This is a genomic window from Bacillus sp. FSL E2-8900, assembly GCF_037966225.1.
Classification (GTDB): Bacteria; Bacillota; Bacilli; order Bacillales; family Bacillaceae_G; genus Bacillus_A; species Bacillus_A cereus.
In genome coordinates this window covers 4,808,358-4,866,028 of record NZ_CP150193.1, presented here as the reverse complement: position 1 = coordinate 4,866,028, position 57,671 = coordinate 4,808,358, and the positions used below count along the sequence as shown (strand labels likewise).

Below are 57,671 nucleotides of genomic sequence, written 5' to 3'. Positions count from 1 at the left end.
AAGGTTAATCAACGATTGCGGCAGGAGAATAGCATATTAATTATCAAACCACATTTTATAGAACTGGGTATTATAAAAGATAAATTAATAGGATATGATAATATAGTTGTCTACGAAGAGGCTGATCCATATCCACTATTAACATTTACTGATATTTTAATAACGGATTATTCGAGTGTATTCTTTGATTTTTATTTAACAAAAAGGGATATAATTTTTGCGCCTTTTGATTATCATGAATATAAAAGAAACTTTAAAGATTTTTATTATGATTACGATGATTTACTTTCTGAATATCCAAAAGTTAATAATTGGGATGAACTATTAAAACTTGCTTTGAGTCAAGAATATTTTAATAGGAATAACGAATATAAAAAATTACAAGATTTTAATAAATACACTGATGAAAATTGTAAGAGGGTCACTGAATTCATTGAGAAGTTGTGTAAATAAGTTCTATTTAAAAGGCTGGGATTATGTTGATCTTAAGATTTTTTAGTTTTATATATCTAACATTACTATTATTTTTAGTAACGTATCAGGATTTTTTCTTAGTTAATAAGATAGGGGAGATAGGTCGCTCCCCTATCTTTTTATTATTGCCTTTCTTTATTATAGGAGAAATATTAAATATTAAGTGTAAGAAAATAAATATAACTAAACTGCAAAAATATTTGTTTATGTATATTATCTATGTATTTTGTGTTGGGCTTATATATGTTTTTATATACTCTTTAAAAGGGGTATATGTATACTTAAATGAAGACATTTTCTTGAAATTTGTAAAAGGGCAAATGTATTTCATAATAATATTTCTTTTTTATAGGCATTGTTATTTGTTGTTTTCGATAATTAAGACTAAGGTTATTTTTAGAGCATTTTTTGTTAATTTAATGATATTAAATATTATTATGGCCTTAGAGTATTTTAGTATGCCAAGTGCGTGGATGTGGCTTCATTCATCAGATGAGCCCTACTATAGAATTAGATTATTAACAGTGGAGAGTAGTTGGACTGGAACAATTTATCTTATATATAGTATTCTTACTTTATATTTAGCGAAAAAACTTTTTAATAATTTTAAAGTTAGATTGTATACGATAACTATAATAATTTCATTACTTGCTTATGTATTCCTCACTGGTTCAAAAGGCTTTTTTATCGTTTTTGTAGTAAGTCTAATCTTTTTTGCATTTAACTTTATTAATATATTTAGAATTAGTGTAAAAAATATTATTTTCAGCTTCTTGTTACTATGCTGTACCGCTTTAGTTTTTATGATTTTAAAGGATGATTTTTATTCTTCTCTTATGAGTGATATTGAGAAATATACATCAGTTTCTACAAGACTAGGTTTATTTATGGTAGCAATAAAAGTATTTGTTACAAACCCTTTTGGTGTGGGTACAGGTGTTTATATTGTTTTATTAGTAGAGAGTATTCAGGGGATAATTGAATTATTAAGAGAGATATTTGTTACACTATTTAATGTTTCACCTAATTTAGATGAATTGCAAAGATTAACGGGTACAACCAAAGGATTAGCTATTAAATCTAGCTTTTTTAACTGGTTAGTACAGGGGGGAATAGGAGCTTTACTGTACTTCTTCTATTCTTCTAAAGTGGCTAATCAAATAACAAAAAATGATAAAATGCTGAGATTTTGCTTAATTTTTGTTCTTATATCAGTATTTAGTTTTATAAATTTAGAAATTAAGTATGAGATTTGGTTATTCTTTGCTTTTATAGATTGGAATTACCAAAATAACAAACCTCATTTAAATGGTATGCCTTAGTATAGTTTCAAAAGGAGTGGAATATCTTAAATGTTATCTGTAAGTATTGTGATACCGGTTTTTAATTCTGAGAGTATAATTGGACAAGTGCTTAATTCTTTAATTGAGCAAGATTATGATAAAAATAAGTATGAGATTATTTTAGTTGACGATGCATCTACTGATGAAAGTGTTAGTGTAATTCAGGGGTTTGTTGATAACTACGAAAATATAAAATTATTTGTCAATAATAAAAATAGCGGTCGAAGTAAGACTAGAAATAAGGCAATTGAGAATAGTTCAAATGAATTAGTTATAATGTTGGATTCAGATTGTGTACCTATTACCAATCAATTTATTAATAGACATGTTGAATTTCATATGAGTAATAAGAAGGGATTAGGAATAGGGGCAATTTATTTCCCTAGTAAATCTAATAATTCATTTGATCAATTTAGAGAACAAAGAGAAAATATTAGATTAAGATATGGAGAAAATACAACAAAGTTGGAATTTGTATATGTAACTACGGCTAATTTAAGTATCCGTATGGAAAATTTAAGAGAATCGCAAGGATTTGATGAAGATTTTAAGTATTGGGGATCGGAAGATATCGAGTTTGGTTATAGATTATTTAAAAATGATTATGAGATTAGTTTAATAGAGCAGGATGGGGATGTACATCACTTTGATGAGAGGATAAGTTTAAAAGTATATTGTAAACGAATAAAAAATTTAGCCCAATATAATATGCCTATATTATTAGAAAAACATCCCGAAATAATTAACTTCTTTGGCAACTTTAAATATTTAGAGCCATTAAAAGCTAGAGATACTGTTCCAAAGTATAAAAAATATTGTATACAATTTTTAGTTAAAAATTGTAATTTTGTTTTTAAGCGTATTATAAAGAATGAAGCTAAGTTTAGTTTGAAACTACTATTCTTTGTATATAAATTATATATTGCTAACTTTTATATGGAGGGTGTACAAGAAAGGGTTTTAAAGTAGCTTCTAGATTTAATAATTTTAGGAGTGGATTAAATGAAAGTTTTACATATAGCTGAATATGTAAAGGGAGGAATTGCTACATATCTTCAGGAGGTAATAGAATATCAAGAACAGTGTGAAAACATTGATGACGTTTTTTTACTCTATGGGGATTTACACTCGGGGGAATTGAAGAATATTAATTCTGAGAATATATACGGCTATTCTTATAAAAGGAGCCCAAAATATATAATAAAAGCTATAAAGGAAATTAATGCGTATATAAATTTGATAAAACCAGATATTATTCACGTGCATAGTTCATTTGCGGGCCTATATGTTAGATTACTTTATTTTATTAAGAGAAAAAATGTGAAAATTGTTTATTGTTCGCATGGCTGGTCATTTTTAATGGACACCTCTCAGCTAAAAAAAAGAGTATACTCCTTAATAGAGAGAGTGTTAGCTCTTAAAACCGATACTATAGTTAATATTTCTCTAGATGAGTACACAAACTCACTTAAATATCATTTGCCTAAAAATAAATCTACAATTATATATAATGGGATTTCTGATAGGAGTAATGATAAAAGGGTATCATTAGAAATAGAAAAAGATTGTATAAATTTACTCTTTGTTGGAAGATTCGATAAGCAAAAAGGTCTAGATATTTTAATAGATATTTTTAAAAATAATAATTTACCAAAGATTAAATTATATATTATTGGTGAACCTGTTGTAAGTCAGGCTGAATTTCAATTTCCTCAAAATGTTATAAATTTAGGCTGGATCGACAATAAATTATTAGATAGTTATTATTCTGATATGGATGCGGTTATAATGCCTTCACGTTGGGAGGGTTTTGGTTTGGTTGCGATTGAAGCAATGAAAAATAGAAAACCTGTTATAGTAAGTAATAGGGGGGCATTACCGGAATTGATTAACCAAGAAGTTAATGGATACATATTTGATTTAGAAAAACCTAATGATTTAGTAGATATATTATTAAACCTTGATAAAATAGAATTGAAAGAAATGGGAAAACGGGGCAGGAATATATATGAAGAAAAGTTTACTAGTAATATTATGAATAGAAAAATTATTGAAGAATATCAAAAACTAGTGGATGGTTTAACTCATTAAGTACTATATTAAATAGGAAATACATTTAAAGGAAGAGGCGAATATCTTGAAGAAAAAAATATTTCTTTGGGCTTTAAGTATTATAGGCGTTATCCTAGTTGGCACAGGGATCTATGCATATACTGTTTATTCAAATGTATCTAATACATTAAATGCAGTGCATAAACCATTGGACCGTGAAAAATCAGATAAAAGGGATGGAAAGGTAGATATTGCTGATAGAAAACCTATTTCAATTTTATTAATGGGTGTCGATCAACGTGGGGAAGATCAAGGCCGCTCAGATTCTCTAATGTTATTTACATTAAATCCTAAATCTAATTCAATGAAAATTATTAGTATTCCGCGTGATTCTTATACAGAAATTGTTGGAAAGGGCAAGAAAGATAAAATAAATCATGCCTATGCATTCGGCGGAATCGATATGGCAGTGAAAACAGTCGAGAATTTCCTCGATATTCCAGTTGATCATTATATTGAGGTAAATATGGAAGGATTCAGGGATATTGTAGATGCTGTTGGTGGTGTGGATATTAATAACGATATGAGCTTTAAAATGGACGGTTTTGATTATCCAAAAGGGGATTTACATTTAGATGGGAAAAAAGCTTTAGTATATTCTCGTATGCGTTATGCGGATCCACGCGGTGACTTTGGCCGTCAAATGCGCCAACGTCAAGTTATTCAGGCTGTAATTAAGAAGGGTGCAAGCGTATCTTCTCTGGCAAGTTACGGTGATGTATTAAAAGCAATTGAGAAAAACGTTAAAACAAGTTTAACACAAGACCAAATGTTTGATATTCAAAAGAACTATAAAGATTGTATGCAAAACAGTGAAGAAATCCAAATCCCAGGCGACGGCCACAAAGCCGCTGATGGTATTTGGTATTACTATGTTCCGGATGCAGCGAAACAAGATATAACGAATAAGTTAAGAGCACATCTTGAAGTGACTAAATAATATGTAATAACCCAACTCCTTTGGAAGGAGTTGGGTTTATTTTTGCTTGGATTTATATTAGTATTATATATTGTGAGATTAATAGATGAGGTGAATCGATGAATAAGAAAGCAGTACTTGTCCTTGTTGTTTTTGTATTGTTTGTTGCTTCGATTGTGAGCGGTAAATTGTACTGGAATAAGAAGATTGCAAATGCAACAGGACAAACGAGTGAAGTAACGAAAACAAAGGCTGAAGTGAAAGATAGCGGAGCAAAGAAAGAAGAGAAAAAAGAAGAGAAAAAAGAAGAGAAAAAACAAGATGCGAAGTCATCTTTTAACGAAGCATATGCGAAGAACTTGCCAGATGCAGTGAAAGAGAAGTTAAAGAAAGCTGCCCAGGATAAAAAGGCAGTAAACCTTATTATTGTTGGTGATGAAGCTTCTTCATCTGAAAAAGGTGCTTGGGCAGCTAAGTTAACGGCTAATTTAGAAAATGCTTACGGTAAAGGTTTATGGAATGTGACTGTAAAGGAATATAAGGGTGAAAGCACAGAAGAGTTAATCGCGAATAAGCGTGATAAAGAGATTGCGAAAGAGAATCCAGATGTGATTTTATTTGAGCCACCATTTATTACTGATAACGGTAAAACTGGTAATGGAAACTCTGTAGTAAATACACAGAAGTTCGTTCAAGCACTTTCTACTAGTGCAAAGGGTGCTACAATTATGATTCAACCATCAAATCCAGTGTATGGTGCGAAAAATTATCCGAAAGCGATTGAAGCATTAAAACAATTTGCAACGCAAAATAATTATACATATATTGATCATTGGGGAGCATGGCCTGATGCATCAACAAAGGCTATCCTACCATATTTAAAAGAAGAGTTTGGTTTCCCAACTGCTAAAGGTCATGAAGTTTGGGCACAATATGTAACGGATTATTTTGTAGCTAAATAATAAAAGGGGAGAGGGTATCGTCGACAAAATATGTTCGACAATACCCTCTCTTTTTTTATAGGATTTTTGCTATACTAAACTGTACTATAATACGTGGTGGAAGGAGGAGAATGATGAAAATACTTGTGGTTGATGATGAATCGAGTATTCGTAATTTGATTCGGATGCAGTTGGAGATGGAAGGTTATGAAGTGTTGGCAGCGGCTGATGGGAGAGAAGCTTTAGAGAGATGGAATGAAGGGCCGGATGTATTGATTTTGGATGTTATGCTTCCGGATACGGATGGGTATGAGTTGCTTCGTTTGTTCCGTGAGAGGGATAGGGATATTCCGGTGCTTATGTTAACGGCAAAGAGTCAGATGAATGATAAGTTGCTTGGCTTGCAGCTTGGTGCTGATGATTATGTGACGAAGCCGTTTAATTATGCGGAGCTTATTCTTCGGGTTAAGAATATGGCGCGGCGTGTAAAGAAGAAGGAGGCGGCTGTAAGTCATGAAGTAATTGAGGCTGGAGAGATAGTGATTTGTCCTAAGGAAAGAAAGGTACATGTGAGTGGACAGGAGATTCAGTTAACGTACCGAGAGTTTAATTTATGTCAGTTGTTTGTTTCAAATCCGCAGCGTGTGTTTATGAGGGATGAGTTGCTTGAGAAAGTATGGGGGTTTGAGTATATCGGAAATACGAGAGCAGTTGATATTATGGTGCAGAGACTTCGCAAGAAGCTTGGGACGAGCGGAGAATATATTAAGACAATTTATGGCGTTGGCTATAAACTGGATTGTTAAGTGGTGATGGTATGTCTTTAAAGCGAAATATGGTGTTCGGAATAGTTGGGCTGTTAATTCCGATTTTTGTTCTTTTATATGCAGTTGTTTATATTACGTTAGAAAAGAATATGTATCATAACGCAGCAGATTCTTTAGAAAAGTTAAGTGTAGAAGCACAAATTTATACGATGAATTATTTAGAGAAGGAAGCAGAAGTGGATACGCTTGGTCCGAATTCACTTTTAATTGCGTCGTATTTAGCAAAGCGTATGGATGTCCGTGTGCAGATGATCGGGAAGAATGGCGATGTTGTTGCAGATACACAAAAAGGAGCATTGCTTCACCGTAACATCGACATTGAGAGTTCCTTGAAGGGAAAGAAGTCTTATGTTTTTGAGGAGGCGGATCCCGCTCCCATTCTTTTGTTTTCAAGCCCGGTTTATTATGGAAACGATGTCATTGGAAGTATTCGTTTTATAAATGAGTTAACGGGTGAGAAGGAAGTGTTAACAAATGTGAGCTGGACGTTCTTAATGACATCTCTTTGCCTAGTAGCTACCGGTATTTTCTTTGCGATTCGTTTGGCGAAGTCTCTTCATAAACCAATTGATCAGTTGAGACAAATGGCACAGAGGCTCGCGAATGGTGATTATAAGAGTAAGATTGAGTTAAATGAGTACGTGGAAATCGCTCAGCTTTCAGCATCTTTTAACGCGATGGCCGATGGAATTGAGCTGCATATTAAGCAATTGCAGGAGGAGAAAGAGAAGCAGAAAGATTTCCTAGATCGCATTACGCATGAGTTAAAAACCCCGCTAACGGCAATTATCGGTTATGTTGATTTAATTCCGAAGTTACATTCGAAAGAAGATGTACAAGAAAGTCTTCGTTATGTGGCTGTGGAAAGTGAGCGTTTATTATCACTTGTAGAGGAACTGCTTAAGTCCTCGAAATATGGGACGAGTACGTTTGAAGTGTCTCCTACAGTTGTGAACATAAAGGAATTGGCAGAAGAAGCAGTTTCAATTGTGAAACCTCGTCTAAATCAGTTTGAAATTGAAGTGATAAATGAGTTAACGGATGTACATGTTGTCGCGGATTTTGATAAGACGAAGCAAATTTTCTTAAATGTGCTTGATAATGCAATTAAGTATAGTGATGCTTCGCACATTCGTATGAATGTAATTGTGAATGAGTATGAGGCGAAGGTTTTTGTTCATGATGATGGGATCGGTATAGATGAAGTGGTGCTTGCAGAGTGGAATGAGTCTCCGAAAGGGAAGGCACTTCCTTCTAGCTACGGGAATGGTTATGGTTTGTATATTTGTCAGGAGATTATGAATAAGCAGGGCGGAAGCATGCGGATTGAGAGTAGTGAAGAAATAGGTACTACAATATTCATTACATTTTTGCTTCCGAGAAGGATGGAAGACATAAAAAACTTGAAAGCGGTTAAATGATACATTTATGAAACAATTATGCGGTATTTTCGAAACAACGTTTTTTTATCTTGGAGGTAGGCAGAAATGAAAAGGCTATCATTTCAAATTCTTATGTTTGTCATTTGTATGATTGTTTCTCTTGTTTTGTTTTATGTTATGGAGAAGCAAATATATAATCGAATCAACATTGTAAATGATAAACAAGCCGTTTTACAAAGGGTGAATGAATCTCTTCCAATTGAAGTGAAAGTAAGACATGAAAAGTGGGGAGAAATCGTTGTAACGGATGAAGTTCGTTTGCATACGATTATTTCATTCTTTGACCGAATTCGAATAGAGCCTGGGGACGTTAAGAGCCAAGAACAAGTATTTACTGGAGAAGTAACGTACTTGAATGGACATAAGCGTACTTTTGCAGTAGGTGACTTGTTCCAGTATGGGGAAAATGTATACGGAAAGAATGGCATGGATCCGATGATTTCAGCACTTCAAACGTATTTATTAAGCCTGTATTACACGCCAGAGCGTATTAGTGATTTCTTTGCTTCAGCAAAGGATGTCGTAGTACGTCAAGGTGATGTGGTACGTACTATCAATCTTACGCACATACTTGATTCTATTCGATACGCAAAGCAAATTACAGATTACGGAGAAATTCAGAAGTTATTACAATCGCAGAATGAACCGATTGCTTATATTACAGCTTATAAAATAGGTAAGCGTGTAAAGAATGATCGTGAAGATATTCTTACGATTTCTGTGTATCCATCGTACTTTGTTGTGCAATATCTCGGTGATAATAACGGAAATGTCATGTATATGAAAGGCTCTCTAGCAGAGTTATTCGTAAAGGAGAATGCGTCATGAGAAAGATAGCCTTTTTCTTCTTTTTGCTAGTAATTGGAGGAGCGATGTCTAGTTGCTCTCGAGATACAACCTCTATTAAATATAGTAAAAATGGTCTCCCTATTTTGGATGATCGTCATATTGTTGCGTATGTAGCGGCTCGTGAGGAAGTTGGTGAAGCGTTACTTTCATCATTTTGTAAACCACGTGGATGTACGTATGAATTTATTCGTCTTTCAACAGAAGAACTTCTTCGTAGAGTGGAAGAAGAAGCTGGAAATCCGAAGGCGGATATTATTATTGGCGGTACAGTAGATGCGCATCAAATGATGAAGCAAAAAAATCTTTCTATTCCTGTGATAAGCCAACATGCAAATCGTATTTCAAAAACTGTTAAAGATAAAGATGGTTATTGGTACGGTTATGAAGTGGAGAAGCTGGCAATTGCGATTAATAAAGAGCGGTGGAACGAGGAAATAGCGCCGCTCGGTCTCTCGTATCCGTTAAGATGGAAAGATTTATTGAATCCAGTATATAAGGGAAAGATTGTCATGCCCGATCCAAATGTTTCAGGTACAGCATATACGTTTTTCCAATCACTGATTGATACGTTAGGTGAAGAGGGAGCGAAGGAATATGTGAAGAATCTGGCAGAACAAGTTGGAGAAGTAACAGTGAATGGTTACATTCCAGCAGAACTTGTTGCGAGCGGTGAATATATGATAGGCATCAACTTTATGGGAGATCAGAGAATGCTTCAAAAACAAGGCTTTCCGATTTTAAGTAACGAACCTGAGCAAACAGGGTTATCTGTTAATGCGATTTCTAAACTAAAACGTGCACCGAGTGGTATTATTGCGGATTTATTTATTGATTATTGTTTATCAGAAGAAGCGGGGCATATTTTAGAAAAAGTGTCGTTTGGCGTACCAACGATGTTTGCGAAGAATGAGAAAGAAATAGAAGGACAGCCGGTTAGAAGGACGAACCAAAATATATCAAATAGCGGAATAATCGAGATATGGAATAGACAGCGTCTCTCTCTGAAGTGAGAAAAGGAGACGGAAATATATGTTTAAATGGCTCAAGCCAGCACCTGCAATTGAGAGATTGCCAGCGGATATGATCGATCGTGTATATCGATTACTACGTATTCGTGTGTTAATCGGGATTTCAGTTGGATATGCTGCTTATTATTTAGTTCGTAGTAACTTTAATTTATCTACTACGTATTTAGTAGACGAGTTCGGATTTAGCACTACACAAATCGGATTATTAGGGGCAGTAATGGCTGTTGTTTACGGACTTAGTAAATTCTTTATGGGTAATTTATCGGATAAGGCATTTGCTCAACGATTTATTGCAGTAGGTTTATTTTTATCTGGGCTTGTTAATATTTGTTTCGGTTATGCATCTTCCTTTGGGATGATTTTAACATTACTTGTTCTAAACGGTATTGTACAAGGTATGGGAGCACCACCTTGTAGTATTGTTATGACGAAATGGTTTTCAAAGAAAGAACGTGGGACGAAAACAGGTCTTTGGAATATTTCACATAACGTTGGTGGATTACTTGTTCCACCATTCATTGGAATTGGTGTAGGTATCTTCGGTGAAAGTCATTGGCAAGGTGGCGTATTTATTTTCCCAGCGATTATCGCAATGGTAATTGCAGTTCTTGTTTGGATTAATGCGAAAGATACGCCAGAATCTGAAGGTCTTCCGCCAATTGATGAGTATCGTAATGACTATGAAAATCTTGAAAAAGCAGATAATGCTAACAAGATGTCTCCAAAAGAAATTTTAATGAAATATGTAGTGAAAAATAAATTTGTTTGGTTCTTATGTATTGCAAATGCATTTGTTTATTTAATTCGTTTCGGTGTTATTAACTGGGTACCGATTTACTTAACCACAGTTAAAGGTTTTACGAAAACAGAAGCACATGCAGCATATTCAATATTTGAAGCAGCAGCGATTCCAAGTTCTTTAATTGTCGGTTTTTTAAGTGATAAATTATTCAAAGGAAAACGTATGCCATTATGTGTTATGAGTATGGCTGGGGTTGTTGTTGGTACGATTGTATATTGGCAAGCAACTAGTATACTTGTTGTAAGTATTGCAGTTTCTGTAATTGGTTGTTTAATTTATGTACCACAGTTCTTAATCGGTTTAAGTGCAATGGAATTAGTACCTAAGTTTGCAGTAGGTACAACAGTTGGTATGTGTGGTCTGTTCGGTTATGTTGGAGGTAGTTTCGTAGCTAACGCAGCAATTGGTATTATTGTTGATCGTTCTGGCTGGGATGGTTGCTTCATGTTACTGTTAGCAGGCGGTATTTTATCAACAATATTCTTACTGATTGTTCAAATGGGACATGAGAGAAAATCTTCTAAAGTAGTATAATATTTTATTTAAGAAAGCTATCCGATTGTTATATTGGATAGCTTTTATATTTTTATTTAGGAAAAACAAACAGTATGTAAAATTGAAGTTTAATGTGTAAAAGATTTTTGTTACTTAATATAATTTTTTTAGATTTAATAAACCAATTACGTACATAGTTAGACCGAAAAATCCGCCGCCACAGATGAAAATTACAACCTTAAATAAAGAAATAGAGATTTCTTCTGAGCCTACATAGGGAAGGATATAATTCATAAAAACAAACATTTGAAAGCCCCAAAGCACACCTGCTTTTAAGCCAGCTTTTCTTAATTTTTTCTTATGTTGTAAATATTCTTCTTTTGTTGCACATTCAGTATCACTTAAACCCTTTTTCTTGAATTTAAAGGCTAAGTAATTAGCGTAAATCATATTAGATAGAAAAATGAATATTGTTCTTATAGATATTGTGTGATTCATAGTATCAACAAGTAACATAATAAGCATTACCAACATATTTAACCACCACAAACCAATTCCAGCTACAGATAACTCTTTATTGATTTCTTGTTTTTGGTATTCATCTCTCTCACTTAGTGTTCCAACAAAACTATTATAAACTCTTTCTTTCCATTCAATTTTCATCATTTAATCTCCCTCCCAAAATAGACTGTTTAAATCTGTTTCTAGTGCTTTTGCTAATTCGATACATAAGGCTAAAGAGGGATTATATTTATTGTTTTCAATTAAGTTTATTGTCTGTCTCGCTACGTTAACTTTTTTAGCTAATTCTAGCTGTGATAGACCTTCAGATTTTCGATATTGTTTAACGTTATTCAAATATAAACCTCCCATTAATAGTTGTAGATCTCATGCACCAAAATGTCATTTATATGTGACATTTTATAATTGAATAGATGAAATGTCAAATATATATGACAAAATAGCGATGGTGCAATTAGGAAAATGATTTTAATGATTCATTTTGGCAAGAAGTTTGTTAATAAAGAATGGCTTTCATTCAATTAAAATTGCTCTTTTTCCTTTCCTTAAATCTATCTTAAAAGATATAATGTCATATTTCTAATCATTGGAATTTTTGTTACAATATAAATGGATGTGTAAAACTTTGTAAAAATAATGTAATAATATGTAATATATTTTCAGAAAGTTTTATACAATTTTTATATTAAACTATTAAGTTATAAAAAAGGAGCGGTAATATGTTACCAAATACGGTTCGTACTCCAAACAAGAAGAAGAAATGGATTATTATTGGGGTTATTGCACTAATTGTTATTGTAGCGGCAATTAATATTTTTGTTATGCAAGGTAAGAAGAAGGGCGCATCAACAAATGCTGATGCTGTAAGTTTTGAGAAAGTGACAGAGCGTAAGCTGAATAATACGAAGTTAATTTCTGGTCAGGTGAAGCCTGGTAATATTGAAAGCTTCTATGCAGATCCGGCCAAAGGGAAAGTGAAAGATATTGAGGTAAAAGAAGGGCAAGAGGTAGAGAAAGGCACGAAGTTATTCTCTTATGATAATGAAGAGATTAACCTTCAAATGAAGCAAGCTGAGCTTGATCAGAAGATGGCGGATATGCGTTATGATCAAGGGAAAAAGAAGATTGATTCGTTGAAGAAAGAAATTAAGAAGGCGAAAGATAGCGGAGCTGGGAAAGAAGTAACAGATCCGATGGACGAGCAAGTAAACGAGTTAGAGATAGGACAAAAAACAATTGACCTTGAGAAAGAAAAAGGAAAGTTGCAGAAAGAAGAGTTAAGTAAGAAGCAGAAAGAACTTACGATTTATAGCAATTTTGCTGGTGTTGTTCAAAAGTTAGATAAAGATGCGGCACAAAGTTCATCTCAAGCGTTAGGTGGTCAAGGAAAAGCGTTTTTACAAGTAGCTTCTAAAGATCCATTCCAAGTTCAAGGTACGTTAACTGAGCTTCAAAAGTCACAAATTCAAAAAGATCAAACATTCACTGTAACTGCGAAAGCAAATAATAAGAAGAAGTGGACAGGTAAGATTACAGAGGTAAGCGAATTCCCAACGAGCGCAGAGATGGCGCAAGCTGGCGGCGTGGGTGAAGCAACTCAAAATATGTCTCAGTATACATATAAAGCAAGTCTTGATAGTCAAGATGGTTTATCTCCGGGTTATCATGTTTCATTGCAAGTAAACTTAGAGAATAAGAAGATGATTGCTGTCCCAAGTAAGAGCATTGTAGCAAAAGGCGATGATGCATTTGTTTATGTTGAGGATAAAGGGAAGCTTCGTAAACAAAATGTGAAAAAAGGTTCTACTGATGGAGATTGGACAGAGGTTGTAGAAGGCGTAACAGTGGGGCAAAAGGTGGTTAAAAATCCTTCCGACGATGTGTATGACGGAATGGAAGTGAAAGAGAAATGATTACGTTAAATAATATTGCTAAAACGTATTATCAAGGAAAATTGGCGGTGCCGATTTTGCATGGTATTAGTTTAACAATTCAGAGCGGTGAGTTCGTTTCGATTATGGGACCGTCTGGTTCTGGTAAGTCGACGCTTATGAATATTATCGGTTGTTTAGATCGTCCAACAGAAGGCGAATATATGCTGAATGACGTGAATATCTTAACAGCAGACGAGTCAAAGCTTGCTTTAATTCGTAATGAATATATTGGCTTTGTATTCCAGCATTTTAATTTACTACCTCGTCTTTCCGCAGTGGAAAATGTTGAGCTTCCGCTCGTATATGGTGGCGTGAAGAAAGCGGAGCGTCGCAAGCGTGCTTTGGAGGCGTTAGGTAAAGTTGGATTGGCAGATCGCGTGCATCATTTACCAAATGAGTTATCAGGTGGACAGAAGCAGCGTGTAGCGATTGCAAGAGCAATTGCAAATAATCCAACGTTCATTATGGCTGATGAACCGACTGGTGCACTTGATACGAAGTCTGGTGAGCAAGTTATGGATATTTTCACGAAGCTTAATGCAGAAGGTACGACGATTGTTATGGTTACGCATGAAGAGGAAGTAGCAGCTTATTCTTCTCGCCGCATTGTACTGCGAGACGGGAAAGTTACAGAAGATAGAAGGTGTGCGGTATGAGTTTACTAGATAGTATAAAAATTGCCTTATCTTCTATTTTAGCTCATAAACTACGTTCTGCTCTTACGATGCTCGGTATTATTATCGGGGTAGGTTCGATTATTACTGTCGTTGCAATTGGGCAAGGCGGGGAAGCGATGCTGAAGTCGAAATTCGCGGGTTCTGGTGGTAATAACCTTATGCCAATTCAATTTAAAGCAGATATTAATGATGAATTTGCTATAGGTGGATTTGAGATACCGAAGTTAACGGAAGAGGATATTTTGGAAGTAAAACAAGTGAAAGATGTTTCACACGTTATTACAACAAATTCGACGACAGAGACACTTGATGTAAATGATAAAAAAGCAAGGCTGAATGTTATTGGTCTTGATAATGAATATTTTGCGGTTAATAAAGTAAAGGTCGTAAAGGGACGTACTTTAAACGAATCAGATATTTCTCATGCAAATAACGTTGTGATGATTAGTACAAAAACAGAGGAGACGTTATTTAAGGATGTAAACCCAGTTGGACAAATTATTGAGATGAAGGGACAGCCAATGCAAATTATTGGTGTGTATACATCTGATAATGAGTTTATGGGATTTGAAATGGAAGAAGCGTTAATCCCTCTTACATTATGGCCTGTTTTATACGGAACAGATGATATTCAAAATATCGCCATTCAAGCTAAAAATGTAGACAATTTAGAAGTAGCAGGGAAACGAGCTGTTGATGTATTAAATAGTCGTAAGCCAAGTGAAATCCCAGGTAAATATGAACTGGTGAATTTAAAAGAACTCCAAGAAAATGTTTCTAAAGTAACTAGCATCATGACGATGATTATCGGTGGTATCGCTGGTATTTCATTAGTCGTTGGTGGTATTGGTGTTATGAATATCATGCTTGTATCTGTAACGGAGCGTACACGCGAAATTGGGATACGTAAAGCGCTTGGAGCAACGCGTAGTAAAATTTTATTACAGTTTTTAATTGAAGCCGTTATGTTAACACTTCTAGGTGGTTTGATCGGAATTGGCCTTGGGTATGGCGGAGCATATATCGTTTCTACATTCGCAAAATGGCCACCACTCGTTTCATGGGAAGTTGTCGTTGGAGGCGTACTGTTCTCGATGACACTCGGTATTATTTTCGGATTAATTCCAGCAAATAAAGCTGCGAAATTAGATCCAATTGAAGCATTACGTTATGAGTAATTAATAGTGTAGTAGAACTACACATTACCGTTCTAGTGGGCGGTTCGTAGCCTCTATATGAGGAAGTGAACCGCCCGTTAGAACGGGTTATATAAATAGAAGGAGGCGTTATAATGGAAGCTAATATTAATACGCAAGATGTAGGTGCGAAGAAGCCATCATTATTAGGAATGATTACTTCTCCAAGTGAGCAGTTTGAGAGAATGAAGACGAGTAATGCAGTTTGGGGTGCATTTTGGCTACTTGTTTTAATAGCTGGGCTTGTTGGGGGATTTGCTGCTTATGTATATTCTCTAACACCTGAAGCAATTAAGCTTAATAAGGAATTAGGTGTTACTGTTTCAGCTGCAATGACATATGGTATGGGATTTGGGATAATTGCTATTAGTATGGCATTTGTCTTTCTACTTAGTGCTGTGGTGTATAAAGTGTTAATGGTATTTATAAGCAATGATACTTCTTTTAAAAAGTTATTAGCGATTACTGTATATTCAAGTGTTATTTCATTACTAGGTTTATTAATAAATACGATTTTAGCATATATTTTAGGTGGATCAGGTCAAGAAATGTACACTGGCCTAGAGCCAATTTTTGCTTCAAGTAGTGGTGTTGTAAAAGGCATTGTAAGTAAATTTGAAGTGTTTACAATTTGGGGATATGCAGTTACATGGCTAGGTCTTCAAATTACAGCAGGTTTGACTAAAAAGCAGGCAACAATTATTACTATTGTTTTCTTTGTTTTAACTCTTGGAATCGGAGCTTTACAAGGTATGTTCCAATAAGGAAATAAGATAGAAAAGGTGGCTCTTCCAAGAGTCACCTTTTTTATTTTTACCCCTATTTCAAATACCACCAACAAAATTTCAAATACTATCTAGTGTAATTTCAAATTCTGTCGGTAGTATTTGAAATTACTCACAGTGAAATCTTTTCTTTATTTTTATATTGTGAAGGTACCGCGGAATACTAGAAAGGTATACCTTTTAGAAACGGGTACTGTGTGAAGCCAGCGACTTTTAAAGAGGCAGTTGTTTTGTATGAAGGGATGATTGTAAATCAAATAAAGAAATTAGGTATTCGTAAAGATTATGAAGAGTATTATCAATGTGGTTTAATTGGTCTTTGGCATGCGTATGAAAGATTTGATGCAAAGAAGGGGTATTTCCCTGCATATGCAGTTGTAACGGTGCGTGGTTATATATTAGAGAGATTGAAGAAAGAGTTCGCAGTGCAGGAGAGATGTGTATGTGTAGGTGAGTATGAGGATATCTTTCATTTTGAGGATGTTGAAATAAGAGTGAAGGATTTTATGAGCGTGTTAGATGAGAAGGAGAAGTATATTATTTTTGAACGTTTTTTTGTGGGGAAGACGATGGGAGAAATCGCTTTAGAGACGGAAATGACATATTATCAAGTAAGATGGATGTATCGGCAAGCACTCGAGAAAATGCGAGATAGTGTAAAAGGATAAAAATAGAAAATAGAATGGAAGGTAAGGAAATACTACCTTCCATTCCATTTATTATTAAGGTGATGAATCTTGCATGTTCATTTGGGATAATACATATCCAGCTTTCCATAATTGCTGGCTTAACTTATGGGGACTAATTTGTATCGTTACGGTAGCTCCATTTGAAAAATGAATTTTAGCTTGTTTAGCTTTTTTGAAAAACTCTATTGTATGAACATGTTTGAAGAAAAGCCAAATGCAATTTGGAGAAGCAGGAGATTCTGTTGGGAAAGCACAAATATATTCTCTATGATTGATCGGAATTGGAACGTTTTGTTTGAATTTAAATTTTGTTTTTACGGCATTACGTCTCCCTTGATAAGTAGAATGAATATTTGTTAGACAAGATTTCTGTATAAGTTGGAGAGCAGTTTGACAGGAGTAAAGATGGTTCCCGCTACTGTCGATAATTTTTGTGCGGTAATAAGGGTGTTTACATGGTTCAAGCATCATTGTAGAACTAGAAATAAAAATGTTGTTTTCATTATCCATAATTCTATATCCTCCCTTATAATTTTCATTCCGAATATAATTATATATAAATTAAGTAAATTTACTGTTAATATTCTATTTCATATTGTAAATTTTGGCTATTCGTTTACAATCAATAGGTGATAGTCTTTCTAATTTGCATCGCTTGTACATATATATGAAAATAGAAAAGAGTAGGCGGTGATATAGTATGAAGAAAAAGTATATTATTATGGCTTTAGTTGTCGTTCTCCTAGTATATTTAGCAAACAGTAATCCGAGTAAGGGCGAATATACAGAATGGGCAGCGAAGCAGTTTATGAAGCGTAATGATGTGAGTAAGAAGCTAGATGAAGTTCAAAAAGAGAATGAAGAGGGTCTCCTTGGCGACTTGGCATCGGCCGGTAAAAAGTTAGCGAAAAAGTATGTTGAGCCACAAGTTGGGTTATTAATTGATCATTATACGAAGCGAAATGATTATATATTCTTCTCAACATATACGACTGAGTTTGATATAGGTGAAGAACATTATAAGTACGTATGCGTCGGTTTTTCAAAGATTTTTATTCCGATTGAAATGCCGAAGAAAAAAGACGAATCTGCAAAATGATGCAGATTCGTCTTTTTCATTTTATAGAGTAATTGGAACTTCAGATATATTTTTTTCTACAAGGCGAGCTCCCTTTTTTCGTGTATTTTCATCAATGGATGAAAATACAGATGAGGCGAGGATTGTATCCATTACTTGATTTACGACTTGTGCATCGATTGGTGTGATGGGCGTATCGATAGAAAAAACGACTGTTTTTCCATCTTCTTTTGCGAAAATCAACTCTAGTACGTGCATGTGTTATTCCCTCCTTTGTATTTATCAAGCTATTTATGGGATTTGGGTCTGCCGGTTAAATTGCGGTCTAATACTCAGCGGGGATGAATAAAATCCCCACTGATCCGAGTTTTACTTTATAGTTTAGAAAGATCTGATGTGCTTACAAGTTGTACAGCGTGAAGTGGTGATGCTTGTAAGGAAGCTAGAGCATGAGCTACGTTGTGTACTTGATCTAAGCTCGCATTTGTTTTAACACGTTTAAATTGTTTGCTCTTGAAAACTGTTTTGCCGTTCTTATCTAATCCGTTGTTTAAGACAAGACGTAAAGTTAAATCCATTACGATTGTTTCAATTGCCATGTGTATCACCTCCTTTCACTTTATAAATAGGGTACAAATGTCATGTTTTGGCGTGAAATTTTTTCTTTTTTTTGGTACCCTTAAAAGATTAAGAGAGGAGAATTCTGGATAATGAATCGTAAATGGTTATTTTGGATTCCTGTATTACTGTGGATGGGGCTGATTTTCTATTCTTCGGCACAACCATATAAAAAGCAGGATATGCGTTCAGATATTGAACAATATGTAAATGTTGAATTTGTGAAAGAGCATTTTTCATGGGTATCTATTGATTATGGTGGAGGAACCCCTGTTAGTATTGCGAATAAAGGTGTAGGCGGATTTATTGAGTTTTTCCTTCGTAAAGGTGCTCATTTTATGGTGTTCTTTATGCTAGGTTCATTGATTTATTACGCTTTTCATCGATCAGGTCATTCGAGGAAAAGATGTTTTATATATGCCCTTCTTTTCGTTGCGGGTTATGCAACATTTGATGAAATTCACCAATGGTATACGGGAGACCGCACACCAATGTGGCAAGATTCATTGCTTGATACGTGCGGCGGATTAACGGGAATTATAATAAGTAATTGGTTTTGGAATAGAAAAAAGCGCTAATCTCATTTGAGATTAGCGCCTTTTTTTGCGAGTAGTAAAACTCCACTTAACTGGCTTGATTCAAGTTTCACTTTATACACCAAGTAATTCTTTTAGTTCGTCTGTTGATAGTTCAGTCATCCAGCTATCGCTTGTGATGACCGCATTGTTTAGAGATTGTTTTCTTTCTAGCATTTCATCAATTTTTTCTTCTAATGTTCCTGTTGTAATAAGTTTGTGAACATGAACAAATCGTTTTTGACCAATGCGATATGCGCGGTCTGTTGCTTGATTTTCCACAGCTGGATTCCACCAACGGTCGTAGTGAATGACATGGTTGGCAGCGGTTAAGTTTAATCCTGTTCCGCCAGCTTTTAAGGATAAGATGAAAATGTCATACGTTCCGTTTTGGAACTCCTCAATCATCTTGTCGCGATCTTTTTTCGGCACACTACCGTTTAAGAAGAGGACACGCTGGCCGAATTTTTCTTCTAGCACACGTTTTAGCATGTTCCCCATGCCGATATATTGAGTGAAGATGAGGCAACTTTCATTTTGATCTTTTATATTTTCGATGAGCTCCATTAACGTTTTTGTTTTCATAGAGCGTTCAACGACATTTTGTGGCTCTTCTTCTTTTAAATAAAGAGCTGGATGATTACAAATTTGTTTTAGCTTGTTCAGCATAAGTAATATAAAGCCGCGTCTTTCAATTCCACTTAATCCTTCGACATTTTGCAGTGTATCTTGAACAAGTTGTTCATATAAGGAAGCTTGCTCACCAGTAAGAGGACAGTAAGCTTTTTGTTCTTGTTTATCTGGTAAATTTAATGCGACTGTTTGATCTTTCTTCGTTCGGCGCAGTAAAAATGGTGAGATAAACCGTTGAACTTGCTGAATTTTTCCTTCATCACGATCTTTTTCAATCGGTGTGACGAAGCGACGTTGGAATTGCCCTAAGCTTCCGAGATATCCATGATTAATAAAGTCGAAAATGGACCAAAGTTCAGCGAGGCGATTTTCCATCGGCGTACCAGTTAAAGCGATTTTGTGATTTGCTTGTAAGTTTCGTACTGCTTTCGACTGTTTCGTATGTGGGTTCTTAATATTTTGTGCTTCATCCAAAATAACAGCATCCCAGCATAATGAAGTTAGTTCTTCCTCATCGAGTTGAGCCAATGCATAAGATGTTAATACAACATCTGCTGATTGAAAGAAATCTTCAAAAGAATTGCCCTTATCTCTATTACTTCCGTAATGTAATTGAACACGTAAATTCGGTGCGAAACGCTCAAATTCTTTTTGCCAATTTCCAAGAACAGATGTCGGCGCTACGATTAATGCAGGGCCTGTTTTGAGATTGTTTTCTTTTATATATAGTAAGTAAGAGATTGTTTGAATACTTTTCCCGAGTCCCATATCGTCAGCTAGCAATGCTCCAAATCCAAGCTTTCGTAAATATAACAACCATTCAATGCCGTGTTGTTGATACGGACGAAGTGTTGCGTTTAGTGAAGTAGGGACATCTACTTTTGGAATATCTCCAATATGAAGCAGCTTTTGGAATAGTTCCTCATAATATCCATCTAGTTCAATTTCAATATCAGTAAACGGACTATCATCTTCTACAATTTCTGTTTCAGCCGTATTTGATAAATGTTGCTGCAGGACATCTTTCATCTCTAGTCCGTATTTATCGGCACGGTTCATGAGTTTCCTTACTTCTTCGATAAAGGCTGGATCTAGTCGCATCCATTGACCGTTTATATTAAATAGACGTTTGTTTTGTTCAACGAGTTCGAAAAATTCGCTTTCTGATAAATCAATGCCGTTCGTCGAAATGCGCCAATCAAAATTAACGAGCGTATTCATACCGAAGAACGATTGTGTTTGTGCTGTATTTTGCTTCAGCTGGACACGTAATTTCGGTTTTGTTGCTTTTAAATTTTGCCACCATGATGGTAGTAAAATTGTAATGCCGGCTGCAAGTAACTCGTCGCTTGCTTCTGTTAAGAAGTTCCACGCTTCTGTTTCAAAGAGTTCATTTCGGAACGTATCTCCTTCTTTTAACCACGGTATGAGCTTACTAAAACCTTCTTGTGTTTCTGTAATCCGTTCTTCGTAATCGTGCCATCTTTTCGGTAAGGAATCGATGTTTTCATATACATATATGCGATGCGCCCCGCGCTTTGGTGTCACAATTGTTTCAAGCTTCCACATTTCAAATTCTTCTTGTGGTTCTTGTAATCTTAGTCCGATTGTAAACGGAAGATCATCTTCAATATAACCAATTTTTCGAAGCCAATCTTCTTCATGTAGTGCTGTTTCCAGTTGTCTTTTCGTAAAGTCATAATGTTCATATAGTCTTTTAGCATCTTCCCAGCCGTCATTTGAGCGGTTGTCTTGTAATATGCTTTCATTTACTGCTGCTGAGAAAAGCGATGCTAATGTTTCATCTTCAATTGGTGTATTTTGAACTTTCCAAGATGGTTGTTTAGGCCAATGATTCATATCTGGTACGAAACTACCACTCGTAAAGGCATCCCATAGTTCATTTGCATCTTTCGTAAGTGCTGTAATCGTGCCATTTATTTGAATATGTGCAAAGGAATTCATCGGTTTGTTTGCAATGTATTCAAAGGCTTGTGCATTTGTTAGCAGCACACCTTGTTTTCCTTCAAAGGTTGCTTCTTTTAGAAACGTACCGTAGAAAGAAGTGGAGTGCCATGTGAATGCATTTCGTTTCCAACTTGTTACGGATAATGGAGTACCGCTGTCATCTTCTCCCCAAAGGAACCAACCTTGACTAACATGCTGGAGCCTAATTGTTACTTCAGTTTGATTGATCATCGATTAATTTTCCTTTCCGTAATTCCTCTTGTAGTGCACGCAGGCGTGAATGGAGATTGGCGATGTGAATAATGAAAGCATCCCATTCATCGGTGCGTTTTAATCGTTTATATAATGTCCGTAATTTCTTTAAGTAACGAACTGCACGTTTATATGATTTACGATTTCGTTCTTCAATCGCCTCTACAGCAGCAAGATGGTAAAGAGGAAGTGCCACTTCTGGCGCTTCTTTTTCAATATCTTTCAGTGGCTCTTTCAACAGTTCAATTGCCTCAAATCCATATAAGAGATGAAGCTCTGCCCATGTGCGATACTGTTTTTTCGCGAGTACGTACTGTTCGTAGTTTGTGAAACTATACGGTAATAGTTCTTGTAAAATCATTTCAAAACCAGCTTGTTCATTTGTATGTGTTGCGTATGTTTCATACATGATTACAAATAGCCGAACGATATCTTTTATGAAAAGCGTATTTTCGTGATCTTGGATCGTTTTCTTTACTTGTTTATACGTAAAGGAAAGCCAGTTTTTTGCACGATCCCATTGCATGGCACTTAATAGTTCTTCTAACCAATAGAAGTATAGACTCACAACAGAAGCAGGCTGTTTTTTTAGTAAGTCCATCGCTAGTAGATCTTCGTCATTCAAAAAGAGAAGATGGGAAGACGCTAACGCTTTGGATAGTGGATTGATTTTCGTATCGATTCGTTTTTCTTCTTCTTGTATTTTCTCTTTATTGTTTAAAAGTTCACTCCATATGTGACGATAAATGAAAAATCGCTCTTGCGTATAAGTGTCGGTAGAGAAGAATACTTCATGAACGAGACGAGCTGTTTCTTGCAAAATTATTTCAGACTCTGAAGGAATCGCTTCTGATTGTAAGTCCCGAACGATGGATTCCACTTTGTCTACAAATAGGCGAACGACATTAACAGGTTGGTGATAAGAATACGTTTTGTTTGCTTCGAATGCCTGGATTTCTTCTAATAATTTTTGAAAGCAGTAAAGTGCTGCATGTAACCTGAATAATTCATGTATGGCGATGACGCGCGGAGCTTTCCGCTCAAGCTTCGTATAGAAATCTGTAAAGATACTCATAAGAAAATACATTTGTTTATAAGTAAGGCGAGCTTGTTCTTTTTTAAATGATTCATATTCTTTTTCAAAATATGATTCCCAACTTTTATAATCCGTTTCTTCAAAAGCTGATGATTGCAATACTTGTCTTGCAGTTCGAATAGGAGGAAGGGAAGGTTTCGTATTATTTTTAAATAAAGTTAATACATCTCCTACTTGCCCGAAACTAGACGCTGCAGATAGTAATACAGCGAGCATATGCTCACATTGTGTTGGTGCGAAGCAATCACAATAACTTTCAGCGACATTACGAATCGGAATATGAACGCTATATACGTTGCCTTCCGCATCTACAGTTCCTGATAGTGTATAACCATCAAAGTCAACGTTGTAGACAACACCACTACGATATAGGTGCCGAGCTGTAGCGACATGTTCCTGATCAGCTGTTTGCTGTGGATCTAGTCCTTGAACGAACTCATTCGCAATCATCATAATTTCATCTTTCGTAATTGAGTGTTGCAGCATAATATTCCTCCGTACACATATTTCTTTCCTTTACCATTATAAACAAAAAATGCTCAAAACAGAAAAAATGAAATTTGGATTACATAACTTGAAAATCATGGTAATATATAAAATGTTAATTTCATATATTAATATATATGTATAGGAGGAGAAATGATTTGTCAGATTTACAGACGAAGTTAGGTAGTGGAATGAATAAGTTACAAGAAGGAATAGAACAAGGGAAAATGAAGTTGCAAGTTGCACAAGAAATTGCTCAATTGAAAAAGGGAATGCAAGTGCAAATGCAGAAAAAAGCAGAGGTTCTATTAGAGGTTGGACAGCAAGTGTATGTTCAATTAAGAGGAAGTGGAGTAAATGAAGCGAGCTTAAAAGAAATGATTGCTCCAGTTCAAGAATTTGATGTAGCTATTTATCAAGCAAGAAAGCGCATTGTTGAATTGCAAAAACAACAAGGTGAAAAAGCTACATGTGAATGTGGTGGACCTTTATCAATAAATGATAAGTTTTGTGGTTCGTGTGGAAAGCCTAACCCGATGTTAGCAGTAGAAAATGAAGGTGAAACGGTAAATTGTATTTCATGTAATGAGCATATCGATAAAAACTCTACTTACTGTCCAGTTTGTGGAATTAAGCAAAGTGGGGAGTGAATTAAATGTATTGTCGCACATGTGGAAAACAACATGGTGAAGAAGTAAATTATTGCCCAAATGAAGGTAGTATGGAGATTGCAGGAGCTATAGATGCAGTAACATTAGAAAAAGATACTGCAAAATACTGCAGAGGTTGTGGCAGTGAAAATGCTCAAAAAAATTTATATTGTCAAAAGTGTGGGTATTCTTTATCTGTTGTGAAGAAAAAAGAACAAACTGTAAAATTGTCTACAATGGATGGTGCTCCTAAAGTTGAATTTAAAGCAGATAAAGCCGTTTTACAAAAAGGTTTTATTGGTGGGGCTGTTGCAAGTATTCTCATGTTAATTGCTGGTTGGATTGGTAGTTTATTATTTGCCTCTATGTTAAGTGAGATGTTTAGCAAATTTGCGAAAGAATTAGAAATGTTGCCAAGTTTTTATTCGAGTGCAACTTCTACGATGTTAAGTTATCATTTACTTGGTTTTACAGCTAATGATGATAGTGGATTGATATTTTCTTTATCTTGGCATACTCCTTTTACATTACTATTAATCATTCCATTTATTATTTTCGCTGGTACAGGAATTTGGTTAGGAAAACAGCATGTTGCGAAAACGATTAAAGATCAAATCTTTATGTCAGCAACAGTTGGTATTATTTATGGAGTCTTTTTATTCATTATAAGTTTTATAGCATCACAATCTTTTGCAATTCCATTCTCAGAAGCAGGTAAGATTACGGTTGGCTATTCAGCGATGAAGAGTTTATTGAGTGGTTTTGTATGTGGGACATTATTTACCTTATTAGGATTTATTGCTCATACAAGCAAAAACAATATGGCAGCAGCATTTCAAGAGTTAATGCCATATGGAGCGTCTGTTTATTACGGTGTTTCGGCTATGATAAAAGGACTTTTAGTAACAGCAGTAGCGGTTTGTATTATGGCGTTAGTAAGTAAGGAAGACGGTATTGAACCATTAAAAGAAATAACAACTTTAAAATCTGAAAGTACATTATTAGCATTAGAGTTAACACCTCAATTATGGAGTATGGCTCATTTTGCGCCGTTAGAAGTATCAAGTCCAGCACTTAGTAAGGAATTTACTAGAATTGGTAAGAAATCAAATGCATATGAGAGCACACTATCGTTTTCATTTATATCAGGCGTCTCTGTAAATGGCGTAGAGCTTAGAGAGATATTGATTTCAAAAGGAGCAAATGAGGGAAGCCTTGCAGAATTTGATAAAGTGAATAACGTATTCCATTACGGTTTATTACTGCTTATTATTCCATTGTTCTTTATGTTTAGAGCGGGAAGAAAGTTAGCTAAATTACCGACTGCCAATATATATATTACATTAGCGGTATGCAGTGGTTCTTACACAATTATGATGATTGTAATGAATATGATTTCTAAGTTCCAAATTAATGTTTCAGGAACTGTAACAAGTTTATTTGGAACAAGCGGAACAGTACTATCTATGCAAAATTCATTTACATATTTAATTTTGTTTAGTTTTATTGTGACATATGTAGCGGCATTTGCTGGAATGAAATTAGCTAAAAAATAGGAGGAGAGCACGTTGAAGTTTTGTGGAACATGTAAAAAGAACGTTGCAGACCATTTGAACTTTTGTCCTGAGTGTGGGAGTAAAGTAGAAGTAATCGTTGATAACACTGCTGCTTCATATACAGAATTACAAAGCGAGACAAAACCAGTGAAAAGTAAGAAAAATTTATTTTTAATCATTGGTTTTGCCATTATTGCTGCATTATTATTTGGGGCATATAAATTTGGAGCATATAAGTTTTCAAAAGAAAAGCAAGTAAATGTAATGATTGAAGCATTCCAAAAGAAAGATATTAATGCAATTGATGAGTTTGTAAAAGCAAATGATTCAAGCTTAAAGATTAAGACAGAGGATCTTAAAGCGTACATGCGTTATTTAAAAGAGAATCCTTCTTACAACAAACAATTACTGTCTTATTTACAGAAAGAGACAGTAGATCAAAAGTTAACAAAAGATAAATCTTCATTTAAGGACGGGGAAATAGTAGAAGAGGGAAAAGAGTGGTTCTTATATCCAAAGTATAAGTTCAGCATGAAATCTTATTATATGAGCGTTAGTACAACTGCAAAAAATACAGAAATATATGTGAATGACAAAAAAGAAGCAGAGCTTTCTAGTGATAAAACTTCGAAAGAGTTGGGGCCATACTTCCCAGGTACATATGTTGTAAAGGCAACGGCGAAGACAGAACTTACTGAATTAGAAACAGAGAAAGAAGTAGATTTAGCGGATGAACAGAGCGAGAAGGTGAAAGTGGATTTATCGCTTGAAGGCAAGTATGTAAGCATTTCTTCTGATGAAAGTGATGCAACTGTATTTGTGAATGGGAAAAAACGTGGAAAATTAAATTATGGAAGTTATAAGCTTGGCCCTGTATCCACAGATGAAACAGTAGAAGTACATTTAGAGAAAACTACTGATCTTGGTGTGATGAAATCTGAAAGTGTTAAAATTGGAGACCAAAGCACATATTACTTAAAATTCCCGAAAGAAACATCAAGTTCAGCAGTGGGCGAATTTGTAAGAAATCATATTTATGATAACGTACGTGCAATTTCATTAAATGATTTTAGTTTAATTGAAAATAATTATGATAAGAGCGGGAAATCGTATAAGGAAGACCGTGATTATATACAGTATTTACACAAAAAAGGAATTACAGAAGACTTATTAACGATGGAAGTTCGTAATGTAGAGCGTCAAAGTGCTACGAAATATAAAGTAACGACATATGAAGAGTACCATATTCGTTACGGTGATGGATCTGTGAAGTTCAAAAGTTTTAATAACGAACATATTATAACTGTGAATGGAAATGGAAAGATGTTGTATCATTCTCTTGGTGCAAATAATACGTTGAAATCAGAAGATGTATCTGGTCCAACTCGTTAATATGAGAGAAGCTGTTCAATATTTGAACAGCTTCTTTTTTGTAGCTAAATCGATATTTCGTGTCGAACCGTTGATATATCGTAAGTTATGATAGATATAATCGAAAAATCGTTGATATATTGCGATTTATGATAGATATAATTGAAAAATCGTTGATATATTTTTTTACAATTATGAGTGTGTTTCCTTTAATATTTCTTGTACATATGGATCATGTAATATCTGCTCTATAATTGGTAACATGTTTTGTTCAAATGGAATGTCGATAGGAAATGGCTTTTGAGAGCCTGGTTTTATTCCATATTGCACAATTTTGTAATGTGTATTGTTTTCAGAATTGAGCACAATTAACTTATAGCGGTTATCATCGCCAGCGAGTGAGAAATCAATAGACGTAGCGTTATATGTTACTTCATCTTTATATATGTACGGTTTTGGCGTACCAATCCAGTCTACTTTTGCTTGTACATTCATGGGCATAGCCTCCTTATATGTATTATAAATAAATAAAAGCCAGCTCTCAATAAAGAGAACCGGCTTGTAATTTAGCAGTCATTGGTTATTTTAAAATTTTCACTTTAACAGTTTTGCGTCCCCATTTTTGAGCAGCGCTATCTGATCCAAGTAAGATATCGATACGGTTACCTTTAATTGCACCACCAGTATCTCCAGCGATAGCTTCTCCGTAACCTTCTACCCATACTTTAGATCCTAATGGGATTACTTTCGGGTCAACAGCGATCATTTTCATGTTTGGATTCGCAGTTAAATCATGACCCATTGCAGTTAATACACGGCCGCCATATGTGCCACCGTTTTCGCTCGGGTGAGCTGTATATGCTGTAGCTACAACTGTTAACTCACGACCACCAGAAGGTGTGTTAGTTTCAGCAGCTTTTACAGCAGGCTTAGCAGCTGGTTTTGCTTGTGCTACAGGTGCTTGAGCCTTAGCTGGTGCTTCAGCTTTAGCAGGAGCAGTTGTTTCTTGTTTCTCAATTACAGGTGCTGTACCTGTTAAGAAAGGAACATGAACATAAGCTGTTTTCCCGTTATATTCAAATTGTAACCACTCATTTTGTACTTGGTTCGTTGTTTCGATTACATCGTCTTTCTTCAACTTTCCAAGAACCTCTGAGTTTGTGTTCGCTTCAGCACGTACGTTTAATACGTTAGCTGTTACGTAGTAGATGCTTTTTGTGAACTCTGCACTTACGAATGCGTCTTTACCGTTTAAAGTAACTTTTGACCATCCGTTCTCTGTATTTTGTACATCTATTTTATTACCGTTTAGTAATTTACCGACAACTTTTGATTCCGTAGTAGGGTTTTCGCGTACGTTTAGTACATCTGTTGTTACAACAGTTTCTGCATTAGCAGATGATGTGAAAATCCCAAGACCAAAAACTGCTGCTGTTGCTATACCAATTAATTTTTTCATGATAGCCTCCATTGCGTTTGTTTTCGTGTCCTCATTATAGCAACAGATTTTTTCGGATTTGGGGAAAACACACAATTACAAACCATTCGTAATAAGTCGTTAACATCCTGTAATATAACAAAAAATATAGGAAAGCGTTTTTCATTCTATATGACTCATAGGTTTCTAGTTATATTCAAAATATTTAATACAACATGTTTTTTTCGACGTAAATAAAAATATTACAGGAATGTTACATGATATTTACTAAACGATTACATTCCTTGAGTATTTTACCGTTTTATGGGTAATATAGTTATATAAACATAAACATTTTGTTTGTGAAGCTATAAACACGTGCTATATACTAGCAAAAAAACCGCATAATTGTTACAAAACGAAAGGGTTGTAAGGAAGAACTTTGCCCTTTTTTACATATGTAACACATCCTTTTTTAGGAAAATACATTCCTATCCGCGTTTTTCTCACACAATTTGACAGCAGTATTTCTAACTTGTAGCTCTTGCAGAGTGAAAAGGTTATACGAAAGGTAAGGCTGTCCATAAGAATTCGAATTGGTGAAGGTGAAAGTAAGAAAATCACCGCAAAATTATAGTTTTCTATCCGATTTTACATATCGGAATTTATGTTATTTACAAAAGCGAAACCTACGAAGGGGGATTTGATGAGGAAACTGACAAAAACATTCATCGTTTCATTAACATTATGTATTGCATTTACAATTTGGGGGATTATTCCCGAATCTATTATTGGAAAAGGTAGCTTAGGAAATGTAACAACCGCAATTCAAACTGCATTAGTTAGTAAGTTCGGGTGGTTTTATATTATTTCCGTGTCTATTATTTTAGGTGTGTCTATCTTTTTAATTGTTTCGAAATACGGTTCTATTCGTTTAGGTAAAGATGATGATGAACCTGATTATAGTTATATGACATGGTTTGCTATGCTATTTAGTGCTGGTATGGGTATCGGCTTAGTTTTCTGGGGCGTTGCTGAACCATTAAACCATTTATACGCACCTCCGTTTGGAGAAGGTGCAACTGAGGAAAGTGCGCGTCTTGCACTGCGTTTTTCATTTTTCCATTGGGGATTACATCCTTGGGGACTATATGCGTTTGTAGCGTTATGTATTGCTTACTTTACCTTTAGAAAAGGAAAAGCAAGTACGATTAGTGCGACAGTAGGTCCGTTATTTAAGGGCGGGGAACACGGGCGTATTGCTCATTCATTTGATGTGTTAGCTGTTTTTGCAACTGTGTTTGGTGTTGCAACGTCATTAGGTCTCGGTGCAAAACAAATTGCGGGTGGTGTTAGTTATTTAACATCTATCCCGAACTCATTAACGACACAGTTAGTTATTATTGCAATCGTAACGGTTCTTTTCATGTTATCTGCGCAAACAGGTCTTGATAAAGGAATTAAATATTTAAGTAATACGAATATTATTTTTGCATTTGCACTTATGATCATTGTATTATTTGCAGGTCCAACAAACTTTATTATGAATTACTTCACTTCAACAATCGGTTCTTATATTCAGGAATTGCCAAGTATGAGTTTCCGTTTAAGTCCATTAGACGAAGGTGGGAATCAATGGATTCAGTCATGGACAATTTTCTATTGGGCATGGTGGATTGCGTGGTCACCGTTCGTAGGTACGTTTATTGCTCGTGTTTCACGAGGTCGTACGATTCGTGAGTTTGTTATCGGTGTGTTACTTGTGCCGACCGTAATTGGTGCACTTTGGTTCTCTGTGTTCGGCGGTACTGGTATTCATATGGAGCTGTTTGGTGATGCACATATCTTCGACAAAGTGAAAGAAATGGGAACAGAAGTAGGATTATTCGCTATGTTCGATCAGATGGGCAGCTTTGGATCAGCTTTATCAGTTTTAGGTATTTTACTTATTGCAACATTCTTTATTACATCTGCAGACTCTGCAACATTCGTTTTAGGGATGTTAACGACACATGGTAGTTTAAACCCACCAAATCGTATTAAAATGATTTGGGGTATCGTTCTAGCCGCGATAGCTTCTACGCTATTATATATTGGCGGATTAGAAGCCTTACAAACGGCAGCTATCATTGCAGCATTCCCGTTCGTCTTTGTTATTTTCTTTATGATGGCAGCATTATTTAAAGAGTTACAAAAAGAAGGACGTATGAAGCGTCATTAATAATAGAAGGAAAAGAGCTGATTTCATATCAGCTCTTTTTTATTTCTCTATTTGCCTGTAAAAGTACGATTGGTGATGGCTAATGAAAGTTTCACTTTATATAGAAGGAATTTGAAATGCGGGTAGGGGAAATAAAATACTTTACCATATAAGTAGTATGCCTTTTATACGAAGAAAAAACGATAGGTTTCGACAATATTCGATCCCTTGCGAATTCTATTCATATTTTTGACAAAAAATTGTCGGAAATGTGTTGTCACGTTTATATATATGTGCTATATTATTTCCTGTAAGCGATTTCAAATAGTTTTAAAGCGCATTCAAGGGGGACATCTAGAATAATGAAACGTTACGAAAGAAAGTGGAAGCATATTTGTTTGAAACGTGTGGCACATCGTAGTGTCCAAGAAAGCACGGAACCTAAGACTGAAACGCGCAAAGAACAGCAAGAGAAGCAATTGGTTCTACAAAAATAGCAATCACTTTTTCGTATATAAATGAAGGTCGATCGTTCGTTGGGGGATGGACGTGAAATTACTTTCAGCTAAGGGGTATTGTCTGATATATAATTTATACGGCAATAAATAAGCACAGAGCATACGGCGCTCTGTGCTTATTTTTATTATTTATCTTTTTTGAATCGAACTGTTTTATCCCAGCCAATGACTTGTTTCTTGCTCTTTGCACGTAAGTATAAGATTAAGCTACGAATAAATAAGTACGTAAAGAGCTGTGCGTACGTAAAGTACATAATAACGCTAATAAAAATATTAGTCGGTGTAAAGGTTCGTTCGACACTCTGGGCACTAAATAATTGAGAAACATATGTAATATATGCGACATACCACATAAATAGTAGCGGAATGCTATATTGAATTTGGAATATCCCGAGTAGCCCAATTACAAACCAAACGTTCGAAATGATTAGGAATAGCCAAAATACAACATACACTAGAACTTGTTGTAAGGAATGAACAAGCAGCTTTCCTTTAAAGAAACTTAATGATGAGAACATTTTTTCTAAAATATATAAATTTCCTTGGAGCCAACGTGTACGTTGTTTAATAAGAATTTTTAAATGCTCTGGTTCTTGTTCCCAAGTAACTGATTCTGGGACGATTGGTAAGAGATAACCTTTTTGTGTAATTCGTAATGTTAATTCAGCATCTTCTGCAATTGCGTAAGGGTCATAGCCACCAAGCTCTTCTAGTGCGGAGCGACGAAGAAGCATGTTTGTTCCTGTCAGCGAGCCTGTTTGGAATAGTAACCAGCGTCCAGATTGCATAAGGAGCTGGAAGATTTGGAATTCTAGCGAAATCATTCGCGTCAACCAGTTTCTGTTTTCGTTTACTGTACGAACGTGTCCAACAGCTCCAACAGCATCTTCAGTTGTTTCAGCGTGCTCTACAAGCATTCGCAGTGCGTGTGGTTCAGGTTGGTTATCTGCATCGTAAACACAGAAGTACTCACCATCTGAAATACTAAGCCCATAGTTTAGTACACGTGATTTACCCTTCGGTTCACCGGGAGGAACACGAATATGGCAAATATGAGCATAAGCTTTGTCGAAATCATCTCCGATTTCAGGTGTTTCATCTTGAGAGTTATCATTTAATAAATAAATAGTTAGCTTTCCTGGATATTCAATCTTTGCCATCGCCTCTAAAGTATCTTTAATAACGATGCCTTCATTATGGGCAGGTATGAAAATATCGACGCTCGGATAATGTTCTAGCGTACGATCTTTTCGTTTACTATTTCGGTGAATTAAGCCCGCGATTGTTAAGAAAGAGTAGTAAACGAGTAAGCCAGAGAATAGAAAGGCCGTAAAAATAAGTACATATTTAATTGAAAATGTGATACTAATCCAAAAAACGAGTACGCAAAACAGAAGGAATAAAAGAAGTATAACGAGAGTCATCATAACAGTGTCTGTCCTTTGTTTCCAATTTGCTCGCGTGAAATTTTTATATCTCGGATTGCTTCAGCAGCAAGCCATTGCTCCATTTTTGGCTTTAGGCGGTTCATTACAATGTCAGCACCAGCTTCATTTGTGTTTTGTAATAAAATAACTAGCGTATTATTATCATATTCAGCAGCAAGGTCAAAATCATTCCTTACCGTTTCAACTAATAAGGAAGCTACACGGTCCATAACACTTTCCTTCGTATATTTACTAAAGGGAGTGAAATCAAAGTAAATGATAACGCCTGTTTCATTACGACGATTCATTGCAGTTGTTAATAATGCTTGGCGTCTCTCGAATTCTTGTCTTGTTAGTAATTTTGATTCTCCAATATATTGTTCTAACGTTCTCACACGCTCAGTTAAAGTTTTATTTTCATGAATCACTTTTTTCAATAGGTGAGTTGTTATATATACAATGAAGAAGTTAGCTGCCATCAGGAAGTGGATAATCATATATTGCCATTGATCTGATGTACTCCATAAATGAAGCCATGCTTGATAGAACAAATAAAATACGGAAATAATGGTTCCTAGTATGAAGAAAACAAATGCTGTTTTGTCAGCTAAAAATAAGAATAGTACATTTACGATTACGTATATTATTGTAAAAATAAGAGCATGCTCATATTTCGTCACATGTACAGTAGTAAAATAAAATACAATTTGTAAAATCCACATAGAGAGGATTTTATAGAACTTATCTTTCACAAAACTTTCCTCCTTAAAGCTATTTCATCAATAGATACTTGTAGTATGCGCAATTATTAAGAAATTGACCATGTCGTTACATTCTTTTGAAGGGCAACAACAAGTAGTATCTCTATTTTCATTAGAAAAATAAAAAGACTTAAACATTATTGTATCATAATGTTCTTATATTTGGCATAAAGTGATTAATAGATGCACAAAAGACATTTGGATTGCATGAAAAAAGTCTCCTCTTGTAGAAAGAGAAGACTCTATATAAGTTTATAGGAACATCATACCTGCAACTGCTGCATTTAAGAAGTTCGCTAATGTACCAGCGATAACTGCTTTAATCCCTAATTGTGCAATTTGTTTACGGCGAGTAGGAGCTAGCGTTCCTGTTACACCTAATTGAATTGCGATAGAAGAGAAGTTTGCGAATCCACAGATTGCGAATGTTAAAATTAGATTTGTTTTGTCAGAGAACTCTGCCATGTGTGGTCCTAAGTTTGCGTATGCAACGAATTCGTTGATTGCAAGTTTTTGACCAATAAAGCTTGCTGCTTGTACAGCTTCACCAGGAGAAACCCCGATTAAGATTGCAAATGGTGATAATAAGTAACCGAAGATTAAATCAAGGCTAAGTTTAATATCGAACAGAGAACCAATCAATCCTAATAATCCATTTAATAAAGCGATTAATGCGATGAAAGCCATTAACATTGCTGCTACGTTAATAACAAGTTGCATACCTTCAGATGCACCGCGTGCAGCTGCGTCGATAACGTTTGCGTCTTCACGTTCTGTAGAAAGTTCAACGTTATTATCTACTTTTTCTGTCTCAGGCATAATGAGTTTCGCAATTAATAAGCTTGATGGAGCTGCCATTATTGCAGCCGCTAATAAGTGCTCTAACGGAATACCCATTGCTGCATAACCGACGAGAACAGATCCAGCAACAGCTGTCATACCGCTTACCATAATAGCGAAGAATTCACTATTTGTTAAACGTGCTAAGTAAGGTTTAATTAAAATTGGAGCTTCAGTTTGTCCTAAAAATACAGTCGTTACTGAGTTTAAGCTTTCTGCTTTAGAAGTTCCAAGAAGTTTACTTAATGCGCCACCAACGACGCTAACAAATTTCTGCATAATACCAAAATGATATAAGATTGCTACTAATGAACTAATAAATACGATTGGAAGTAGTGCTTGAATAAAGAATACAAATCCCCAAGGTCCTTTTGCGTTGACTAAATCCCCAGCAACGAACTTAATTCCCTCGTAAGAAAAATTAATTAATCCTTGAACACCGTCAGCAGCGTGTTTTAAACCTGCTTTACCAGCATCCCATCGTAATACGATAAATGAAAATGACATTTGTAATGCTAGCGCGATTAAAATTGTGCGCCAATTAATAGCTTTGCGGTTGGAAGATAGTAAGAATGCAATTGCTAATACTCCAATCACGCCGCCAATTCCCCATAAAAGATTCATGCAGTGTATGCTCCTTCCTCATAGTAAAAACAGTGTATAAACCAGTTGTCTATACGTTTACGAATATAACATCTTAAGTAACTTATCATAATGGACATCGGAGGTCAAACGTCTAATGAAAAGTTTAAATAAAAAGAAAATTCTTCAAAAAAACACATATGAAATAAATAGACATGAAATAGGTTATGTTTTTTATGGGAATATATACATTATGATAACGTTATGCATTGTTTTTGCAGAATAAAGTGTATGAAATGGAAGAATGGATACATTATTTTTGTAGAGAGAAGGTAGGAGAAAGGGAGTAATATGTTGAACTCATAGCAAAAAAGCCTTCTAGTAAACTAGAAGGCTTTGAAACTATTAATTAAGGTGCTTTCGTGTATCCTAAGAAGTGGCTCTTCCAATAAGAGTTACTTAATGAAGCGATTGCTACACCTTTATCTCCAGCTTGGATAAATGATCCGCCCCCAAGGTAAATACCCATGTGAGAAGGGCCAGATTTATAAGTGTTTTGGAAATAAATTAAGTCACCAGGTTGTGGACTTGAAGTTTTTGGTAGGCTACTCCAATATCCTGCAACACTTTGGCGGCTAATGTTATGACCAAATTTCTTAAATACGTGGTAGATGTAACCACTGCAGTCAACACCGTTAGCAGAAGTTCCGCCCCAAACGTATGGTACACCTTGCATTGATTTTGCGTATGCAAGTACGGAAGAACTGTCGCCGCTATTATTACCTGTATTATTATTGTTGTTATTGTTTTGATTGTTATTTTGGTTATTGTTAGGCTTATTATCTACTGCGCCTCCAACTGGTGTTTTAGATAGGTAACGTGTTCCGATATAACCAGTTTGACCGTTGTAGTTAATTTTGCTCCATCCAGAGTTTTCAGAGATTACTTGAACCTTCTGACCTTGTGGAAGTGCGCCTATGATTCTATAATTTGTACCTTCGCCGCTACGTACATTTAGTGCAGAAGCATTAATGTAGTAGTCACCAATTGCACCTTGGTTAGGCTGTTCAGGTTGTTTTGGTTGCTCAGGAGTAGTAGTGCCACCTTTAACGAATTTTACAAATTCGCTACTAACAAAGCCTGTTTTTCCTTGGTAATTTACCTTAAACCAACCGTTTTCAGATCCAACTACGTTTAATGTTGTACCGTTTAAAACGCCACCAATTACACTATGGTAAGCGGCAGGGCCTGTACGAACACGTAAAGATGTAGCGTTAACTACGTAAGAACCACCAGTTTGAATAGTTCCATTATTGTTTTGCTCTTGTTTGTTGCCTTCTGTAACGTTTTCGTTAGAACCGCCTTTTGTTACGTAGTCTTTGCTTATATAAGCAGTTTGTCCTGCGTAATTGATTTTGAACCAATCTTGAACTTCGCCAACAACTTGTACTACTTGTCCTTTTTTGACAGAACCTACAGTTGTGTGAGAAGTGCTAGGACCTGTACGAACACGAAGGGAAGATACATTTACTGTATAGTTTCCGCTTGCTGGTTTTACTTCTTGGTTGTTATTATTCGTATTGTTGTTTGAAGAACCCCCAGTAGAAGAAACGCCAGATACGAATTCGCCACTTACATAACCTACTTGTCCATTATGGTTAATTTTCACCCAACCATTTTCTTGTCCAATTACGTTTAATGTTTGTCCTTCATATACACGTCCAGAAACAGAACTAGAAGTGTTAGGAGCTGTACGTACACGTAATACATCAGCGGTAACTTTATTGTTTCCACCTGTGCTTACATTGTTGTTTGCTGCTCCACTTTTTGATACAAATTCGCCACTAACAAAGCCTGTTTTTCCGTTAATGTTAATTTTGAACCAACCATTTTCTTCGCCAATCACGTTTAGTGATTGACCGTTATAAACGCGTGAGATGATGTCGTGAGAAGTGCTTGATCCCGCACGAACATGTAATACGCTCGCGTTTACCGTATAAGATGAGTTGTTTGACGCAGAAGCTTGGACAGTTGTAGCAGCCTTTTGTGTATTTTGTTCAGGTGCAGCTTGAACACTATCAAGTGTAGGTGCTGCTCCTCCTGCTACAGACACTGCCGCAAGACCGGCAAGATACTTTTTCATAATTTGTCGATTCCTTTCTGTCTGTAATGTAGTGAAGAAATATTTACCAACTGTTAAAAATTCTAAAGAGCATGTCGATTACTGTCAAGGCTTATGTGGGAATCTGAATATGACAAAAAGATTACAAGAAAAAATCAAGGCATAAATTTACACCTTGATTTCCATTTAAATGCATATATTGAATGTGAAAGGACAGAAATTATTCGGGTTTAAGAAGATGCCATATTGGATTGTAACAAGATTTGATTAAATGATTTTTGCAGTTTTTTGGTGATAGGCCCAACTTGCCCATCTTGAATCGCGGTTCCATCAAGGTGGGTCATTGGTAAAATTTCAATCGTTGTGCCTGTAAAAAAGCATTCATCTGCTTGATAAACGTCACGAACGCTGAAAAGTTCTTCCTGTACAGGTATGTGAAGAGTATTCGCTAAAGAAAGGACATATTGACGAATAATGCCATTTAAAATAAGGTGATTGGCTGGATGTGTGTAAAGAGTTCCGTTTTTAATTAAAAAGAAGTTGGAATGGCTTCCTTCCGTTACAATACCATTCCTTACGAGAAGTGCCTCTTTACAGCCTTTTCGTTCAGCTTTCGTAGCAGCTAGTACGTTTGGTAATAAATTTAATGATTTAATGTCACAGCGTAGCCATCGAGTATCGGGTTCTGATATAGCGCGTATACCATATTCAATCCATAACGCTGGTCTTTCTTTTTTTGTAATATAGGCATAAATTGTTGGAGGGTTGTCATATGAAAATATATGTGTGCGAGCTTGTACACCACGAGATACTTGCAAATAAATTGTGCCATCTTCATGGAAATGATTTCGTTCAATTAATTTGTAAAGTAAAGTGATGAGCTCAGCTTTTGAGAAAGGGAGCGATAATTCTATTTCTTCCATGGATCGATATAATCTCGTTATGTGCGGATCTAATAAATGAAAGTTCCCTTTATATAGGCGAATAACCTCGTAGACACCATCTCCGAACTGCGAACCTCTCTCTTCAAGTTCTATGTACGTTTGTTGTTTTGTTGTATCAATAACTTCATCATTCCAAAGTACAAATTTTTCGTATGCCAATTTCCGTCCCATCCTTTCGTAAGTACGTAAGTAACGTGAAACTTTTATTCATGCGAGATAAAAATCACTATAGTAATTTTTATGTAAGCAATTCTCTACATATGACCGTATATGTATTTGTAAATCATAGAGAAGTAAGGATGGTTTACCCCGCATTAACGGGCAGTAAAACTCCTACTTAAAAATTCGGGTGGAGCAAAGAAGTGAATTGGGCGAATAACTGCCCGTAGCTACCCGATTGGTGAGGGCTGATTAAAGTTTCACTTTACAGCATTTTGTATATACAAATTCGAAAATAAGAATGAGAATCCTGCTTTTAAATAAAAAAAAGCAACATTCTTATGGAATGCTGCACAAGGAGGGTAGCTATCTTTCATAGGGACATTGTCTCGTTGAATGTTTTGTGTATGGAAACAAAACATGTTGAAAGACAATTATAAGAAAGTAGAAACAAAAGATTTACACACTTCTTTAAGGGATCTTACGAAAGATGAGAGATAAGAAATATGTAGAACCTCGTTTACATATTTTATTATAGAGATTTTTCATTAACACTATGTGAATATTTGGTAAAGGTTATGTAATTTTAAAGTTAATGAATATAAGTAGTTGTATGGAAGAAAATAAAAAAAGAGGCTGAGATTACTCAGCACTCTTCTTTTCTTCTTTAATAACTGTTTTTACTTCACCAGTTTTGATCTTATTACTTTCAGAGAAGCGAAGTAAGTCACCTTCAATGATTTTATCAGACATGTTCAATTCATTTTGGGCGCGATCAATTAGTGGTTGGGATTCTTCTTTCGGTAATTGTACAACTTCGCCAGTAGCACGGTCATAGAATGTACTGTTTGTGTACATGTATTTATCTGTAACGAAGCTACCGTCACGAAGAACAACGAATCCTTTATTATCAGGTGAGAATACATCATGACCGAATCGAACGTCATTTGTAGAATCTACACCAAGTAAGTTTAGAATAGTTGGTTTAATGTCAATTTCACCAGTTGGTTTCGAAATTGTTTTACCTTCTTTTTGACCTGGAACGTGAATAAACATCGGTGTTTTTTGTAAGTTCATATGGTCAAATGCAGTGATTTCTTCTTTTCCTAAGAACTGTGCCATTGCACGGTTATGGTTTTCAGAAATACCGTAGTGGTCACCGTAGAATACGATTACTGAGTTGTCGTAAATACCTTCTGCTTTTAGACGCTCAATAAAGTGTTTCATTGCTTCGTCTAAGTAACGAGCAGTTACCATGTAACGGTCAAATACTCCATCACCAGAATTGTATTCATCGATTAATTTTGTACTGTCATCGTAAGTGAATGGGTAATGATTCGTTAAAGTAAGGAAGCGAGTATAGAATGGTTGCTTCACTTGTTTTAACATATCAATAGATTGATCGAAGTATTCGATATCTTTTAATCCCCAATTTAATTTTGTTTCTGGCGTAATCTTGTAATCAAGCTCGTTGTAGTAACGATCATAACCAAGTGCTGGATACATAATGTTACGGTTCCAGAATGTTGCGTTGTTTGCGTGGAATACCGACGTGTGATACCCTTGCTGACGTAAAATTTCTGGAGTTGCTGTATATTCATTGTTACCGTGTGTGAAGAATACAGCACCACGGTCTAGTGGATATAACGAAGTATCTACTAGGAATTCAGCATCAGATGTTTTACCTTGACCTGTTTGATGGAAGAAGTTATCAAAGTAATAACTTTCTTTCGTAAATTGGTTTAAGAATGGTGTAACTTCTTGTCCGTTAACTGTTGCACCAATTAAGAATGTTTGTAATGACTCAAGAGAGACAACAATTACGTTTTTCCCTTTTGCAGTACCGAACATATTTGGATCTGGTTTACTTTGTGTTGTTTTTACGTAGTTCTCTGTTTCTTGTAATTTACTACCGTCAGCGAATGCTTTTTGTGAACTTGATTTTGCTTGTAAGCCAAGATCGTATACTTGGTGTACATATAATCCTAAGTTTTTAACAAGCATAACGCGGTCGAATGAACGTGTTAATAGTTCTGGGCGTTCAGCTTCTGCAAGTCCTAAGTTTGCGAAGAAAATAGCAACTGTTGATACGAAGTATAGAGAACGCATCGGGCGTGCTACACGCTCTGTAGGTGCAAAGTTCTTCATTTTCTTCAATAGAACGAAGAATATGATAATGTCTGCAAATGCAAGGATAATTTTGTAGTTAAATAATTCTTTCACACTAGAACCTAAACTTCCGAAGTTAGATGTTTGTCCTAGCACCGGTAATGTAACGAAGTCATTGTAGAATCCGTAGAACATTACGTTACCAACAAGAACGATTGTTAAGACAAAATTAATTCCAAGTGCTATATAGTTACGTTTTTTCCCTTTTGCAAATAATGCAAGACCAACAAGCAGTAATGATGCTGCTAATGGGCTAAGGAATAAAATGAATTCTTGCATGAAAGATTCAAGTTTTAAATCAAAGCTTGTGCGTGTAATAAGGTAAGTTTTCAGCCATAAGGCTAAAGCTACGAATAAAGTGAAACGCACATTTTGAAATTGTGATTTCAAGGTTTCTTTCATTCATTTCCACCCTTTCTCTATCAGGCTTGGTCGATTTTGGAGCGAAAAATGCTAAAATAAAAAATACATAGTTTTCTTGGCCATAATTAAAGGTTCTATATTCACCCATATACGACTATAACTATGCATACCCTTTTGGTTTCTTTTGTTGCTCATAAGCATAACGTCATTTCTGTATTATACAACAAAATTCATTTCTGAGAAACACTATAACATTTTACATTTTTTGTATAAGATTTGTCACTACCAGAGAAAACTTTAACATTCGTTTATATGTCCGTCAACTAGAAAATATAACAAAGGTAGAGCAGAATGTTAAGTGGAAGTGAAAATTTTCTTTGTTGAGAAATAAGAAACGAAGATGGGTAAGGGTTATCTAGAAATCTATTATATGAAGGAAATCGTGTGAAAATTAACGAACACTTGTTCTTTTTTGGTTTGTTTGTTACAATGGAAGTTCATTGATAGGTTTTGTGTAATTTCCATGAACTTTTACTGATAACATATTGTAGCTTATTTCTTTTTAAAAATAGGGAGGCTTTTTACATGAAACAAAAATTTTCAGTTGAAGCGTTTTGGAAGAAAGTAAAACATGTTGCAAAGCAAGCAGGGCAGTCGGTCATTTATGCAAGTTTATTACTGTTTTACGTTTTGCAAAGACCCGATGTTCCAAAACGAGTGAAAATTATTGTAATTGGAGCACTTGCTTATTTTATTGCACCGATTGATGCGATTCCAGATTTCATTGCTGGAATTGGCTATACGGATGATTTAGGGGCGTTAACGGCCGCACTAATACAGGTGTCGTTATACGTCAATGAAGATGTGAAAGATAAGGCACGAGTGAAGTTGGCAGAATGGTTTGGTTCGGATATAGACACAACATTTATCGATCAGAAATTAGGTCAATAGGTGAAATCTGTCATGAGGTGACAGGACGAACGTAAGCGAGGAAGTGCATTATGCCATCAGGAAGAACGCATACGAAAATAAACTTAATATCCCTTCCGGTTGTTTTGTTTTTGCTCTTTTCGTATGGATTAACAAATTTTGATTTTTTATTAACTTTTGCAATTGGTTTTTTAGTAGGTACTTCATTTTTAACACCAGATTTAGATACGTACAGTAATGCTTATAACAAATGGGGTTTCTTACGTATATTTTGGTATCCTTATAAGAAAGTAATGCCACATCGATCTTTCTTTACGCATACGATTATACTTGGTGATGTGATTCGTATTGCGTACATGTTAATTGTCTTTTCTCCATTTTTATTACTATTAAATGTAATCGCATTGGATGGTAATTTAATAGAAATTGCGCAGAAACATGAGGTTGAAATTGTAACATTCTTAATGGGAATTGTTGTGGCAAGTACGCTCCACATTATAGCGGATAAAGTGAATACACGCCGAAAGAAAATGATGAGAAAAAAGAAGAAACGCAGAAGATAAAGTGAACGAATTAGGAAAAGGGCCCCTTGCAATTTGCAAGGGGCCCTTTTTAAACAAACATTTGTTTAAAATTAAGCTTTCAGCACTTTAATTCCTTTTACAATGTTCCAGATGAAGTAGTATAAGCTGATGATTCCGCAAATAGCTAAGACAATCATTGATCCAATTCCAAGTGTTACATCTGGTTGATCAGATCCAAGACCCATAATTCCTAAAATAGTTACGCCAATGAATGTAGCGATACTTGGAATGATGTGTGTCCATAGAGCACGTTTTGCATGTGGTTTTGTTTCAGCATCTCCTACAATCCAAACGATAATAGGGAATAAGATAGGGGCAAATAGTACACTAAAGTATGATAACGCAGCTAATATTTTATTTCCGTTCATATATATCACCTCATAAATAATTTCTGTTGTTATACTATTATTATGCAATAATTTTGGCAAACTTCCTATCGATGAACATTACAAGAACGTGACGATTTTGTAAGATTTTCTGTTAAATAATAAAATTTTCAAAAAAATCTTTTTTAATAGAAATTGTTATGGTACAGTATAAATGAAAGTTGTTGAAAACGTTTTCTTAAACGTTTTTTTATTTTAGACTTAAAGGTATGATGACCTGATAGTCTATTGATGGGGTTATTCTATTCAAAAGGGGATTCTTTAGGGGGAGAGAACAATGAACACATGGACACAAGTTTATGATCCATTCGGAAACATTTGGATTTCGGCAGCGGTCGCACTTATTCCGATTATCTTTTTTTTCTTAGCTTTAGCAGTTTTCCGCATGAAAGGGTATGTGGCAGGGTTTATTACAGTTGTACTTACAGTTTTAGTAGCGTTATTTGCTTATAAAATGCCGTTCACGATGGCAATGGCAGCGACCGGATATGGTTTCTTATACGGATTATGGCCAATTGCTTGGATTATCATTATGTCGGTATTTTTATATAAAATTTCTGTGAAAACAGGTCAATTCGATGTGATTCGTGCATCGGTATTATCGATTACGAACGATCATCGTCTACTCGTTATTTTAATTGGATTTTCATTTGGAGCATTTTTAGAAGGGGCGGCAGGATTTGGGGCACCAGTAGCGATTACAGCAGCGCTTCTTGCGGGTCTTGGGTTAAATCCTTTATACGCAGCAGGTCTTTGTTTGATTGCAAATACTGCACCAGTGGCGTTCGGAGCGATGGGAATTCCGATTACAGTTGCTGGACAAGTAACAGGTATTGATCCACATAAAATTGGACAAATGGCTGGGCATCAATTACCGTTCCTATCATTATTTGTGCCATTCTTTATCGTATTTTTAATGGATGGATTTAAGGGGATACGACAAACGTGGCCTGCGTTATTTGTAGCGGGTAGTTCATTTGCGATTACGCAGTTCATTACAGCGACATTTTTAGGACCAGAACTTCCGGATATTACATCGGCACTTGTAAGTTTAATTAGTTTAGCGCTGTTCTTAAAAGTTTGGCAGCCGAAAGAAACTTATCAATCCGGGCAAGCAAATAGTGAAGTAGCAGCAACAACGACAGTAGCATCGATGCCGAAATTAACGTTTGGAAAAGTAGTGAAGGCATGGTCTCCATTTATCGTATTAACGGTTATGGTAGTCATTTGGAGCCAAAGTTTCTTTAAGGCATTATTCGCTCCAGGAGGGGCTTTAGCAAGTCTTGTATTTAAGTTTGAAATTCCAGGTCTGCATAATCTAGTAATGAAAGCAGAGCCGATTGTAAATAAACCAACGCCTTACGAGGCAATTCTGAAGTTTGATGTATTATCAGCAACCGGAACGGCGATTTTAATTGCTTGTATCATTTCCATGTTTATTTTGAAAATGAATGTAAAAGATGCAGTAGTGACATTTAAAGAAACGTTAAGTGAATTAAAAATGCCAATTCTATCAATCGGATTCGTACTAGGGTTTGCATTTATCGCAAACTATTCTGGTCTATCTTCTACGTTAGCGTTAGCATTAGCTGGAACTGGCGGACTATTCCCGTTCTTCTCACCATTCTTAGGCTGGATTGGCGTATTCCTAACAGGGTCTGATACGTCTGCGAATGCACTGTTCTCAAATTTACAAGCCATTACAGCGCAGCAAGTCGGCGTATCTGAAGTGCTTCTCGTTGCAGCAAATACAACAGGCGGTGTAACAGGTAAAATGATTTCCCCGCAGTCGATTGCGATCGCTTGTGCAGCGGTTGGTCTTGCTGGAAAAGAATCGGATTTGTTCCGTTTTACAGTGAAGCATAGTTTGTTCTTCGTAATTATTGTTGGTATTATGACTTATGTTCAGGCTTATTATTTAACGTGGATGATTCCATAAACAACAAAAGAAATAAACTTTTAATTTTCCAAATTATGGTGTATGATAGAAAAGTATTGAAAATTAAATCAGTGATAAACTAGGGGTGCCTAACGTATGCGTAGGCTGAGAGAGAAGCGCGTGAACTTCTTAACCCTTTGGACCTAATCTGGCTCGTACCAGCGTAGGGAAGTTAACGGCTTTACATAATGATGTCTTTATGAGCCAGGTCCTTATTTTTTTATGGACCTGGCTCTTTTTATGGAAGATGCGCAAATTGGGAATACCGACAGTAGTGGATAGGGTTGTTCAACAAGCAATCAGTCAAGTGCTTGGTTCAATATTTGAAAAACAATTTAGCGAATCTAGTTACGGCTTTAGACAAGGGCTCTTTTATGTTTGTATTTCGGAACTTCATCATATTTCTTTAAATAATAAGCACGGTAAGTAGCTTCACGAAATTGTACAGAGTTGGCAGCTTCAACCATGTAATAACGAAGATACTGGTTTCCCGTTCGTGCCATGGGTGTTCGTTCCGATTCAAAGTTTCCAGATTGCGATTTTTTCTAGTAAAGACCGGTGTATTTGGCCAATTGTGCTTCGTTCTCAAAGCGTTCAATTTGTCCAACTTCCGCAATGATTCCCGCGGCGTATACGACTCCAATGCCTGGAACACTTGTTAAATATCTCGCTTCTGGAATGGCTTAGAATAAAGCAGTAATGCTTTTTTCTATCTCTTTGATTTGTTTTTTCAATGTTTGAATCAATCGTGCATAAGTGGCTAATACAACGTCCACAGAGTCTTGAACGACCTTACCTAGTCGGTAGGAGTCACGTATGGCTTTCTTGATGGTTTTCGCTAAATCTTCCGGGTCGCTAAAGCGTCCTTTCCCCTTTTTCTGAAGAAGAGTAGCGAGTGCTTCTAGATCCATTTCTGCGATTTCATCCAACGAAAGGGAATCTGAGAGTATTTCCATCATCGTCGCACCAAAAACAGAGGTATTTAACTCTTTCGTATAGTAAAGGTTCTCCAGAAAGTGTTGCTTACATTCTGTTTGCTGGTGAACGAGTTGATATCTAGATCGTATTAAATGTTGAAGGGCAACGTATTTTTCCTCCTTGATAAGAAACTTATTATACCGCCCGATTCGTAAAAAATCGGCAATACGGAAAGTATCTATTTTATCGGTCTTATCTTCTTCAAAGAGTTTTTTATATCGATGGATGGCTTTTGGATTTTGTACGACCACTTCCACGTCTAAAGCCCTCAAATCCTTATCTTCCGTTAGGAACATGGAAGGATGGAAACTATAGACGGAAATAGATTCCATACCAATGACAATTTTTTTATAGTTGTACAACTGATGAAAATGGAGAACATCCTCCTTAATGGCGTTGGCACCATTCACATCGTTTGAAAGACAAATTTCTTTCAAAACAGTGTCATGACTGTCAAGAAAACATACATCAAATTTTTCAGAGCTTACATCAATAGCTACGAATAATCTCAAAGAAAGGACCTCCTTTCTTTGAATAGTATTTGGAATGAGCTTGGATACTGTGGGATCTCCCTAGAGTCAAAAACATAGCCACAACCTCGCGTATGAGTATTCAATGATTGCCTTCATCTAAGCTGCCCCTCCCACCATTATGAGAGGTAAGTGAAGGAAACCGATACAGCTTGTGCGTATGCAGTGCATTTTGGTCTGGGTCACAGTCTTTTAACGTGGTCGAACTACAGGAGGAGTAAGCATATTCCCGATGGATCCATTTCCATACTTCCATTATCTGGGGAAATCCCCCAGTATCCAAGACTAAATTTTACCCATACATCATTTTTTTGATGTAGCTCTTGAAGATAAAAACTATTCAATTTTCAAGGAACAGTTATTAACTTAAAACTTATTATACGAGGAGGGTGTATCATGAAAAAAATATGCTTTGTATTAATTGTCGACGCTGGTATAAATTATGGTTCAATATTTTCTCTACCATTTTTAAGGAATCAGGATGATTTGAAGGGATATTTTTCTAAGTATTATGATGTTTCAATTAATTATATTAGGGATAAAAACTCAGTTGACTATTTGGTAGTTCCCAAACCGTGTCCAGCTTTTGATAATGAAAATAATCTTCCAATAATTGAAGTACCAGCAATCTTATTTATGGAAAAGAATTTTGAAAAAATAAAGACTTATATAGACAATTATTTTTCTAATAACTCATAAAGAAAATAAAAGTACAGTAAAAAGAAGTCCGATAAAAAACGAGTGGTGTAGAATATTTCTATTAATCATTCGTTTTTTATTATATTTACATATATTTTTTAAAAGAGGATTATAGACGTTCTGAAAAAAAATAATTATAACAAGAACAGTGTTCGTGCTACTATCTACGGTTATTTTTTGTACTAAGTAACCCTTTAACTAACAAGACAACAAAAATAATTAACATATTAAGGGAATTGCGTTACGATAAATGTAAGAGATTTTTCTTTGAGTTTTAGCTCTGAATAATAAAGATAGTTAAATCACTAAATGGAGGAGCAGGTCAATTTTGTTCCTTGTATAGTAAATTGTTACCTATCTCTATTACAGGTTGTATGGCAGGTAACAGTAGCAGTTGTAGCGAAATACAGCAGAGACAAAGGCTCTTTGGCAAACGGGACTGATGAATGTATTTGGCAAGTAAAAAATGGTTCTTCCCGGAGTTAGTTGAAAAGTCTCATTCTCTCCAAAAGTAGAATCTTTGTCCGCAATGTGGAGAATTTGCATCGACCATACATGATTCTTTTAATAAGCTTTAACTTGTTTATGCTCCCTTCGGTAAGACCATTATTATTCTCATAAGTTACCGTATTTCTGACAGCTTCAATATCCCGGGCTAATCCATTCGTAAAGCTCTTAAACTCTTGCATATTAGTATTCTTAATTTTCTTAATACAATGATTGAGATTCTCAACACTTTTTGTGGTGAAGATGTTTTTAAACTCCCATGTTAAATCATAAACTATTTTTACAATAGGGTGTTCTTCGTAATTATTGTTGGTATTATGACGTATGTGCAGGCGTATTATTTAACGTGGATGATTCCGTAAAGAGCAAAAGAAATAAACTTTGAATTTTTCAGATTATGGTGTATGATGGGAAAGTATTGAAAATTAAATCAGTGATAAACTAGGGGTGCCTAACGTATGCGTAGGCTGAGAGAGAAGCGCGTGAACTTCTTAACCCTTTGGACCTGATCTGGCTCGTACCAGCGTAGGGAAGTTAACGGCTTTACATAATGATGTCTTTATGAGCCAGGTCCTTATTTTTTTATGGACCTGGCTCTTTTTATTTTGGCATACGCTGGCCATATCTCGTCCTTGTCACGTACAGGGGGGCAACAAAAATTATGAAACAATCTGTTTCAGCTGAGCAAATTGAATTGAAATCGAGTTTACCAGGGAGTAAGAAAGTATATGTGGATGGGCCACGAGAAGGCATGAAAGTACCGATGCGTGAGATTGAACAAAGCGAAACGAATGGCGTTCCAAATCCGCCAATTCGTGTGTATGATACGAGCGGCCCTTATACGGATCCTGAGTATAAAGTGGAGTTAGAAAAGGGGATTCCAACGCCGCGCCATTCTTGGATTATGGGGCGTGGTGATGTAGAAGCATACGAAGGGCGTGAAGTGAAACCAGAGGATGACGGTGTGAAAGTGGCTTCGAAACATACACCTGTTTTCCCGCAGATGGATCGCAAGCCACTTAGAGCAAAGCAAGGTGCAAACGTTACGCAAATGCACTATGCACGTAATGGCATTATTACGTCTGAGATGGAGTATGTTGCGATTCGTGAAGGGGTAGAGCCGGAGTTTGTTCGTAAGGAAATCGCAGAAGGCCGCGCTATTTTACCAGCGAATATTAATCATCCAGAAGCTGAACCGATGATCATCGGGCGTAATTTCCATGTGAAGGTAAACGCGAATATCGGAAACTCAGCTGTATCTTCTTCGATTGCAGAAGAAGTAGAGAAGATGACATGGGCAACGCGCTGGGGTGCAGATACGATTATGGATTTATCTACAGGTAAAAATATTCATACGACGCGTGAGTGGATTATTCGTAACGCGCCTGTACCAGTTGGAACTGTACCGATCTATCAAGCGCTTGAAAAGGTAAACGGAATTGCAGAAGATTTAACGTGGGAAGTATATCGTGATACGTTAATTGAGCAGGCGGAGCAAGGCGTTGATTACTTTACGATTCACGCTGGTGTATTGCTTCGTTACATTCCAATCACGGCAAAGCGTACGACAGGTATCGTTTCGCGCGGTGGTTCGATTATGGCGCAGTGGTGTTTATTCCATCATAAAGAAAACTTCCTATATACTCACTTTGAAGAGATTTGTGAAATTATGAAGCAGTACGATGTTTCGTTCTCTCTTGGAGATGGATTACGTCCAGGGTCTATTGCAGATGCAAATGACGAAGCACAGTTTTCTGAGCTTGAAACACTTGGCGAATTAACTAAAATTGCTTGGAAACATGATGTGCAAGTTATGATTGAAGGACCTGGACACGTACCGATGCACTTAATTAAAGAGAATATGGAGAAAGAGCTTGATATTTGTCAGGGCGCGCCGTTTTACACACTTGGGCCGCTAACGACAGATATTGCACCAGGTTATGACCATATTACATCTGCAATTGGAGCTGCGATGATTGGCTGGTTTGGAACAGCGATGCTTTGTTATGTAACGCCGAAAGAACATTTAGGTTTGCCAAACAAAGATGATGTACGCACGGGTGTTATTACGTATAAAATTGCAGCGCATGCGGCTGATCTTGCGAAAGGACATAAAACGGCTCATCAGCGTGATGATGCACTTTCAAAAGCACGCTTCGAATTCCGTTGGCGCGATCAATTTAATTTATCTTTAGATCCTGAACGTGCGATGGAATATCATGATGAAACGTTGCCTGCAGAAGGGGCAAAGACAGCTCACTTCTGTTCAATGTGTGGACCGAAGTTTTGTAGTATGAGAATTTCGCATGATATTCGTGAGTATGCAAAAGAAAATGATTTAGAAACGACAGAAGCAATTGAAAAAGGAATGAAAGAGAAAGCAGAAGAATTTAAAGAAGCTGGTAGTCATTTATATCAATAATATGTTACACCTCTTTACTTGATTGATCACACTGTAGTACCTAACTTTATTATAGAAGAAGCCCCATTTGCTAAGACGGTAGCAAATGGGGCTTCTGTTGTTTATAAGGCAAAGAAGAGATGTACCCAGTAGAATAAGAGGAATAGTGTGACGACTGTTGTGAGCGGGATAACGATAAGGGATACACTTAAATAGTCTTTCCATTTTACTTTAATTTTGTTTTGTTTCAGAATATACATCCAAATGAGTGAGGCTAGTGTACCAATTGGTAGTAATAGTGAACCGATGTCACTACCAATGATGTTTGCAAGATAGATTGTTTTTAATGTGACTGGATCTAGTCCCATTTCTGTTAATGTAATTGTACCAATCATAAGGGCAGGATGGTTATTGAAGACGTTAGAGAGGATGGATACAAGTCCGCCCATTGCAAAGCTAGCATAGAGTAGATGCTGATTCACAATTGGCTCGAGCCATTGTACAAGTGCAGCTGTTAATCCTGCGTTGTGGAGTCCGTAAATAATGACGTACATAGAGAAGGCGAAAATTAAAATGTGCCACGGTGTCTTTTTCAAAATGTCGACAGGATTTGTTCGTAAGTAGTACCATCTCCAAATGAGAAGAACGAGTGAACCAAGTACTGCAACGATTTCAATTGGGATGGATAAGAAGGATGCAACGAATAGAAGACAGCGCATCAGGAAGACGAAACCTAATACTTTTAACATGAATCTTGTCCGTTTTTGTTTCGTATCAACAGAATTATTTCCTTTTAGTGGATGGAAGTTTTTCGTGAAGAAAATTTCTTCAATATCATATGAAGATACAGGTAATTTTTTCGGAAGTTTTTTCTTCAAAACTGTATACATGAGCCATGACATAAATAATAAGCCTAATGTTGCAGGTACAAACATCATAGCAGTATGCATATAAAGAGTCATATTAACGATATTTAATGCAATTAAGTTTACGATATTACTTACACCAATTGGTGCACTAGATGCAGTAGCGATTAAAGCGCCACTTAATAAATAAGGAATTTGTTGATGTGGTTTTAATTGAAGGTTTTTTAGAAGAAGAATTAAAATGGGAGTTGTAATTAGAATACTACCGTCGTTATTAAATAAAAGAGTCATAAGAAAACATAATAATTGAATATACCAGTATAGACGGCGTCCAGAACCTTTCGCTAGATTTGCTAGTTTCGCTGCGGACCAATGGAAGAAGCCGAAGCTTTCTAATATAACTGCCATGACGATGGTCGCTAATATTGTTATGGAAGCACCGCCAATTTTACTTATAATATCCATGACGTCTGGTTTTGATACAAGTCCAGTAATTATGATGATACCAGCTCCGATTGCTGCTGGCCACGCCTCATTCAAACCTCGAGGCCGCCAAAAGATAACGATCATCGTTAAGAAGAATACAATAATAGTAATCCATATTTCAATGCTCATATTTTGCCTACCTTTCTATTTTCCCTTGAACAGATGTAGCTTGTCTCAAGTTTATATTGGTAGTATATTCAGCAAAAAATAAGAAGAACTAGACGTATAACGAGATGAAGCGAATATGTGTTTTTCAAGCTAAAGGACAAGTGTCACGAATAGTGAAATAACTATTATGAGAGGCGTCTATAAATTATTGGGGCAGTAAAATAGTAAATGAAATTTATATGGGCGATTATGGAGATATATTGGCGCAACTTAAAATATATCAGCGATTATTGAAATATATCGGCGCAACTTAAAATATATCAGCGATTATTGAAATATATCGGCGCAACTTAAAATATATCAGCGATTATGGAGATATATAGGCGCAACTCAAAATATATCAGCGATTTTTAAAATATATCGACTTATCGACAAAACATGACAAAAGGAGTCTATTCCAAAATGCCTTTTGGGACAGACTCCAAGACTATATTATTTTTCCTTCAAAAAAGTACGATCCTTCAAGAATAAATTCCAGAAGAAAATAAATCCTGGTAATAAAATTGCAATCCCAATTGCGTATAGAATGAGCAGTGCATAGAACGTTTCTGTCGTTGTGAAGCTTGTAAATACAGTTACGTCAGGATAAATAATATACGGTAAATGCGCGACGCCGTAAGCGTAGCTTGCAAATGCATATTGAGCGACGACAGCTAAAACGGCAATGCGAGGGTATCCTAGTGTATTGTATTTTTTGTTTGTCCACCAAAGGGACGAGTATCCGATAACGAATAAAACAATAGAAACTGTAAACCACGGGAATTGCTTTATTAATCCTTGCATAAGCCAATGTGTTTCTGGGTCCATTACAACGAGGGCGATGATTGCTGTAACGAGCGTTGCAGGACCAAGAATGATAGCATTTCTTCTATAAATTCTATACGTATCTTCTGAACTTTGTTCTCTCGCAAAATCAGCAAGAAAGAGAGAGGAGAGAAATAGTTCAGACGTTAGTCCGAAAAGCATATAACAGTAGATAACCGGGCTAGAAAGAAGTTTTCCATACAGGAGTACTTCTTTTCCTTCAGACATTGTAATATAGGCTCCCTCTGTAACGGGTAAAACGGTAATTAATAGTGCTGGAATTAAGAGACCAGTAATACCTGAAATAACCCGAAGAAGGTACTGATATTTTGGCAAGGAGTAAGCAAATACCATAAACGTACTACGTACTGCAACGAGCACTAAAATTAACATAACTGGTACGAACATTACTGTCGCAAGAGTAAAGGCCGCTTTCGGAAAGAAGCCGAGAAATGCGACAACGACGAAGACGAGAAACGTATTTGTTACCTCCCAAGTTGGTGATAAGTACCGATTCGCAAGTTTAGCAGCGAGCGTCGGATGTTTTGCGTATACCATGCCCCAAAAACCAGCTCCAAAATCGATGGACCCTAGTATACTGTATACGAAAATAAGGGCCCATAAGATGATGATTGCAATACTTTCCTCATGCATGAGAATCGCCTCCTTGGTGTTGTAAATCATTCTTTAATGGATGTCTTCTAAAGAATGTCCGTAGAACAATGACTGTTAAAATAGCGAGTCCAATATATAAAATGATGAACAAAACAAATAAAGGACCGACGAAATCGGCGCGTGTAGATGCATCGACGGTACGTTGCATACCATAAATTGTCCATGGTTGACGACCGCTACAACTGAAAATCCATCCGAATTCAATACCGAGCATCATAATTGGTCCGCATGCGGCAGCCCCCCAAAGTAGCCACTTCGGTAGTTCTGTTCCCTTTTTTCGGTAAACGAAGTACCAATATAAGAGCGCAATTGCTGCAACTGCAAAGGTAAACGCAGCGGTGCCGACCATTAAGTTGAATAGTGTATGTGTATAAAATGGTGGCCATGTTTCTTGGGGAAATTCCTTTAGACCTTTTACGACAGTGCTAGGGTCTAGTCCCACTAATAAGCTAAGCATGTTGGGAATTTCAAGTGCATAGTTTAGTTCAAGTGTATTGGGATCCACAACTCCGCCAATGGATAGCGGTGCGTGTGATGTCGTTTCAAATAAAGCTTCAGCAGATGCAAGTTTTTCAGGTGAGTGTTTATGTAAGGCGATCGCTGATTCATGTCCTGAAAGCCACATCGTAGCGCCTGTAATAAATGTAACGACAAGCCCTAATAGCAGCCCTTTTTTATGATAAGCAATTTCACGTGTACTTAAATTTTTCTTCAATAATTTAAATCCAGCGATAGAAGCAATGACAGCCGCACCAGTTGCATAAGCCGTAATAACGACATGGAATGCACTTGTACCAAAACTCGGATTAAAGAAAGCTTTCCAAGGATCAACGTTAAAAACAGATCCATCTGGATTCATTGAAAAGCCTGCTGGTGTATTCATCCATGTATTTGCTGATGTAATAAGCACGGCGGATGCCGTGGCACCAAGCATGACGAAAAATAGCGAGATTAATCTCATAAATGGAGGAAGTTTATCGGCTGCATATACGTAAATCGACATGAATAAAGCCTCCAAAAAGAAGGCGAAAATCTCAATTTGGAAGGGAACAGAAATAACTTGCCCAACAATTTTGGCGAAACCAGGCCAAAGAAGTGAGATTTGCACACCAACGATTGTTCCAGTTGGAATTGCTACACCGAGAAGAATAGCAAACGCCTTTGTCCATCTTTTCGCCATAATGGCATAGTCGGAGTCTTTCTTCCAGTGATAAAGTATTTCGCTTATAAAAATCATCAATGAAAGTCCGACCCCAAGTGTTGCAAAGATAATGTGGAATGCTAATGAAGAACCGAAAAATGCTCTTGCTAATGTTACCGTATCCATATGTAAACTCCTCTTCTTTTTTGCCATTATTTTCTGATTGAATTGGAAGATTTATTCAAAAAAACTACCAAAAATATATATGTATTTAAAAAGTGAATATGATAATATAATGTTGTAATATTTTGAATAGAAAGAAATAAATAGTTGGTCATGTTTTGTTTGTTTTTTGCTCAGGAATCTTTTATAATCTTTTATGCGAACATAAGTTCTGTTTTTGGAATGAAGAAGTTTATGTGAAATGGAGAGGGTGTTTTATGTATCCTGAAGTCATTAAAAAGATGGCATTTTCAAAAGAGCATAGAGATTTATTATTGAAGCTATATAATAAAGAAATTACACGTCGTGAATATGATCGACTTGTACAATCGCTATATAAACCTTCTAAAGAGGTTTGCGAGGGATAGAAATGGGGGGAGACAATCTAATAGATTGTCTTTTTTAAATTTATGTATGTTCTGATAAAATTAAGGTTAGCCTTACTAGGGAGGTGAAAAGATTGCGTAAACGTTTATATATAGGGATTGGAGTTATCTTCTTAATCGCTTTAGGTGGAATTGTATTTTGGTCAGCTTTACAAGGAAACCGTACAGAAAATTTTATTTTAAGACATATGGTGAATGACAATGGAACACTTGCCACGTATCGTTTAGTAGATACTAAGGCAGGTACGGGTGAAGCTAAGGGACGTGAAGCTTTATCAGAATCGGCGGGATTATGGTTACAGTATACACTTGATAAAGATGATCAGGCGTTATTTGATGAGCAAGTAAAGGTTATTCAAGATAATTTCATATATAAGAATCATATTGTTTTATGGAAACTCTCTGAAAAGGGAGAGAGGCAGTCAGCTACAAATGCACTTATAGATGATCTTCGTATTATAGAACAATTATATCGTGCTTATGAAATGTATAAGGAAGAGCGTTATAAAAACCTTGCCGATCAATTAAGTGATGCTGTACTTCGTTATAATAAAAAAGATAATTATTATGTTGATTATTATGATGCAGATGCAGGGAAACAAAATAATTTTGTAACAACATCATACATAAATCCGCGTGCATTCTCCTATATGAAGAAGTACGGCAAAGTTTCTGCTCAGCAATATCAGGAAGTCGTTCAATTTTTAGCAGATTATCCAAGGCATGGCTGGGCATTCCCAAAAGAGTATAAAGAAGATGGTACATTTACGTACGATAAAGAAGTGAATCTTATTGACCAATCATACGTTGCATATCATCGAAGTTTAGGTGGTCTTTCATCAGCTGCTTATTTGGAATTTATAAAAAAGAAGTTCCAGGAGGATGGAAAGCTATACGGTCGTTACAATTTAGAAACGGGAAAACAAACTGTGAATTATGAATCGCCGGCCGCGTATGGACTAACGATTTTGTACGTACTACAAACAGGTGATACAAAGTTTGCGAAGGAATTGTATGATCATATGGCCACATTCCGAAATGACAACGTATTTAGTAGATATTACGGTGGATATGTAACAGGTGAAAATAATAATACGCATATTTTTGATAACGTACTACCACTTTTAGCTGAAATGGAATTAAAAAAGAGTGAACAATAAAAGGTGCCACCATATGAGGGTGGCACCTTTTATTTGTTCATATAATTTTACGTCCTAATATTAGAGAAGTAGTCAATCACGAATTCACGGAATTGCTGAGCTGTTTTTGATAAGTAGCGTTTTTTTGACCAACTTAATCCGATGGTTCGCTGACAAGTGGGTTCAATAATACGCAACTTGCTCGATGCTAAAGTAGAGTTTTTTAATAAAGTTAAACTTGGAACAAAAGCGATGCCGAGACCTTGCTTAATGAGGTCGCTAATCACGGTCGGTTCATCGACTTCAAAAGCAATATGTGGAGTGAAACCAGCTTCTTTACAAAATTCATCCGTTAAGTGCCGAAATCCATAGCCAGTGTTCATACTAATAAACGGTTCGTCCTTTACTTCATGCAGGTGGATATTTTCTCGGCCTGATAAACGATGGCCTGAAGGGACGACTAAGAAAATTTCTTCTGTAATAAGTGGTTCCCAAACAATTTCTTCCCCTTCAATTGGCACAGAGGAGATACAAAAGTCAATTTCTATATTATCTAGTTGTCGTTTCATAGAAGGAGTGGATGCAAGAAATTGTTGGAACCGAACGTTAGGATGTTCTAGTAAAAAAGAGCCAAGTAGTTCTGGTAATATTCTCGGAATAGAAACGGCTAGTGTAATAGAGCTTTGTTGTAATTCGGCTAAATCTTTAATTTCTCGTTCCCCTTCGCTTAATTCATGAAAAATACGCTCTATTCGTTTTAAAAATACTTTTCCGAAAGAATTTAAAGTAATCTGTCGACCTTGGCGATCAAATAAAGGAACGCCTAAATCCTTTTCGAGTCTAGCTATTGTTTTGCTGAGTGAAGGTTGTGCGATATGCAATTCTTCAGCTGCCTTTGTCATATGTTCTAGTCGTGCGACTGTCTGAAAGTATTTTAACTGGAGCAGTTCCATTTCGAGTCTCCTTTCTATAGACCAAAAGGAATGAATTAATAATTAAAGATGTATTATACAGTATGGAAAGTGACGTGTATAGTAAATCTGTTAAACCATTCTAATGGTGTTAAATTCGGAGAAGGAGTATGTTTCATGAAGGGAATTCAACTTGTATTTAAAGATTGGAAAGCGATGTGGCACCATAAACATGGACGTATCGCTTTAATTTTTTTATTAATCGTTCCGTTAATTTATTCAGGATTCTTTTTAGCTGGATATTGGGATCCGTACGGAAAATTAGATAAATTACCTGTTGCGGTTGTGAATTTAGATAAAGGTGCTGCGATGGATGAGAAAACAATTCATGCAGGAGACGATTTTGTAAAAAATTTAAAGGAGAATAAAGAACTGGCTTTTCATTTTGTATCAGAAAAAAATGCTGATGAAGGGCTAAAAGAAGATAAGTACTATATGGTTGTTACGATTCCAGCTGATTTCTCTAAAAAGGTAAGTACACTTATGGATGAGAAACCAGAACCAGCACAATTGCAGTACAAAGTAAATCCGGGTAAAAACTTTGTAGCAGCGCAAATTGGAACGACAGCTGTTGAAAATATGAAAACAAAAATTTCAAATAGTATTACGAAATCTTATACAGAAGGTGTGTTTTCAAAGTTTCAAGACTTAGCACAAGGGTTGAGTGATGCAAGTAATGGTGCTGGGAAGTTACATGAAGGAACGACAGATGCAAGAAATGGGGCAGATCAGCTTGCAGATGGTATTCATCGTTTAAGTGACGGGACATCAAAAGTGAAAGAGGGAAGTGAAAAACTTGCTTCTAGCAAATCAGCCTTAACTGACGGAGCGAATGAGCTAAGTCAAGGAGCAACTTCACTTCATAGCGGTATGGAGTTATTAGCACAAGGTGAAAAAACGTTACAATCAGGGGTTAGTGAATTAAGTGCTGGTACAAATGAATGGGTGAGCGGAAGTGAGAAGCTTGCTGAAGGCCAAGTAAAAGCGGATGGTGCAGCTAATAGTATAAAACAACAATTAGAAGAGTACGTGAAAAATC

General features: G+C 36.0%; 50 protein-coding genes, 2 pseudogenes and 2 riboswitches (2 of these 54 cut by a window edge). Of the genes and pseudogenes, 31 read left to right on the top strand and 21 right to left on the bottom strand.

Annotated elements, in window-relative coordinates:
* The 11 genes from NST90_RS24990 to NST90_RS24940 all read left to right on the top strand — a co-directional run.
* A protein-coding gene (locus NST90_RS24990) for a CDP-glycerol glycerophosphotransferase family protein (RefSeq protein WP_001193615.1) crosses the window boundary here: on the top strand, positions 1–453 show its 3' portion. Its footprint begins 744 nt before the window's first position; the window shows 453 of its 1,197 coding nt (coding positions 745–1,197); the start codon falls outside the window, past its left edge; its stop codon occupies positions 451–453.
* Between the two features lie 23 nt (positions 454–476).
* Positions 477–1,796 (top strand): O-antigen ligase family protein, encoded by a 1,320-nt coding sequence (locus tag NST90_RS24985; protein WP_000906381.1) that lies wholly within the window; start codon positions 477–479, stop codon positions 1,794–1,796.
* Between the two features lie 30 nt (positions 1,797–1,826).
* A complete protein-coding gene (locus NST90_RS24980; protein WP_000953928.1) occupies positions 1,827–2,786 on the top strand; it encodes a glycosyltransferase family 2 protein in 960 nt (319 codons plus the stop codon).
* A gap of 33 nt (positions 2,787–2,819) precedes the next feature.
* Positions 2,820–3,908 (top strand): glycosyltransferase, encoded by a 1,089-nt coding sequence (locus NST90_RS24975; RefSeq protein WP_000865923.1) that lies wholly within the window; start codon positions 2,820–2,822, stop codon positions 3,906–3,908.
* Between the two features lie 46 nt (positions 3,909–3,954).
* Entirely contained in the window at positions 3,955–4,869 is a 915-nt protein-coding gene (locus NST90_RS24970; protein WP_000726750.1) for a LytR family transcriptional regulator, read from the top strand.
* A gap of 98 nt (positions 4,870–4,967) precedes the next feature.
* Positions 4,968–5,810: an SGNH/GDSL hydrolase family protein gene (locus NST90_RS24965; protein WP_074618705.1), complete on the top strand. Its 843-nt coding sequence runs from the start codon at positions 4,968–4,970 to the stop codon at positions 5,808–5,810.
* Positions 5,811–5,923: 113 nt separating this feature from the next.
* Positions 5,924–6,595: a response regulator transcription factor gene (locus tag NST90_RS24960; RefSeq protein WP_074618704.1), complete on the top strand. Its 672-nt coding sequence runs from the start codon at positions 5,924–5,926 to the stop codon at positions 6,593–6,595.
* An 11-nt stretch (positions 6,596–6,606) separates the two neighbouring features.
* Positions 6,607–8,037, top strand: coding sequence for a HAMP domain-containing sensor histidine kinase (locus tag NST90_RS24955; RefSeq protein WP_074618703.1), 1,431 nt, complete (start codon positions 6,607–6,609; stop codon positions 8,035–8,037).
* A gap of 66 nt (positions 8,038–8,103) precedes the next feature.
* Positions 8,104–8,886, top strand: a complete 783-nt coding sequence (locus NST90_RS24950; protein ID WP_074618702.1) for a DUF3919 family protein — start codon at positions 8,104–8,106, stop codon at positions 8,884–8,886.
* Positions 8,883–9,917 carry an ABC transporter substrate-binding protein gene (locus NST90_RS24945; protein WP_283748280.1) on the top strand — a complete coding sequence of 345 codons (1,035 nt, stop codon included), beginning with the start codon at positions 8,883–8,885 and terminating at the stop codon, positions 9,915–9,917. The genes NST90_RS24950 and NST90_RS24945 overlap by 4 nt, the downstream gene beginning before the upstream one ends.
* A gap of 19 nt (positions 9,918–9,936) precedes the next feature.
* The gene (locus NST90_RS24940; protein ID WP_025709692.1) at positions 9,937–11,271 is read left to right on the top strand and encodes an MFS transporter; all 1,335 of its coding nucleotides are present in this window, start codon (positions 9,937–9,939) and stop codon (positions 11,269–11,271) included.
* A gap of 114 nt (positions 11,272–11,385) precedes the next feature.
* Here the strand turns inward: NST90_RS24940 and NST90_RS24935 are convergent, their stop codons facing one another.
* Together NST90_RS24935 and NST90_RS24930 are read right to left on the bottom strand one after the other, a co-directional pair.
* Complete coding sequence (locus tag NST90_RS24935; RefSeq protein WP_283748279.1) at positions 11,386–11,898, bottom strand: DUF3278 domain-containing protein; 513 nt, start codon at positions 11,896–11,898, stop codon at positions 11,386–11,388.
* A complete protein-coding gene (locus tag NST90_RS24930) occupies positions 11,899–12,090 on the bottom strand; it encodes a helix-turn-helix domain-containing protein (RefSeq protein WP_001067015.1) in 192 nt (63 codons plus the stop codon).
* A 383-nt stretch (positions 12,091–12,473) separates the two neighbouring features.
* Here NST90_RS24930 and NST90_RS24925 point away from each other — a divergent pair, with 383 nt between their 5' ends.
* The 5 genes from NST90_RS24925 to NST90_RS24905 all read left to right on the top strand — a co-directional run bounded on the left by NST90_RS24925 (position 12,474) and on the right by NST90_RS24905 (position 17,014).
* The gene (locus NST90_RS24925; RefSeq protein ID WP_044306710.1) at positions 12,474–13,667 is read left to right on the top strand and encodes a biotin/lipoyl-binding protein; all 1,194 of its coding nucleotides are present in this window, start codon (positions 12,474–12,476) and stop codon (positions 13,665–13,667) included.
* Positions 13,664–14,344 carry an ABC transporter ATP-binding protein gene (locus tag NST90_RS24920; RefSeq protein WP_000631624.1) on the top strand — a complete coding sequence of 227 codons (681 nt, stop codon included), beginning with the start codon at positions 13,664–13,666 and terminating at the stop codon, positions 14,342–14,344. Before NST90_RS24925 ends, NST90_RS24920 begins: the two co-directional genes overlap by 4 nt.
* Complete coding sequence (locus NST90_RS24915; protein WP_044306709.1) at positions 14,341–15,543, top strand: ABC transporter permease; 1,203 nt, start codon at positions 14,341–14,343, stop codon at positions 15,541–15,543. The genes NST90_RS24920 and NST90_RS24915 overlap by 4 nt, the downstream gene beginning before the upstream one ends.
* A 113-nt stretch (positions 15,544–15,656) precedes the next feature.
* Entirely contained in the window at positions 15,657–16,325 is a 669-nt protein-coding gene (locus NST90_RS24910) for a Yip1 family protein (RefSeq protein WP_016123795.1), read from the top strand.
* Between the two features lie 218 nt (positions 16,326–16,543).
* Complete coding sequence (locus tag NST90_RS24905; RefSeq protein ID WP_000801286.1) at positions 16,544–17,014, top strand: sigma-70 family RNA polymerase sigma factor; 471 nt, start codon at positions 16,544–16,546, stop codon at positions 17,012–17,014.
* A 54-nt stretch (positions 17,015–17,068) separates the two neighbouring features.
* Here the strand turns inward: NST90_RS24905 and NST90_RS24900 are convergent, their stop codons facing one another.
* A complete protein-coding gene (locus tag NST90_RS24900; protein ID WP_000368309.1) occupies positions 17,069–17,545 on the bottom strand; it encodes a competence protein ComK in 477 nt (158 codons plus the stop codon).
* Positions 17,546–17,735: 190 nt separating this feature from the next.
* Between NST90_RS24900 and NST90_RS24895 the strand changes: the two genes are divergently transcribed.
* Positions 17,736–18,134, top strand: a complete 399-nt coding sequence (locus NST90_RS24895; protein WP_000731405.1) for a DUF4359 domain-containing protein — start codon at positions 17,736–17,738, stop codon at positions 18,132–18,134.
* A 21-nt stretch (positions 18,135–18,155) separates the two neighbouring features.
* On the opposite strand, the gene NST90_RS24890 is transcribed toward NST90_RS24895, so the two are convergent.
* Both NST90_RS24890 and NST90_RS24885 read right to left on the bottom strand, forming a co-directional pair.
* Entirely contained in the window at positions 18,156–18,371 is a 216-nt protein-coding gene (locus NST90_RS24890) for a DUF2922 domain-containing protein (RefSeq protein WP_044306708.1), read from the bottom strand.
* A gap of 116 nt (positions 18,372–18,487) precedes the next feature.
* Positions 18,488–18,712 (bottom strand): DUF1659 domain-containing protein, encoded by a 225-nt coding sequence (locus tag NST90_RS24885; protein ID WP_000963861.1) that lies wholly within the window; start codon positions 18,710–18,712, stop codon positions 18,488–18,490.
* Positions 18,713–18,823: 111 nt separating this feature from the next.
* On the opposite strand from NST90_RS24885, the gene NST90_RS24880 reads away from it, so the two are divergent.
* Positions 18,824–19,309, top strand: coding sequence for a VanZ family protein (locus NST90_RS24880; protein ID WP_001080707.1), 486 nt, complete (start codon positions 18,824–18,826; stop codon positions 19,307–19,309).
* 72 nt (positions 19,310–19,381) lie between these two features.
* Here NST90_RS24880 and NST90_RS24875 read toward each other — a convergent pair whose 3' ends face one another.
* Together NST90_RS24875 and NST90_RS24870 are read right to left on the bottom strand one after the other, a co-directional pair.
* Positions 19,382–22,138, bottom strand: a complete 2,757-nt coding sequence (locus NST90_RS24875) for a DEAD/DEAH box helicase (RefSeq protein WP_048534548.1) — start codon at positions 22,136–22,138, stop codon at positions 19,382–19,384.
* A complete protein-coding gene (locus tag NST90_RS24870; RefSeq protein WP_000939145.1) occupies positions 22,122–23,741 on the bottom strand; it encodes a hypothetical protein in 1,620 nt (539 codons plus the stop codon). Before NST90_RS24870 ends, NST90_RS24875 begins: the two co-directional genes overlap by 17 nt.
* 158 nt (positions 23,742–23,899) lie before the next feature.
* On the opposite strand from NST90_RS24870, the gene NST90_RS24865 reads away from it, so the two are divergent.
* Genes NST90_RS24865 through NST90_RS24855 form a run of 3 tightly spaced genes read left to right on the top strand, consistent with a single transcriptional unit; the run spans position 23,900 to position 27,339 of the window.
* Positions 23,900–24,391: a zinc ribbon domain-containing protein gene (locus NST90_RS24865; protein WP_001281753.1), complete on the top strand. Its 492-nt coding sequence runs from the start codon at positions 23,900–23,902 to the stop codon at positions 24,389–24,391.
* A gap of 5 nt (positions 24,392–24,396) precedes the next feature.
* Positions 24,397–25,947 carry a zinc ribbon domain-containing protein gene (locus NST90_RS24860; RefSeq protein WP_048534551.1) on the top strand — a complete coding sequence of 517 codons (1,551 nt, stop codon included), beginning with the start codon at positions 24,397–24,399 and terminating at the stop codon, positions 25,945–25,947.
* A gap of 12 nt (positions 25,948–25,959) precedes the next feature.
* The gene (locus NST90_RS24855; protein WP_098770362.1) at positions 25,960–27,339 is read left to right on the top strand and encodes a hypothetical protein; all 1,380 of its coding nucleotides are present in this window, start codon (positions 25,960–25,962) and stop codon (positions 27,337–27,339) included.
* A 171-nt stretch (positions 27,340–27,510) separates the two neighbouring features.
* Here NST90_RS24855 and NST90_RS24850 read toward each other — a convergent pair whose 3' ends face one another.
* Both NST90_RS24850 and NST90_RS24845 read right to left on the bottom strand, forming a co-directional pair.
* A complete protein-coding gene (locus NST90_RS24850; protein ID WP_001102544.1) occupies positions 27,511–27,813 on the bottom strand; it encodes a DUF3910 family protein in 303 nt (100 codons plus the stop codon).
* An 85-nt stretch (positions 27,814–27,898) separates the two neighbouring features.
* The gene (locus tag NST90_RS24845; protein WP_000733352.1) at positions 27,899–28,777 is read right to left on the bottom strand and encodes a cell wall-binding protein EntA; all 879 of its coding nucleotides are present in this window, start codon (positions 28,775–28,777) and stop codon (positions 27,899–27,901) included.
* A 664-nt stretch (positions 28,778–29,441) separates the two neighbouring features.
* Here NST90_RS24845 and opuD point away from each other — a divergent pair.
* Complete coding sequence (gene opuD, locus NST90_RS24840) at positions 29,442–30,956, top strand: glycine betaine transporter OpuD (RefSeq protein WP_001230115.1); 1,515 nt, start codon at positions 29,442–29,444, stop codon at positions 30,954–30,956.
* Positions 30,957–31,578: 622 nt separating this feature from the next.
* Here the strand turns inward: opuD and NST90_RS24835 are convergent.
* The 6 genes from NST90_RS24835 to NST90_RS24810 all read right to left on the bottom strand — a co-directional run bounded on the left by NST90_RS24835 (position 31,579) and on the right by NST90_RS24810 (position 40,859).
* A complete protein-coding gene (locus tag NST90_RS24835; protein WP_000988747.1) occupies positions 31,579–32,880 on the bottom strand; it encodes a glycosyltransferase in 1,302 nt (433 codons plus the stop codon).
* Complete coding sequence (locus tag NST90_RS24830; RefSeq protein ID WP_000653218.1) at positions 32,877–33,632, bottom strand: diguanylate cyclase; 756 nt, start codon at positions 33,630–33,632, stop codon at positions 32,877–32,879. Before NST90_RS24830 ends, NST90_RS24835 begins: the two co-directional genes overlap by 4 nt.
* A 261-nt stretch (positions 33,633–33,893) precedes the next feature.
* Complete coding sequence (locus tag NST90_RS24825) at positions 33,894–35,105, bottom strand: NupC/NupG family nucleoside CNT transporter (RefSeq protein WP_001051015.1); 1,212 nt, start codon at positions 35,103–35,105, stop codon at positions 33,894–33,896.
* Positions 35,106–35,472: 367 nt separating this feature from the next.
* Complete coding sequence (locus tag NST90_RS24820) at positions 35,473–37,206, bottom strand: SH3 domain-containing protein (protein WP_000760275.1); 1,734 nt, start codon at positions 37,204–37,206, stop codon at positions 35,473–35,475.
* Between the two features lie 209 nt (positions 37,207–37,415).
* Positions 37,416–38,300, bottom strand: a complete 885-nt coding sequence (locus NST90_RS24815; protein WP_074618720.1) for a D-amino-acid transaminase — start codon at positions 38,298–38,300, stop codon at positions 37,416–37,418.
* Positions 38,301–38,930: 630 nt separating this feature from the next.
* Positions 38,931–40,859 (bottom strand): LTA synthase family protein, encoded by a 1,929-nt coding sequence (locus NST90_RS24810; RefSeq protein ID WP_000665333.1) that lies wholly within the window; start codon positions 40,857–40,859, stop codon positions 38,931–38,933.
* 546 nt (positions 40,860–41,405) lie between these two features.
* Between NST90_RS24810 and NST90_RS24805 the strand changes: the two genes are divergently transcribed.
* The gene (locus NST90_RS24805) at positions 41,406–41,771 is read left to right on the top strand and encodes a YkvA family protein (RefSeq protein ID WP_000810369.1); all 366 of its coding nucleotides are present in this window, start codon (positions 41,406–41,408) and stop codon (positions 41,769–41,771) included.
* A gap of 50 nt (positions 41,772–41,821) precedes the next feature.
* Positions 41,822–42,313, top strand: coding sequence for a metal-binding protein (locus NST90_RS24800; protein WP_001139061.1), 492 nt, complete (start codon positions 41,822–41,824; stop codon positions 42,311–42,313).
* Positions 42,314–42,384: 71 nt separating this feature from the next.
* Here NST90_RS24800 and NST90_RS24795 read toward each other — a convergent pair whose 3' ends face one another.
* Positions 42,385–42,702, bottom strand: a complete 318-nt coding sequence (locus NST90_RS24795) for a DUF4870 domain-containing protein (protein WP_001014099.1) — start codon at positions 42,700–42,702, stop codon at positions 42,385–42,387.
* A 295-nt stretch (positions 42,703–42,997) separates the two neighbouring features.
* Between NST90_RS24795 and lldP the strand changes: the two genes are divergently transcribed.
* Both lldP and NST90_RS24785 read left to right on the top strand, forming a co-directional pair.
* Entirely contained in the window at positions 42,998–44,659 is a 1,662-nt protein-coding gene (lldP, locus tag NST90_RS24790) for an L-lactate permease (protein WP_001099337.1), read from the top strand.
* A 71-nt stretch (positions 44,660–44,730) separates the two neighbouring features.
* Positions 44,731–44,846: riboswitch (TPP riboswitch) on the top strand.
* A 57-nt stretch (positions 44,847–44,903) separates the two neighbouring features.
* Positions 44,904–45,020, top strand: a pseudogene (locus NST90_RS24785) (Retron-type RNA-directed DNA polymerase); the annotation flags it as partial.
* On the opposite strand, the pseudogene NST90_RS24780 reads toward NST90_RS24785, so the two are convergent.
* Positions 45,019–46,149, bottom strand: a pseudogene (locus tag NST90_RS24780) (IS110 family transposase); the annotation flags it as partial. The pseudogenes NST90_RS24785 and NST90_RS24780 sit on opposite strands and share 2 nt — an antisense overlap.
* Positions 46,150–46,563: 414 nt before the next feature.
* Here NST90_RS24780 and NST90_RS24775 point away from each other — a divergent pair.
* Both NST90_RS24775 and thiC read left to right on the top strand, forming a co-directional pair.
* Positions 46,564–46,866 carry a hypothetical protein gene (locus NST90_RS24775; RefSeq protein WP_000717619.1) on the top strand — a complete coding sequence of 101 codons (303 nt, stop codon included), beginning with the start codon at positions 46,564–46,566 and terminating at the stop codon, positions 46,864–46,866.
* 940 nt (positions 46,867–47,806) lie between these two features.
* Positions 47,807–47,922: riboswitch (TPP riboswitch) on the top strand.
* A gap of 112 nt (positions 47,923–48,034) precedes the next feature.
* Positions 48,035–49,795 carry a phosphomethylpyrimidine synthase ThiC gene (thiC, locus tag NST90_RS24770; RefSeq protein WP_000814484.1) on the top strand — a complete coding sequence of 587 codons (1,761 nt, stop codon included), beginning with the start codon at positions 48,035–48,037 and terminating at the stop codon, positions 49,793–49,795.
* A 101-nt stretch (positions 49,796–49,896) separates the two neighbouring features.
* Here thiC and NST90_RS24765 read toward each other — a convergent pair whose 3' ends face one another.
* The 3 genes from NST90_RS24765 to cydA all read right to left on the bottom strand — a co-directional run bounded on the left by NST90_RS24765 (position 49,897) and on the right by cydA (position 54,100).
* Positions 49,897–51,255, bottom strand: coding sequence for an arsenic transporter (locus tag NST90_RS24765; RefSeq protein ID WP_000021123.1), 1,359 nt, complete (start codon positions 51,253–51,255; stop codon positions 49,897–49,899).
* Between the two features lie 471 nt (positions 51,256–51,726).
* Positions 51,727–52,752, bottom strand: a complete 1,026-nt coding sequence (locus tag NST90_RS24760; RefSeq protein WP_000544187.1) for a cytochrome d ubiquinol oxidase subunit II — start codon at positions 52,750–52,752, stop codon at positions 51,727–51,729.
* Positions 52,745–54,100: a cytochrome ubiquinol oxidase subunit I gene (cydA, locus tag NST90_RS24755; RefSeq protein WP_000381978.1), complete on the bottom strand. Its 1,356-nt coding sequence runs from the start codon at positions 54,098–54,100 to the stop codon at positions 52,745–52,747. The genes NST90_RS24760 and cydA overlap by 8 nt, the downstream gene beginning before the upstream one ends.
* A gap of 254 nt (positions 54,101–54,354) precedes the next feature.
* Here cydA and NST90_RS24750 point away from each other — a divergent pair, with 254 nt between their 5' ends.
* Together NST90_RS24750 and NST90_RS24745 are read left to right on the top strand one after the other, a co-directional pair.
* Positions 54,355–54,504, top strand: coding sequence for a hypothetical protein (locus NST90_RS24750; protein WP_000283179.1), 150 nt, complete (start codon positions 54,355–54,357; stop codon positions 54,502–54,504).
* A 92-nt stretch (positions 54,505–54,596) separates the two neighbouring features.
* Entirely contained in the window at positions 54,597–55,682 is a 1,086-nt protein-coding gene (locus NST90_RS24745) for a hypothetical protein (protein WP_001231662.1), read from the top strand.
* 47 nt (positions 55,683–55,729) lie between these two features.
* Here the strand turns inward: NST90_RS24745 and NST90_RS24740 are convergent, their stop codons facing one another.
* The gene (locus NST90_RS24740) at positions 55,730–56,614 is read right to left on the bottom strand and encodes a LysR family transcriptional regulator (protein ID WP_231009298.1); all 885 of its coding nucleotides are present in this window, start codon (positions 56,612–56,614) and stop codon (positions 55,730–55,732) included.
* A gap of 135 nt (positions 56,615–56,749) precedes the next feature.
* Between NST90_RS24740 and NST90_RS24735 the strand changes: the two genes are divergently transcribed.
* Positions 56,750–57,671 carry the start of a YhgE/Pip domain-containing protein gene (locus NST90_RS24735; RefSeq protein ID WP_000676364.1) on the top strand. Its footprint extends 1,079 nt past the window's final position, so the window shows 922 of its 2,001 coding nt (coding positions 1–922); it begins with the start codon at positions 56,750–56,752; the stop codon falls past the right edge of the window.

What these genes read in the sequence shown, in the direction of transcription:
- NST90_RS24985 (WP_000906381.1), top strand. Translation starts at nt 477, where the DNA reads ATGTTGATCTTAAGATTTTTTAGTTTTATATATCTAACATTACTATTA.
- NST90_RS24980 (WP_000953928.1), top strand. Translation starts at nt 1,827, where the DNA reads ATGTTATCTGTAAGTATTGTGATACCGGTTTTTAATTCTGAGAGTATA.
- NST90_RS24975 (WP_000865923.1), top strand. Translation starts at nt 2,820, where the DNA reads ATGAAAGTTTTACATATAGCTGAATATGTAAAGGGAGGAATTGCTACA.
- NST90_RS24965 (WP_074618705.1), top strand. Translation starts at nt 4,968, where the DNA reads ATGAATAAGAAAGCAGTACTTGTCCTTGTTGTTTTTGTATTGTTTGTT.
- NST90_RS24960 (WP_074618704.1), top strand. Translation starts at nt 5,924, where the DNA reads ATGAAAATACTTGTGGTTGATGATGAATCGAGTATTCGTAATTTGATT.
- NST90_RS24955 (WP_074618703.1), top strand. Translation starts at nt 6,607, where the DNA reads ATGTCTTTAAAGCGAAATATGGTGTTCGGAATAGTTGGGCTGTTAATT.
- NST90_RS24950 (WP_074618702.1), top strand. Translation starts at nt 8,104, where the DNA reads ATGAAAAGGCTATCATTTCAAATTCTTATGTTTGTCATTTGTATGATT.
- NST90_RS24945 (WP_283748280.1), top strand. Translation starts at nt 8,883, where the DNA reads ATGAGAAAGATAGCCTTTTTCTTCTTTTTGCTAGTAATTGGAGGAGCG.
- NST90_RS24940 (WP_025709692.1), top strand. Translation starts at nt 9,937, where the DNA reads ATGTTTAAATGGCTCAAGCCAGCACCTGCAATTGAGAGATTGCCAGCG.
- NST90_RS24935 (WP_283748279.1), bottom strand. Translation starts at nt 11,898, where the DNA reads ATGATGAAAATTGAATGGAAAGAAAGAGTTTATAATAGTTTTGTTGGA.
- NST90_RS24925 (WP_044306710.1), top strand. Translation starts at nt 12,474, where the DNA reads ATGTTACCAAATACGGTTCGTACTCCAAACAAGAAGAAGAAATGGATT.
- NST90_RS24920 (WP_000631624.1), top strand. Translation starts at nt 13,664, where the DNA reads ATGATTACGTTAAATAATATTGCTAAAACGTATTATCAAGGAAAATTG.
- NST90_RS24915 (WP_044306709.1), top strand. Translation starts at nt 14,341, where the DNA reads ATGAGTTTACTAGATAGTATAAAAATTGCCTTATCTTCTATTTTAGCT.
- NST90_RS24910 (WP_016123795.1), top strand. Translation starts at nt 15,657, where the DNA reads ATGGAAGCTAATATTAATACGCAAGATGTAGGTGCGAAGAAGCCATCA.
- NST90_RS24900 (WP_000368309.1), bottom strand. Translation starts at nt 17,545, where the DNA reads ATGGATAATGAAAACAACATTTTTATTTCTAGTTCTACAATGATGCTT.
- NST90_RS24895 (WP_000731405.1), top strand. Translation starts at nt 17,736, where the DNA reads ATGAAGAAAAAGTATATTATTATGGCTTTAGTTGTCGTTCTCCTAGTA.
- NST90_RS24890 (WP_044306708.1), bottom strand. Translation starts at nt 18,371, where the DNA reads ATGCACGTACTAGAGTTGATTTTCGCAAAAGAAGATGGAAAAACAGTC.
- NST90_RS24885 (WP_000963861.1), bottom strand. Translation starts at nt 18,712, where the DNA reads ATGGCAATTGAAACAATCGTAATGGATTTAACTTTACGTCTTGTCTTA.
- NST90_RS24880 (WP_001080707.1), top strand. Translation starts at nt 18,824, where the DNA reads ATGAATCGTAAATGGTTATTTTGGATTCCTGTATTACTGTGGATGGGG.
- NST90_RS24875 (WP_048534548.1), bottom strand. Translation starts at nt 22,138, where the DNA reads ATGATCAATCAAACTGAAGTAACAATTAGGCTCCAGCATGTTAGTCAA.
- NST90_RS24870 (WP_000939145.1), bottom strand. Translation starts at nt 23,741, where the DNA reads ATGCTGCAACACTCAATTACGAAAGATGAAATTATGATGATTGCGAAT.
- NST90_RS24860 (WP_048534551.1), top strand. Translation starts at nt 24,397, where the DNA reads ATGTATTGTCGCACATGTGGAAAACAACATGGTGAAGAAGTAAATTAT.
- NST90_RS24850 (WP_001102544.1), bottom strand. Translation starts at nt 27,813, where the DNA reads ATGAATGTACAAGCAAAAGTAGACTGGATTGGTACGCCAAAACCGTAC.
- NST90_RS24845 (WP_000733352.1), bottom strand. Translation starts at nt 28,777, where the DNA reads ATGAAAAAATTAATTGGTATAGCAACAGCAGCAGTTTTTGGTCTTGGG.
- opuD (WP_001230115.1), top strand. Translation starts at nt 29,442, where the DNA reads ATGAGGAAACTGACAAAAACATTCATCGTTTCATTAACATTATGTATT.
- NST90_RS24835 (WP_000988747.1), bottom strand. Translation starts at nt 32,880, where the DNA reads ATGATGACTCTCGTTATACTTCTTTTATTCCTTCTGTTTTGCGTACTC.
- NST90_RS24825 (WP_001051015.1), bottom strand. Translation starts at nt 35,105, where the DNA reads ATGAATCTTTTATGGGGAATTGGCGGCGTGATTGGAGTATTAGCAATT.
- NST90_RS24820 (WP_000760275.1), bottom strand. Translation starts at nt 37,206, where the DNA reads ATGAAAAAGTATCTTGCCGGTCTTGCGGCAGTGTCTGTAGCAGGAGGA.
- NST90_RS24815 (WP_074618720.1), bottom strand. Translation starts at nt 38,300, where the DNA reads ATGGGACGGAAATTGGCATACGAAAAATTTGTACTTTGGAATGATGAA.
- NST90_RS24810 (WP_000665333.1), bottom strand. Translation starts at nt 40,859, where the DNA reads ATGAAAGAAACCTTGAAATCACAATTTCAAAATGTGCGTTTCACTTTA.
- NST90_RS24805 (WP_000810369.1), top strand. Translation starts at nt 41,406, where the DNA reads ATGAAACAAAAATTTTCAGTTGAAGCGTTTTGGAAGAAAGTAAAACAT.
- NST90_RS24800 (WP_001139061.1), top strand. Translation starts at nt 41,822, where the DNA reads ATGCCATCAGGAAGAACGCATACGAAAATAAACTTAATATCCCTTCCG.
- NST90_RS24795 (WP_001014099.1), bottom strand. Translation starts at nt 42,702, where the DNA reads ATGAACGGAAATAAAATATTAGCTGCGTTATCATACTTTAGTGTACTA.
- lldP (WP_001099337.1), top strand. Translation starts at nt 42,998, where the DNA reads ATGAACACATGGACACAAGTTTATGATCCATTCGGAAACATTTGGATT.
- NST90_RS24775 (WP_000717619.1), top strand. Translation starts at nt 46,564, where the DNA reads ATGAAAAAAATATGCTTTGTATTAATTGTCGACGCTGGTATAAATTAT.
- thiC (WP_000814484.1), top strand. Translation starts at nt 48,035, where the DNA reads ATGAAACAATCTGTTTCAGCTGAGCAAATTGAATTGAAATCGAGTTTA.
- NST90_RS24765 (WP_000021123.1), bottom strand. Translation starts at nt 51,255, where the DNA reads ATGAGCATTGAAATATGGATTACTATTATTGTATTCTTCTTAACGATG.
- NST90_RS24760 (WP_000544187.1), bottom strand. Translation starts at nt 52,752, where the DNA reads ATGCATGAGGAAAGTATTGCAATCATCATCTTATGGGCCCTTATTTTC.
- cydA (WP_000381978.1), bottom strand. Translation starts at nt 54,100, where the DNA reads ATGGATACGGTAACATTAGCAAGAGCATTTTTCGGTTCTTCATTAGCA.
- NST90_RS24750 (WP_000283179.1), top strand. Translation starts at nt 54,355, where the DNA reads ATGTATCCTGAAGTCATTAAAAAGATGGCATTTTCAAAAGAGCATAGA.
- NST90_RS24740 (WP_231009298.1), bottom strand. Translation starts at nt 56,614, where the DNA reads ATGGAACTGCTCCAGTTAAAATACTTTCAGACAGTCGCACGACTAGAA.